This is a genomic window from Pontibacter sp. GD13, assembly GCF_058216355.1.
In genome coordinates this window covers 1-57,117 of sequence record NZ_JBYZMQ010000006.1, presented here as the reverse complement: position 1 = coordinate 57,117, position 57,117 = coordinate 1, and the positions used below count along the sequence as shown (strand labels likewise).

Here is a 57,117-nt window from a genome sequence, read left to right as displayed (position 1 = left end):
TGTCTATATCTTTGCATCACTAAATCACTACGGCGGTTTGGTTTTATTAAAAGCGGGAGTAGCTCAGTTGGTAGAGCGCGACCTTGCCAAGGTCGAGGCCGCGGGTTCGAATCCCGTCTCCCGCTCAGGCAAAATTTTTAAAAGGAGACGTTGTCTAATAGCAACGTCTTTGTTTTTTGCAAAAACACTTCGGATATCGTTCCGGAGGTTGCCGGGATGGTGGAACTGGTAGACACGCAAGACTTAAAATCTTGTGAGCGCAAGCTCGTGCGGGTTCGATTCCCGCTCCTGGTACTAACAAAAAAAGCCCCTGTAAACTTTGGTTTGCAGGGGCTTTCCGCATTTATAGCTGCTGGTAAGTTAAGGCATCATCGCTTAAGCTGAGAAACTTTTAAGGGAGGATAACTTGTAGCCTTCTCGAAACCAAGACCCCTATAAACAGCGAAGGCTCCCGCCAAGGGAGCCTGCTGATATTTTTGAAAGGTTCATTTAAATGTAAACTCTTCAACTTTTAGCCGTGTTCTTTTACGCAGGCCGTTGATGCAGGGTTGTAAAAACTTAAGAAATAGCGAAATTATTTTTAAGTTTTTTGAAAGAAAAGGCTTTATGCTCTGTAATGGCCGTTTACCGGGACAAATCTTTGGAACGGTTGGCGTCTATAGCGATCAGGATAAAAAGCAGGATAGTAAAGGACCACAGGGAGGAACCCCCATAGCTGAAGAACGGCAAGGGGATGCCCACCACAGGTGCCAGGCCAATGGTCATGCCCACGTTTATCAGGAAGTGGAAGAAGATGATGGAGGCCACGCAGTAGGCGTAGGTGCGCCCAAACACCGAACGCTGCCGTTCAGCTATCTTCACGATCCTGATCAGCAGGAAAATAAAGATACCGATCAGAAGCGTGCTTCCTATCCAGCCATGCTCCTCGCCGATGGTGCAAAAAATAAAGTCGGTGCTTTGCTCGGGTACAAAATCGAACTTGGTTTGGGTGCCTTCCAGGAACCCCTTGCCCATAAACCCGCCCGAGCCAATCGCAATCTTCGACTGGGTCACGTTCCAGCCATAGCCCAGTGGGTCGGCCTCCGGGTTAATAAGCGCCTGTATGCGGTTCTGCTGGTGCGGTTGCAGGATGTCGTTCACAAAGTAATCTACGCTGAAGATCATGGCGACTACAAGCAGGAGCATGGCCACCATGGTCTTGATACGGCGCAGCAAGCGATAATCCAGCCACACTGCCAGCCCCATTAACGCAGTAACGCCAATGATCAGGTAAAGCTTGGGCACAAGCAGGGTTAGGATGAAGATGACGGCGGCAGACCCCCCAATGATCAGGATCAGCGGAGACATGCCCTCCCGGAAAAAAGCAAGTATAAAAGCACTGAACACCAGCGCAGACCCGGTTTCGTTTTGTAGAATGATGATGACGGGGGGAAGGAAGGTGATAGCGGCCAGCACCATCTGGTCCTTGAACTTCTGCTGCCGCAGGTTCACACTTCCGAGATACTTAGAAACGGCAAGCGCGGTAGCGAATTTTGCCAGCTCTGCTGGCTGTAACCGAACGCCCCCGCCCAAATCGAGCCACGACCTGGAGCCGGCAATAGGTTTGGCGATGACCAGCGTGACCAGCAGCAACAGGATAATGCCTCCGTATATCGGCCAGGCCAGGTGCTCGTACACCTTGTAATCCACTACCAGTAAAACCAGGATCAGCAGGAAAGAAGCCCCGATCCACACCAGCTGCTTCCCCGAGTTAATGTCAAAGCTCAGGATGTTCACCACATTGTCAGGGCTGTACACAGCGGCGTAGATATTCATCCAGCCCAAAGCAACGAGCAGAAAATATAAACCGATCGTAACCCAGTCCATGTGTTGGATAACACGGCGCGAGGTGCGACTGCTGCTTGGTAATACTATTTTATCTCCAAGTACTTTCTGCTCAACACCCATTTTTCCATCGGTTTTCTAGACACGGAGTCCGTTAAATACTTCTCTATCATCAGGCCCGCAATCGGAGCAGCTGACTGAGCGCCAAAGCCCGCGTTTTCCACATACACGGCTATGGCTATTTTAGGGTTATCCCGTGGGGCAAACGCTACAAATACGGCATGGTCCTTCCCCTGTGGGTTCTCGGCAGTTCCTGTTTTGCCACACACGGCAATGCCCAGCTTTTCTAAGGAGGCGTTGCGGCCCGTACCCGACGATACCACCTGCGCCATGCCTTCTACCACTGGCTCGTAATGCCTGGCCTCGATAGCGGTAGAATGCTTTTGCTGGTACTCAGCCAGTGGTTTGCCATGCTCGCCAATTGAGCGGATAATGTGCGGCGTTACATAATAGCCCCTGTTAGCAATGGTGGCCATAAAGTTAGCCATTTGAAGGGGGGTAACCCCCAGTTCGCCCTGGCCAATGCTAAGCGAGTAAATGGTGGAGAACTTCCAGCGACTCTCGCCATAGATCTTATCATACATGCCTGCGGAGGCAATGATGCCCTGTTTCTCGTTAGGCAGGTCGATGCCAAGCCTGGTGCCAAAGCCAAAGCTGGTTATCTTCTCACGCCAGTCGGCTAGCCCAATAGAGGTGTCTTTAAAGGTGTTCCCGGATTTCCCCTGGTTCACGACGGCCCTGAAAACCTGGTAAAAATAAGGGTTGCAGGAGGTCTTGATCGCGATCGAAAGATCTGTGGGCGCTTGGTGTGCGTGGGAGCATTTTACAAGGCTCTGGTTGCAGGGGAACCCTGTGTTGGGGGTAATTACGCCTTCCTGCAACGCTACCAGTGCCTGCGCGAGCTTAAAAATAGAGCCCGGCGGGTTGCTGCTCGCCATAATGGGGCGGTTAAACATCGTTTTGTCCGGGTCAGACAGCAGGGCCATGTAATTCTTGCCATAGTCCTTGCCCGTAAACAGATTGGGGTCATAAAAAGGAGAGGAGATATAGGCCAGCACCTCGCCGGTGGCGGGCTCAATGGCGACCACGCTTCCCTTCGCCCCGTTCATCAGGTACTCCCCGTAAGCTTGCAGGTCCAGGTCGATGGTGCTGACCAGGTTCTCGCCAGCCACAGAAAGGGTGTCGTAGGCCCCGTCCTTAAACGAGCCTTTCTCAATCCCGCGCACGTTCACCATTTTATACTTCACGCCGCGTTTGCCCATCAGGTATTTCTCATACTCCATCTCTATGCCGCTTTTGCCGATATAGTCGCCGGGGCGGTAGCCTTGGTACAGGGAGTCTTCGAGTTGTTTCGGGCTTATCTCAGCAATATAGCCTAACGCATGTGCCAGGCTTTGGTGCGGATAGCCGCGTGCGGTACGCGCGTTGATGTAAAAGCCCGGGAAATCGATCAGGTTGTCCTGAATATGGGCAAAATCCTGGGTGGTGAGTTTCTGGTAGAATATAGAGGGCTGCACATACGAGAAGGTGCGGGCCTTTTTCAGGCGCTCCCGAATGTCTTCCACAGGCAATTCCAGCACAGCGCTTAAACGCAGCGTGTCCAGCTGCTTTACCTCTTTGGGTATCACCATCAGGTCATAAACCGGGGTGTTCTGCACCAGCAGTTTGCCGTTTCGGTCGTAGATCAACCCCCTGAAAGGATACTGGATGATGGTTTTGATCGCGTTGGTTTCAGCGGCTTGCTTGTAACTGCTGTCCACGACCTGTATGTAAAAAAGGCGGAGGGCATAGACCAGGCCCACCAATATGAAAATGCCCTGGATGACGTACTTTCTGTTTTCGAGGTATTTCATTTAAACTCTGCGTGCTCTCTTGGGTGAGAAGAACAGTAACTGAAGTATAAGGATGACTAACCCCGTGAATAGTGTGCTCACCAGTATCTTTAAAAGTGTGAAAAGCATATCGTCCAGACTTATCTTTTCAAGGAAAAATACCGCTGTGTGGTGCACCAGTAAGAGTGTGAGGGTATAGGTTAAAAACCATCCCTTGCCCATTACATGAATATTCACCGAGTCATTGATGTCGTAACCATCGCGGGGTGTAAGAAGGTTCAAAAGATGCGGCCTCAAAAATGCCAGCAGCACGCTGGCGGCGGCGTGTATGCCCATGGTATCGTAGAACAGGTCTACCGTAAATCCCACCAGAAATCCCAGAAAAAGCAATAAGAGCCGGTTAATGCCCAGCGGTAGAAACAGCAGGAACGCCACATAAATATAGCAGAAGCCTATGCTGTAAAGCACCAGGTTGTCCATGAGCAGGATCTGCAGTGCCACGAATAGGATAAACTGCAGGATGTTAGATATGCCTATGCTACTCTTCATTTGGGGGGATGCCTGCGTTTTGTTCTAAAACCTCCAGTTCTTGTTTTACCTTGTTCTCTATCACGTACACATAAGAAAGCTGCGCGAAATCCACAGCCAGCTTCACCCGGATGGTGTAAAAGCTCTTGTCCTGCTCCTTCTCAATGGCGCTGATGGTGCCGATCATGATGCCCTCCGGAAATACGGTGTTGTACCCGCTTGTCACCACGGTGTCGCCTTTGGCCGGCTTAATATGCAGGGGTATGTACTCCAGTGAGGCTGTGCGGTAGTCGCCGCCTGCCCATTTAACCGTGCCAAAAGTATTGTTCTTCTTAATCTTGGCCGATATCAGCATCTGGGAATGCAGCAGGGAGGTAGCCGTGGCATAATGCGCTGATACAGTTTTAATGCGCCCCACCACGCCAGCAGGAGAGATCACCCCCATGCCCGGCGCGATGCCATCGGCTGTGCCAATGGCAAGTGTGAGCGTGTTGTTAGACCGCCGGATGGAATTGTTGATAACGCGCCCCGCGTGCAGTACATAAGGGTTTACCCGGAGCGTGTCTGACTGGGCGATAAAAGTGGAATCGAGGGTGCTGGTGCTGTCTATCAGGCTGGCCCGTTTGTAACGCAGCACTTCCTCGCGAAGGGCTGCGTTTTCGCGAGCTAACGTGCCGTTAATGGCTGTCAGCCTGAAATAATCGGTTATATCGCTCTGGAAAACGAGCACGTCGCCCACATATTTGCTGGCCGAATTAAAGAACGCTGCGCCCTGGTACGTGTTGTAACGCACGATCAGGAAAATACACAGCACCTCCAGCAACACAAATACAAGGAACGCCCGGAACCGGTAAAAAAAGGCAAATAGCTCCCGCATGAAGTCCTATTATGTTAGCAGGACGTTCTTGAAACCTTCGATATTCTTGATTGCCGCTCCGGTGCCGCGCACCACCGCCCTGAGGGGATCCTCGGCGATGTGGATCGGAAGCTTTGTTTTCGCGGCCAGGCGCTTGTCCAGGCCACGCAGCATCGCGCCGCCTCCGGTCAGGTGAATGCCATTGTCATAGATGTCGGCAGAAAGCTCCGGCGGGGCAATCTCCAGTGCCTTCAGTACAGCCTCCTCGATCTTAGAAACTGATTTATCCAGGGCAATGGCGATTTCCTGGTAGGTAACTTTGATCACTTTCGGGATACCTGTCATCAGGTCGCGGCCACGGATCTCGTAATCTGCCGGCGGGTTCTCAATCTCAGTCAGCGCGGCGCCTACCTCGATCTTGATCTTCTCAGCAGAGCGCTCCCCGATCAGCAGGTTATGCTGGCGGCGCATGTAATCCAGGATGTCTTTGGTGAACACATCGCCGGCGATACGGATAGACTGGTCGCACACAATGCCGGAGAGCGCGATAACGGCGATCTCGGTGGTGCCACCCCCAATGTCCACGATCATGGAGCCAATGGGCTGCTCCACGTCAATGCCAATACCAATAGCGGCAGCCATAGGCTCCTGTATCATCCATACTTCCTTGGCACCTGCGTGCTGTGCCGAGTCACGCACCGCGCGTTTCTCAACCTCGGTAATTCCCGACGGAATGCAAATAACCATGCGGTGCGAAGGCTGGAACAAACGGCGGCCCGAATCGATCATCTTGATCATGCCCCGGATCATCTCCTCGGCAGCGTGGAAGTCGGCGATCACGCCGTCTTTCAGCGGACGGATCGTCTTGATGTTCTCGTGGGTTTTTTCGTGCATCTGCATGGCATTTCGGCCAATTGCCAGCACTCTTCCCGTTGTCCGGTCTACTGCAATAATCGAGGGTTCGTCTACTACAATCTTATCGTTGTGGATGATCAGGGTATTGGCAGTACCCAGGTCAATCGCTATATCACTTGTCAGAAAATTAAAAAGTCCCATTTTATAGAAGTACAGGCACGTCCAGCCCGGTTATATTTTAAATGTACAATATTTTTAGTCAAAAACTTGCGCCAAAATTAGTGAAATTCAGCGGAATTAATAATGTTACTGGTAAACCAAAGGCATAATTAAATTTTTTATTTGATAGAAGTGGTCCTATCACGATGCAGTTGCACCTCGCAACGCCCCGGGCCGGATTAAATGGGGCGTTGCGAACAGGGTAAGTTCTTGGGGGTACGTGTATAAAAAAATCCCCGGCTAAATTAAATAGCCGGGGATCTCCACATGCTAGGCGTGTTGCCTCAGAAATACCTAGTGCTTAAAATGGCGCACACCTGTCATCACCATGGCCATGCCATGCGCATCGCAGTAGTCAATCGAGTCTTGGTCTTTTATGGAGCCGCCGGGCTGCACCACGGCCTTTATGCCGGCCTTGTCAGCAATCTCCACACAATCCGGGAAAGGGAAGAAGGCGTCGGAGGCCATCACCGTCTGGCTCAGGTCAAAGCCAAAACCTTGGGCTTTTTCTATGGCCTGGCGCAGGGCGTCCACGCGCGAGGTCTGACCTACGCCGCTCGAGAACATCATCTTGTCCGTAGCCAGCACGATGGTGTTTGACTTGGTGTGCTTGCAAACCTTGGCGGCGAAAACAAGCGCCTCTTTCTCCTCGGCAGTGGGTGCGCGCTGCGTTACTGTTTTAAAGTCGCCCGCTGTTTCGGTGGCCAGGTCTTTGTCCTGCTCTATTACCCCGTTTAGCAGCGTCTTGAATTGTTTTTTAGGGAGCTCCACCTCGTTTTGTTTCAGGAGGATACGGTTTTTCTTGGTTTTGAGCAGCGCCAGCGCGTCGGCATCAAAGTCTGGCGCGATCAATACCTCAAAGAAAAGTTTGTTCAGTTCCTGGGCTGCGGGCAGGTCAATCGACCTGTTCGCGATAATTACCCCTCCGAAGGCCGACACCGGATCGGAGGAAAGCGCATTCAGGTAGGCTGTTTTGATATCCTCGCCAGTGGCACATCCGCAGGCGTTGGTGTGCTTGAGAATGGCTACGGTGGGCGCTTCGAACTCGGCGCTCAGAGCCACGGCGGCATCCACGTCTACCAGGTTGTTGTACGAAAGCTGCTTGCCGTTCAGCTGCTCAAAAAGCGCCTCCAGGTTGCCATAAAACGTGCCCTTCTGGTGGGGGTTTTCGCCATAACGCAAAGGCGTGGCCGCTTGTAGGCTCTGCTTAAACACAGGATTCTGGTCGGCGGTGTTCAGGTAGTTAAAAATATGCGTGTCGTAGTGCGAGGACACGTTGAACGCCTTTGTCGCAAAGCGCTTACGATCTTCCAGTTCAGTGGAGCCGTTGTTTTCTTTCAGCAGTTCCACCACTTCATCATACTGCTCCCTGGACGATACGATGAGCACGTCCTTGTAATTTTTCGCAGCCGCCCGGATCAGGGAGATGCCGCCAATGTCAATCTTCTCGATGATGTCTTTCTCAGATGCGCCCGAGGCCACTGTTTCCTCGAAAGGGTAAAGGTCTACCACTACCAGGTCGATGGGGGGGATGGCATATTGCTCCCGCTCCGAAAGGTCGCTCTCGTTATCGCGCCGGTGCAGGATGCCGCCGAATACCTTGGGATGGAGCGTCTTAACACGCCCTCCGAAAATAGAGGGATAGTCTGTTAGGTCCTCTACAGCTACAACATCTGCTCCCTGCTCCTCCAGAAAGGCCTGGGTGCCTCCGGTAGAGTAAATGGTCACGTTGTGCTGTTTCAGGAGTTCTACCAATGGCTCCAGGCGATCTTTGTAGTAAACCGAGATCAGTGCGGATTTAATTTGAACAGGTTGCATGGGCTTGCTTGTATGGATTGAAATTCAGGACAGTTTTTCTTTGCTTAGCAGCTTCTCTACCACCAAGGGCAGGTATTTGTGCTCTAGTTGTAATACGCGTGCGGCCAATTGTTCGGGTGTGTCGCCGGGCATTACCGGGCAACGCTCCTGCAGGATAAATTCCCCTTTGTCGTATTCGGCGTTAATGCGGTGGATGGTGATGCCAGATTGCGCCTCACCGGCCTGTACCACGGCAGCATGTACCTGCCTGCCGTGCATGCCTTTACCGCCATACTTGGGCAAGAGGGCAGGATGTATGTTGATGATGCTGTCGGGAAAGGCCTGCAGGAAATTCTGGGGCACCAGCCACAGAAAACCCGCCAGCACGATCAGGTCGGGGTTAAAGGACTTTACTTTTTCCAGCACCTCGTCAGTCTGGTAAAACGCATCCCTCGAAAACAAAAGAGCCGGGACGTGGTATGTCTCGGCTCTTTTAAGGGCATAGGCTTTCGGGTTGTTGGAGAACAGGGCGGCCACGCGTATTTCAGGGTGGTGCTCGAAGTGCTCCAGCAGGCGCTGGGCATTGCTCCCCGAACCCGAAGCAAAAATGACTATTTTTTTCTTATCTGGTCGTTCCAAAAGTATACTTGCTAGGAAGCTGCAAATATAGCCGGTTTAGCCATAGGAACGAATTTTTTGAGGCTGATATAAAATTACTCCAACGAGGAGGCATAGTCGAGCAGTGCGCGCAGGTCAGTCTCTTCTTTGAAATTCACATCTTTATCCTTTACATACTTTTTGATCGCTGCCTTATGTTTCGGGAAAAGCCTTTGGGCACTGGATCTGCTGGCTGGCAGGTAAAGGTTTTTAGCCGAGAAATAAAACGCGGGCTTCACGGCGTAAATCATACTTTCGTTTTGCTTTAACCTGTTCAGGGTGTTGTCTACGTTCTGGTTGCTGCTAGAGCTCGATGGCGAGGAGGTGCTGGACTCCATGCCCATGGCGCCCACATTCTTGATGTTCGCCAACTCGTATTTCTCCTTGATAAGCAGCCTGCTGTTGTCGTACGCGGCTACCAGCCTAAGCAGGTTCTGATTCTGCTGGTCGTAGTAAAACGTGTCGGCTCCGATGGCAACCAGATAAACATTGAACATCTCCGCCAGGGCAAGGGTGTCTTTTTTGCTGTTGATGAACTCTACCTCGCCGCTTAGCATGTTGTAATTCAGGGTGCCGGGGTGCTTTACGCTGTTGCTGAACACAACCTCGCCCTGCTTGAATTCGGGGTAGTAATAAGCCTCGTTGCGTACGGAGGCGCTAAGCTTGCCCTCGGTTGGCTTTACTTTGATCTTTTCAGGCCGCTGAGCCAGGGCACAGCCTACCGTAAGGCCCATTGTACATACTAACAGGAAACAGTATTTTGCAGGCAACTTTTGCGGATGCATCATAATAAGCCGGGGTTTGGGAGCCAATGTGCAGCTCCTTGAGGAACGATAGATTTATCCGAATGTACGAACTATAGATAAAAGTGTCAAATACCGTGTGGTTTATCGTGAGCATCCGGAAGGCTGGCTGTTGCAGGCTGCAACGCCAGCCAAAATATTTAGCGCAATAACCTGCTCTTTGCCTTCAGAGACCAGGTAAACCTGAACTCAGCCACCTGCTCGTTCTGCTCATCCAACCCTCTGCTGCTGGCCACCACCGTTACGCCCTCGCCGGTGATCTTGGTCTGCTCGGCTGCCTCCTGAATCCTTTTCCCATCCTCACAAATAAAAGTGATCTTGCCCACTGCCTTTTTCGTGAAGTCGGCCTCCATGTGCACCACCAGCATAGAAACAGCAGGATCAGACTTATAAACGTGCATCATACACAGCACACCCGTCGAGAGTTCGGCCGCCATGCTGAGGCAGGCAAAATAAATTGAGCCAAACGGATTCTTGTTGAGGTATTTGTAGGGTATCGTTACCATGGCGCGATCCTCGGCAACGCTCTTCACCCGCAAGTCGGCCATGTAAGCCATCGGAAGCCGGGCAAGCATAAACAAACGAAACTTAGCCGGGGAGGCTACCAGTTTACGAAAAGCAGTTACAGATTTTTTCTGGCGCAGCATAGGATCAAAAAACTTGGTTGCACATTTATACTCGTCCTATCCCTTTATAGTTGACTACAAGTATTTACAGCACGCGTGCAGTAGTTAACGGAAGGCTACCCCTTTAAGTAAGTGCGGTTACGGCGCTGCAATACACGCAAACACCCTGCGCAGAAAAATGCAGGCTTTCCATGTGGTACCCAGCCGGTAAAGCTGTGGCGGGAATGTGTACCTCATCCAGGCAAAACGTCTGGCTGCAGCGGTTGCAGTTAAAATGAATGTGGTTGTCCTGGTGTTGGTGCAGGCTGCAGGCCTCTTTGCATAAGGCGTATTTAAGGGTGCCGTTCACATCGTGGATGCTGTGCGCCAGCCCGTGCGCCTTAAAAGAGTGCAGCGTGCGGTACAGGGTAACCCGGTCATAGTCATCGCCGAGCAGCCGCTCCAGATCAGCATGCGAGAGCGCAAAAGGGTGGTGCAGGAACAGTTCCAGCACATCTGTCCTGCAGGCGGTTTTACGAAGGCCAAATTTTAAAAGGAGTTCGTGCGCCTTCCCCCTAAGTTCTCTGTTGTGCTGTACCATATCGTTTGCAAATATAAGCGCGCAGGTAATTAGTTGGTGATGGCCTGCCCGAAAACTATTGCCCATTCAGCCAGCTTTTTTTGTACTGCTATTTGTAAGCTATACAAAATATAGAAAAATATATGTATTGATTATAAGCCTTTTATAGGTGTTTAACTATATATCGTATTTTTTTTTGTATCAATCTTCCGCTCATGCGTATACAAGCTGATAATGTGATGAACCATCCTAAATAAAAATTATAACTCACTGTAAACTTTTAAGAATGAAAACATATTTACGAATAAGCATTGCTTTACTTCTGGCTATGGTTGTGCACGGGTACGGGTTTGCCCAGTCTGTGTCAACAACGCTTGGCAGCCTGACCAACGTTCGGGCAGGTATCACCGAAGAGTTCACCGTAACCTTACAGGGCGGCAGCAACCAGATGGTTAGGGGGCAGTTTAATTTTACCCCATATCAGGAAGGCGACATTGTACTGCAGTATAAAGCGCCCGGCGAGCAGGAGTACACGACGCTGGCAGGAGGAACGAACGGCATGTTTACGTTTGGCCCCGAGGCAGGATTTGCCTATCCGGCTACTGCCACTGCCTACGATTTCAAGGTATTCTTTAACCAGGCCAATACCTATAACTACACCCTGAACATGGTTACGACAGAGGCCACCCCACAAACTGTGGCAACCACATCCGGGTCTGTTGCTGTAACGCAGCCTACACAGTTCCCTACCATTGACGGGACGCTGGATATTGTGGCTCAGGAGAAAGAAATCGTAGTTGACCAAGCAGAAGTATGGCAGGTATTCGTCACGGCCAATGATTTTGCCGGGGTTAAGGGGAACATCCAGATTGTACTGACTGATCCGGCGCAGCGCGACAACATCACGTTGCAGTATAACGCCAACAGAGCAGCCACAACAGGCGATGAAGTAGACTTTCAGACTTTGACCTTTACCGAGGGCGGCGTGGCCACCATCGGCCCTGCAGATGGCGAGACCCTTGCAGCAGCCGGCATCAGCCAACTCATGAGAATCAGCTTTGCACAAGCAGGCACTTACGCCTACACACTTCGCTTTGTAAGAGCCGGCGATGCTACCGTGCTTGCCTCTGTCGCAGAGTCTGTGACTGTAGCAACTACAACGGGCATAGATGACATGATGGGTGACACCCGCATCAGTGTATACCCGACCATTGCCTCTGGCTCTGTTAGAGTAGATCTGGGTGATGTGCGCAACGCTTCAATTGCGGTTTCAGATATGTTAGGCAGAGTGGTACTACAGCTGAATAACGCAACAGGTACGGTGCAGGTAAACACAACAAAATTTGCCAAAGGCACCTACTTCGTTAAAATTGTAAAAGGAAATGAAGTGGCCGGTAGTCGCTTTATCGTAAAATAATTTATGCCTTACTTATTGATAAAAAAGCCTGCAGAGAAGTCTGTGGGTTTTTTTATGGCAGTTATCCCTCAATAGCATTCATCTTGTTTTAATACTTTAAATCCTTATTCAATGAAAACACCTTTACGTATCCTATCCATCCTGTTAATGATCGCCGGCATTTTAACCCACGCATCCGCATGGGCCGCCCCGGCAACTATTTCCTCCACGCTGCCATCCCAATCGCCTGTAAAAGCGAATGTGCTGATCCCGTTTGGTGTGGTGCTGAACCAGGGCGATGTGCCTGCCGGGACAAACGGCAAGATCGTGTTTCAGCTGACAGGCGACAAAGTGGCCTCGCAGGCCATGCGCTTAACCCTGGAGTATACTTTAGACGGAGCAACATGGGTAAACGTACCGGTGAGCACAGCGGGCACCGCTGTTGTCACCGGTATCGGTATTGCTGACCAAACCATTGCCTTCCGGGCGCTTTTCTCTGAGGTAGGCACCTTTGCCTATACATTAAAGTTGCTTAACGCCGCCAACGACGAGGTGGTGGCGATGGCGGATGAAACCGTTGTGGTAAACTTTGCGGAGCCAACCGTAAATACCACCCTCGATGCTTACCCATTCCTCATCCAGGGAAAGGAGAACCTGTTCCACCCTATCGTAAAGGCTGGCGAGCGCGAAGGTGAACTCGTGAACCTGAAAATTGTGCTGACTGATCCGGCACAGGCCCAGAATCTGCAGCTTGCCCGTTCAACCAATGCCGAAGGAACCGAGTTCGAAGCCCTTCCTTTCAATGCCCAGGGAGTGATCGTGCTGGGGCCGGAGGTCGGTTATCCGCTGGCTGATGCCGGCACGGTTGGCGAGAACCTGTTTAAAGCCGTTTTTTCGGCCCCTGGCGTTTATAACTATACTTTCATGCTGGTGCGGCCCGATGGCACCATCCTGGCTGAGGTCAACGAAACGGTAACTGTTTCTGAAACAGCTATTGGTTCTACGCTCAACACAAAACAAGGCATCAGAACCACGGTGCCGGTAGCGTTTAGCGTGTCCGCGTCTTCGGCGGTGCTGGCGCCCGAAACACTAGTGCGTGGACGACTGACTTTAGCAGATGCTACCCAGGCCAGCCAGGTGAAGCTGGAACTGCAGGACGAGAACGGGGTGTACCAGGCGCTGGCCATTGGCAGCGACGGCGTGGTGGCTTTCGGTCCTGAAGCAGGCATTGCGCTTTCTGCTTTTAATAACCTGATGTTCCGGGTTACTTTCAGCGCGCCGGGCACCTATCATTATACATTGGGTTTAGTAAAACTGGACGGAAACGAAGTAGTGGCAACCAAGAACGAGAACGTCATGGTAACCGAATTTCAGAGCGCAGCGATCAGCTCTACCTTGGACAACAAAGAAAATGTGGTAAAAGATGAGCCAAGCGCGTTTACTGTTTCAGCAACTGTTGGCGATGTGGCCCCTGAAACCATGGTGCTGGTGCGCTTAACGCTGGCCGACCCTACCCAGGCAGGTAACATCACCCTGGAGGCACTTAATGCCCAGGGTACCTACAGCACAGTATCTGTCGGCGCTGATGGCGTGGCGCTTCTAAGTCCGGAGACGGGCATTGCGCTGAGCAGTGCAAACAATATGGGGCTGCGGGCAACGTTTCATGCAGCCGGCGTTTACAACTATACCCTGCACCTGGTAGAGGTAGGCAACAACCAGGTACTGGCCAGCAAAAGCGAGCGCGTGGAGGCACTTGCACCAACCGCAATCAGCAAAGGCTTTCAAGCAGGCAGCTATGCCGTGTATCCTACAGCAACCACGGGCACGGTTAACGTAGATGTGGCAGGTGCCAGAAGCGCCAACATTACGGTACTAGATATGATGGGCCGTACGGTGCTTGCCAGGCAAAATGTAAACGGCCTGGTGCGCATCGATTTACAGCATGTTGCCAAGGGCACCTATGTGATTAAAATACAGGATGGCAACCATGTAAACACCCAGCGTGTGATCGTGCAGTAAACGTAATGGAATACTATAAAAAAAGCCTGACGAGAACTCGTCAGGCTTTTTTTATGCGCTATCAGCCAACCAGTAACATCGAGAGGATGCCCGAGAGCATCAGGAGCTTGTTCAGATTGCTCAGGTAAGTGAAGTCTCGTTTTTTATCGGCGGGCACCAGCCTGACCACCAGCCACACACTGGGCAGTAACACCAGCAGCACCATGTACACATCAAAGAGCAGGTTGGTTTTGGGGTGCAGCACAACAGTTACCAAAAAGGCCTGGAAAACAGCTATCAGCGGATAGAGTACCAGCTTTGTGTTGCGCAGCCCGGCCACAATGGGCAGGGTGCGGCAATCGAAAGAGGCGTCGCCTTTCACATCTTCCATGTCCTTTATGATCTCGCGGATGAGGGAGATCAGCAAGGCAAACAGGGCATAGCCCAGCGTTATTTTATTTAAGGTGTTATCGTAGACAGCGACAACCAGCAGCATGGATGCCGACAGGAGGGCAACTGCCACATTCCCGATCAGCATCATTTTCTTTAGCCTGGCCGAGTAGCCCCAAAGCAACAATACCGCACCCAGGTTAATAAGGCCCACAGGCAGTGACAGCCAGAAGCCAATGGCAACGCCTGTAAAGGAAAGTATGATGTGCGCGAACATGGCCCTGCGCCGGCGTATGGCCCTGCCGACCAGGATGCGCTCGGGCCTGTTGATGGCATCTATCTTGACATCGTAATAATCGTTGATGATGTAACCCGCCGCCGCGATGCAGACAGTGGCAAAGGTGAGCAGCGCAAAGGAGGGCTCCAGCGCCTTGGTCCAGTTTATGCCATCGGCCAGCAAACACGCCTGCACAAGCGCCTGGCTAAGGATGATCAGCACAAGGTTGGGGAATCGGATAAGGTGTAAAAGAGCTTTCACTACTGGCAGGTTTAAACGCCGGTAAAGGTACAGCGCTACGGCAAAAAGGCAAGCATTAAAAAAAAGCCCTTGCGAGGCGCAAGGGCTTTTTCTGCAACGGCTAAGTATATTTTTACTATATTCTTTTCACGTTTACAGCGTTGATCCCTTTTTTACCTTCCTGCGTATCGAACTCAACGCGGTCATGCTGCTGTATCTGAACACCGTTCAGGCCGGTAACATGTACAAAGAAATCTTCGTTTGTGTCGTCTTCTGTAATGAATCCGAAACCTTTTGATTCCATAAAGAATTTTACTTTTCCTGTCTTCATAAAATTTAAAAAATAATTGGTAATTAATTCCTCCGTAAACTAAAAATTAATTTGAATATATACAATAAGGTATTAAAATTAATTTTATATACAATAGGAATAAAGGCATAACATCGAATTACCAGGTGTCCTGCTCTTTCATTACTTTCTCAATCAACTCCCTTACGGCGCCCTGGCCGCCATCTTTGGATGAGACAAAGGTGGCGATCTCTTTGATGTCGTCGGCAGCATTGGCAGGGCAGGCCCGGAAGCCACAACGCAGCATCACGTCATAATCCGGCATGTCGTCGCCCATATAGGCCACCATGGCCGGGTGAATGCCATTGGTATACAGGTAATCCTCCAGGACTACCGTTTTATCGTCTATCCCCAAAAAGATGTCCTCAATGCCAAGCTGCTCCAGGCGTTTGCATACGCCGGGTTCGTTTTTGCCGGATATAATGGCCACGTTATACCCCTGGCCAATGGCATGCTTAATGGCAAACCCATCTTTAATGTTGAAGGCACGCACCTGCTCCCCATCGGCAAAGCAGTAGAGTAAGCCATCGGTTAAAACGCCATCTACATCAAAAACAAATGTGTTAATGCGGGTAAGGTCGGTTTGTGTAATTGCCATGCTGAACGTTCATAAAAAAAGGTTCTTTACAAGAAAGAACCTTTAAAAATATAGATTTAATATGATATATGCGCCATGCGCATCAGTAAATTAATCCTGGTTGTCGCGCCACTCATACACCCAGGCTGCCTGGATCTGCTCCAGATGCCCTTCGTTGGCTTGCTCGCGGGTGCCTTTAAAGTTGGGCAATGTTAGTACCCACTCCAGCAGTTCCGTGAAGCGGATGCGGTAAATTTTGGATTCTGTAAACTCATCGCCGAACTTTTCATACAGGGCCATGGCTATATCCTCGTAATCGTTCCAATGGATCGGCAATTCGAAACCTTTCGTCATCTCTTTCTCAATTAGCAGTGAACACCTATCAAAGGGTTTGATAAGTGGTGATTGTTAAACTTAATTGTATTAATGGCCCAGGAAGTCCTGCTCAGGTATCGTAACCACCACGTCTTCGTTGCCTTGCACCACGCACTGGCAACCCAGTCGGGAGTTAATGCGCGGGTCTACGGCGCGATCAATGTAATCTTCCTCTTTATCTGAAATTTCCGGAAGGTCTTCCATGCCAGCCTCAATGTAAACATGGCAGGTGCTGCATCCGCACACGCCCCCACAGTTGTGTTGAAGCTTTATATCATTGTTCAGGGCTACATCCAGCACCGATTCTCCCTCTACAGCAGGGTGAACCACGTCTGGTGAGCCGTCAGCGAATTTAAACGTTATATTAACAACTTTCATCTCTTTTCTATTTTGGCTGCAATTTACGAAGCTTGGCAGCCGAATCAAAGTATAGGCTGCTCTATGACCTTGCACTTTAACCGCAATGCCCTGAAATAGTTGGGCGCACCCGCTTATTGTCCGGTTGCCTGGATGCTGGCGGTCAGGGCCTGGTAGAGTGCCTGGAAGCGGGGGTGCTGCTGTAGCAGCTGGAGGTGGGCCTGCACCACGTTGGCATCGTGCCGCACAGCAGGGCCGGTTTGAACCGTGTAAGGGTTCTGCAGCAGGGCCTTGGCTATGGTTTCCTGGATAAGCGGGTGGAGCAGTTCGGCGGGCAGGCTGGCCTCCTGCAGCAGTTGCGTGCTGATGCCCAACAGGTGGTTGGTGAAATTACAGGCAAACACAGCGGCCAGGTGCAGCTGTTTGCGGGCCTCAGAAGTTACCTGGTGCACCTTGTCGCTGATGCCGGCTGCCAATTCCATCAGCTCCAGCAGCGAATGCTCATCCCGGGCTTCTACCAAAACAGGCACCTCTTTTAGCGCCAGGGGCTTTGCTTTGGAGAAAGTTTGCAAGGGATAGAACACGCCCGCCCTTGCCCCCCTCACTTGGTTAAGCAGCGTGAGGGGCTGCGAACCTGAGGTGTGCGCCACCAGCGTGCCCGGTGCTACTTGTAAGCGGCTGGCAACCGATGCCAGTGCGGCATCCGGCACAGCCAACAGCACCAGGTCTGCGTTACCGGACCGCAGGTCGAGGTTGCTGCTAACCAGTGCGCCGGGCAGCAACGCAGCCAACGCCTCGCTGGAAGCGGCAGTACGGCTGTATACCGAAACAACCTGGTTCCCCGCTGCGGCAAGGGCCTGGGCCAGGTGCCAGGCCACATTGCCGGCCCCGATAAAGGCTATTTTTTTAGGGTGCTGTACTTCCATAGGTATGGTTAACTTAGCCAAGTTAAGTGCTAGCATGCTCTAAAGCAAACAGCCCCCACGGGATGCGTGCGGGCTATTTGCTTTAACTAAAACTGCATGAAAAGTTTTTTTAGGCAGCCTGCACTCTCTTGTTTTGCCTCCGTGTTTTACCCTTTTGGTTTTGAACAGGGCCTTCCTGGTTGCGGCGCACGATGGCCATAACAAAGCCAAGCGCCATAATGATCGTTCCGATCCAAAGGATGTTCACAAAAGGCTTTTCCATGGCCTTTAGTATGATGTAGTCTTTCTGGGTGGCATTCACGCCGATCTTAAACCTGTTGTTGTCTGTGTCGATGTTCAGAAACGTAATGCGAAGGCCCAGGTCAGGGATCTCCTCAGGCAGGCGCCCCATCAGCTTGTCTTTGATCATCAGCACCGGGTGTGCGTGGTAGTTCTTGTTCTCCCCCATGATCTTCATGTCGGCCTGCACTGCCACGTCGCCTGCCGCCAACGGCACGCCAGGTACCTTTTCAATACGCTCTATGCCGTTAAAAATGGCCACGTAATCGTTCAGGATGATGGTGTCGCCGGGGGTAACTTCATACTCTTTTAATTCGCCCCAGTCCTTTTCCTCGTTCGGGTCTGGCACCGATGATACGTGCGTGTACAGGTCTTTGGTAGCAAAATGCTGTATGTCCGGGGAGGCCAGCAGGCCCATGTTCGGGTTTACCTGGGCGCGTGGGTAAAGCGTAAATGCCTTGTCGCTTGCGCGTTCCTTGTACTCCACCTGGTAGTAAATGTTCTCCGGTGAGAGCAGGGCCAGCGTGTCGCCGGTCTCAAAGTATACTTTGTCGCCTGCTTTAATCGGACCGCGGGCAATGGCTTTGTACTCGTCCGCGGTCGGGAAGAGCAGTTCGCGGTTTACGTAGCCGGGCACCCCGATCACTTCCTGAAACTGGCCATGGTAACTAACGGAGTACTTATCCATGTCTACGGGTGTGTTGCGCCACAGCAGTACATTGTCGCGGTTCACATCATCCGGAAACTCGCGTGAGTATACCATACCCGAGGTGTTCTGCGAGATGATGTGCGAGTAGCCCGAAGAAAACAGGATACCGATCAGCATCAGGGCAATGCCTATATGCGACACCGCACCACCTGAAAGCGTTACCTTTTTGTGCAGCAGGCTTAGAATAATGCTCAAGTTAGCGAATACCGAAAACAAGGCCGCGACCAGCAGCGTGATATACACAGGATTTGAGATCGTTTCGTTGTTAAGGACACCCAGCTTAGAGAGCACAATCACAAGGCTGGCAAAAAGCAGGGTAAGCATGGCAGGCAGCGTGATGGCCTCCATAAAGCTCCCTTTGTCCTCTTTTCGCCACCACAGCAACTGGCCAATGCCAGAGAGTATGGCCACCACCACACCGGCCCAAAGCTGGAACTTGGTGTAGTGGGCGATCTGGTCGGCGGGCAGGGCCGCGTTTGAGTCGATGCCGATAAAGCCCAGGAACGCGTTGTATACCGGGATAGAAGTAGTAACGAGTACCTGAAAGCCTGCCAGGCACAAGACGGCTGCACCGATAAATACCCAAAACGCACCGCTGTAGGTAGACAGCTCTTTCTCGGTGCTCGGGATCTTTTTCCAGTTATACACCAGCAGGGCAACAGCCAGCACGGTAAACGCGGCCAGGTAGGTGAACAGCTGGCCCGAAAGGCCCAGGTCAGTAAAGGAGTGCACCGATGCGTTGCCCAAAATACCGCTTCGTGTTAAGAAGGTGGCATACAGGATAAGTATGAAAGAGGTGATAACCAGTATAAAAGAGGCAGTTAGGCCCGATTTGCTGCGGCGGTAAGCCACCATGGTATGTATGGCACCCACCAGCACCAGCCACGGAATGTAAACGGCGTTCTCAACCGGGTCCCAGTTCCAGTAGCCGCCGAAGTTAAGCGTTTCGTAAGCCCAGTAGGCACCCATTACCGTGCCCACACCCAACACAACGCCTGCGAACAGGGCCCAGGGCAAAGCAGGTTTTACCCATGCCGTAAACTCGCCTTTCCAGAGACCTGCAATGGCATAGGCAAAGGGCACAAGCGTCGTGGCAAAACCCAGGAACAGGGTAGGGGGGTGAATCACCATCCAATAATTCTGCAGCAGCGGGTTCAGGCCCGTGCCATCCTGGGGCACAAAGTTCGGGTCCATGGCAAACACCGGGGCATTGGGCATGAAATCGCGCATGAGGATAAACGGGGACGAGCCGATCTTGAGGTCGCCGATCACCACACCCAGGATCATGGAGGTCAGGAACAGCTGCACGAATGAGAAAATGGCCATCACAGGCGCTTCCCATACTTTGTTTTTCCTGCTTCCCTTGATCAGTACCATGCCCAGCACCACATGCCAGAAAATCCAGAGCAGGAAAGAGCCTTCCTGCCCTTCCCAGAAACAGGAGATCATGTAGTAAACCGGCAGGTGATTGGACGAGTGGCTCCAGGCATAATAGTATTCGTAGCGGTGCTCGTGTATGATGTTGAATAGGGCGAAAACCACCAGGAGCACGGCGGCCCCGTGCACATAGAACGCACCCCGCGCCATGGTGATCCAACTGGTGTCACCGGAAACTTCCACGTTGGTCCTGGACGCCCTGAAATAAGCGTAAGAAGACACAATGGCCGCCACAAAGGCTACGATCACACTTACATGGCCTATATCCCCAATCAGCGTATTAATCATTTTAAAATAGTTAAGAGTTAAAAGCTACCAGTTAAGCGTTAGGGGCGCATTCAGATTTCCGCGCATACCGCTAAACAGACAGCTAAATCAGAGGCTTGCTGTTTTTTGTGGAATTTCCTTCTCTGTGTATTTGGAGGGGCACTTGAGCAGGATCTTGTCGGCCACAAACACCTGGTTCTGCATGCTGCCGGTGATCACGATCTGCTCGGAGCGCTCAAAGTCCTGTGGTTTTGGGTTGTAGTAGACTACCTGCTGCTCCACGCGGTTGGTATCCACGAGGGTAAAGCTGAAGTAGTTGGGGTCCATGACAGGGTTGTAGTTCATGCCCACGATGTGGCCTTGCGCATCCTTTTTAAGGCGACCCACCACATGCACTTTGGCCGGATTGCCGTCCTGGGCCAACGCCACCGCTTCGCCAAACGAAACGTAGGTACTGGCATCGCCAACCGACGACATGATGATAACAATCGCGACTGCGATCACGATGATCCCGATGATGTGTGACTTTTTCATCTATGCAAAAAATAAGTATTTCTTTTTCCTGTAGCCTAACACGCAACGGAATAATATAAATCCCTTGCCTGCGGCTTATTTTATACTTTATGCCTGCACATCAGCGGTTGGGTTGGCGACCTAGTGCTTGCCGTTCCCGTTGCTGACCGTCCCCTCGTTTGCCAGCAGGCGCATGAGGTTTTCCTTCTCTGTTTCCTCCAACTCCAGGTAAAAGGCATCGGATTCGAGGAGTTGGTGTGCCCGAAGGTGGCGCTGTGAGATAAACCAGATCTCGTTGTGCGTGTTGCTCAGTATAAAAAAGCATTCTGATGTTTCGCTGGCATTGTACACGCCCAATACTTTGTAGGCAAAGGCGGGGTCGAAGCGGCCATCGTTGATCGGGTGTGGCTTTACGTGCGCTAAGGGCTGAAGGGTAACGTACAGGTTTGGGTTTAAACTGATGCTCATCCGGAATAACAAGTTAAAGGTGAATGAGTTTATTTACGCAAAACCATGCCCACCGGCTGCTTAATCGCGCATTTGCTTTTCCAGCTTGCTCACTTTGCGGTCAAGCGAAACAAGGTAAGCGATCAGGCCACCCAGCACCGTGAGTAAAACCACCACGACAATGTATATTTTCCCGTCCTGGCGCATGGTATCTGCCATCTCCACTTCGGGCTCCGTAAGCACGGCAGTCTCAGTTTCCGTCACCTGTGCCTTTACCTGCTGCGCGCCTGCCGTTGCCATAAGTATAAAGCACCACAGGGCCAGTATTCTAAACAGTTTCATATAAGCGTTGTCTGAGTAATTCTAATCTTGATTTCACCTGCACGATCCAGATGCCCAGCAGGGTCCAGCCCAGCACGGCCGGGTAGAAGACGGCACGCAGGCGGTTATCCAGGTCGTAGGAGTTGAAGCCGGGGTTGCCGCCGTTGCCAGGGTGCAGCGAATCGGTGAGCCTTGGCAGGATAAATAGCAATGGGATAAGTGCCGCAAAGGCAAAAATATTGTACACGGCGCTGATGCGGGCGCGTTGCTGTTGCTCGTTAAAGGAACTGCGCAGCACCAGGTAAGCAAAGTAGATCAGCAGGCCAATGGCCGAGGCATTCTGCTTGGGGTCGTTGCTCCAGTACTCGCCCCAGGTAAAGCGGGCCCACTCCATGCCTGTTACAATGCCCAGCACGCCGAAGAGTATACCTACCTTGGCGGCTTCGTAAGCGATCACATCGTTGCGAAGGGTAGGGGTGCGCAGGTATTTGATAGAGTAGACAACCGACACCAACAGGATCAGGATCATGCCAAACCACATCGGCACATGAAAGTACAGGTTCCGGATGGTTTCGTTGAGTATGGCCAGCCGCGGAACATCTGAAAGCATACCGGCCACCACGGTAAAAACCAATAGGACAACCGCCAGTATTTTCCACCAGTTTTTCTTCATTTTCTTTTTAAGCACCGGGCCTGCGTCTTTAACGGTTCAGACCCCGGCCTTTTTTTAGTTTTTATACATTTTCAGTTGGGCGGCCTTAGCTAAAAAAACAGCTCCCTGGGCTGATTTGTTCTGTTGGGCGCTGTTTGCACGTGTTTTCATATGCTGGTTTCCTGCTGCCTTACGAACGCCAAAGGTACGGGAATAAGATATAAGAAACAGTGACGACAATCATGTTTATGGCAAGCAGTGTCAGCAGTTCGTCGAGGCTGGTGCTACGGTCAAGGCCGTCCAGCGCGTTTTTTGACATTTTAATGAGCATCAGCAGCATGGGCACGATAACCGGAAAGCTGAGCACTGCCATCAGCGTGCTGCTGTTGGCCGCTTTTGAGGCGATGCCGGAGATCATGGTAAGCGAGGTAGAAAAACCGATAGCTCCTAACAGAATGGTAAGCAGGAACATGGGCACATCCTGCACCGGGTTGCCCAGCACAAAGCCGTAAAAAACGAAGCAAATAACAGCCAGCACCAGCATGAGCAGGGCATTGTACACGATCTTTGAAAGTATGACCCCCTGCGGGCTCACGATGGTGTAGAAGTAGAGCAGCCGGCCCCGGTTCTCCTGCATAAAGCTTTTGGCAATGGCATTTACCGAGGTAAACAAAAGTATGATCCAGAGCACCGCGTTCCAAACCGGCACCGTGAGCACATTAGAGCGCAGGCCAAAGCTCAGGTAGCACACAAACACCGTGCTGCCCACGTAAAGCAGCATGCCGTTAAAAGCATACTTTTGCCGCCATTCCAGCACCAGGTCCTTCTGAATAAGGTATATGATCTCTTTAAACAGCACTGCTTTCTTAAATTTAACGCAAAGGTACAACGCAAAAGCTGGAATTGCTAAAGGCGGGAATAACTGGCTGCTGCGCGCAGGGCTAAGAATATGTAGGAAAGCATGCAGCAATGTGGAGGGCATCTGCCACGCGGATCTTGCAGGCGGCAGACGAATTACCTTAAAGTGAAAAGAGCAGAAACCGTGGCGGTTCCTGCTCTTTTGTAGCTGTAAGTTTTAACCGGAATAATGGCTTATTTTGCCTTCCCGTTATCGCCGTCTTTCTTCCTTTTCTTGTCCTGCCTGTGCTTTACCACTTTGGCCTCGCGGTAAAAGATAACCTCCTCTGCAATATTGGTCACCTGGTCGCCTACGCGCTCCAGTTTCTTGATGATAGAGAGCAGGGCCAGGGCCTCAGATATTCTTTCCGGGTGTTTGGTCATGTACCGGGTTACCACGCCATCTGATTTGCGGTAGATCTTGTTCAGGACCTTATCGCGTTTGATCAGCTCTTTGGCAAGCTTCGGGTCGTTGTCCTTAAAAGCGATGCGGCAGTCGGTGAACATGCTCAGGGCCTCTTCATACATGGGCAACACCTGGGTTGTCTCCAGCAGTTCGGGCTCTATTTGCGCCTCCAGTTTCTGGGCGAAACGGGCAATGCCCTCGGCCGTGTCGCCGATCCGCTCCAGGTTTGCGTTGATCTTAAGCACCGCCAGTACCAGGCGCAGGTCCACGGCCACAGGCGTGAACAGGGCAAAGAAGTTCTCGCACATGCGGTCTATCTTTATGTCGAACTGGTTTACCTTGCGGTCGCGTTTCACGATCAGCTTGGCCAGTTCCTGGTCAGCATTCACCATGGCCTCGCGGCCGCTTTGCAGCTGGTATTCCACCAGATCCCACATCTCCAGGAGCTTGTTTTTCAGGCGGTCTAATTCGGTATCTATGTGCGGCATGGGTTATTTAAGATTAGGGGTGAGAATCTACAAAAGAACTTAAAAGTACGATTGACCTGATCAACCGAAACGACCCGTAATGTAATTCTGCGTGCGCTCATCTTTCGGGCTCGTGAACATGGTTTTTGTTTTGTTAAACTCCACCAGCTCACCCATATAGAAGAATGCCGTATAATCGCTAACGCGGCCTGCCTGCTGCATGTTGTGCGTTACGATTACGATCGTGAAATCATTCTTCAACTCGTAGATCAACTCTTCAATTTTAGCGGTAGAGATAGGGTCCAGGGCCGAGGCTGGCTCATCCATCAGGATAACCGATGGCTCTATGGCCATGGCGCGGGCAATGCAAAGCCGCTGTTGCTGCCCTCCTGACAAGGCCAGGGCCGACTTGTTGAGATTGTCTTTCACTTCATCCCAGAGGGCGGAGCGGCGCAACGACTTCTCCGCCGCCTCTTCCAGTACCGCCTTGTTGCGGATGCCCTGAATTTTGAGGCCGTACACCACGTTCTCGAAAATGGTTTTAGGGAAAGGGTTAGGCTTCTGGAACACCATGCCCACTTCCTTCCGCAGCTCATCCACCCGCACTTCTTTCTGGTAGATGTCTTTGCCGTCGAGCAGGATCTGGCCTTCCACCGTAAACCCTTCGATGTAGTCGTTCATGCGGTTGAAGGTGCGCAGAAACGTGGACTTGCCACAGCCCGACGGGCCGATAAAAGCCGTCACTGCTTTCTCCTCCATGGCGATGTTAATGCCTTTCAGGGCCTGAAAGGCGCCGTAGTATGCATTGAGGTCTTTTGCCTCCAGCTTGTTTATTTTTTTACTCATCAGTATAGGCTTACCACTTTATTTTCTTCTGCTGCTTGTTACGCAAGTATACGGCAATACCATTCAGCATGAAAGTGATGATCAAAAGTATGATAATGGCGGCGGCGGCGTTTGTCAGAAACTCCTCCTGCGGCCGCGAGGTCCAGTTAAAGATCTGGATAGGCAACACCGTAAACTCATCGAGCGGTGAGGAGGGGGTAAAAGGGACATAAGCCAGGGCACCGATCACAATCAGAGGGGCCGCCTCGCCCACGGCCCTAGACAGGGCCAGGATAATGCCTGTCAGGATGCCGCCAAACGATGCCGGAAGCACCTGGTTCCAAACCGTTTGCCACTTTGAGGCGCCCAGGGCATAAGAGCCGTCGCGGATGCTGCGGGGCACCGACTTGATCGCCTCGCGGGTGGTTACAATGATAATGGGCAGGATGAGGAGCGACAAGGTAAGGGCACCGGCCAGCAGGCTACCGCCCAGTTTCATCTGGCGCACAAAGATCTCGAGCCCCAGCAAGCCATAGATGATGGAGGGCACACCTGCCAGGTTGGCAATGTTTATCTCCAGAAAGTTAGCCATTTTGCTTTTGCGGGCATACTCCTCCAGGTAAACGCCCGCCGATACCCCCAAAGGGAAGGCGATAATCGTGGTCAGGACCAGAATCCAAAGCGTACCGACCCAGGCCGTCAGGATGCCGGCGCGGCTGGCCCGCCGGGATGGCAGGCTCACCAGAAAGTCCCAGTCGATGCGGGTAGCGCCTTCCAGGATAATGTCGAACAGGAAGATGGCCAGCACTATTAATCCGATCAGGGTGCAGAAAACACCAAAAACCTGAAAGGCTTTATCCTTCAGCCTGTTTTTCTCAGAGTTAGTCATATTTTTCCTGGTATTTGCTTTTGATCCAGAAGCTAAGGTTGTTCAGCGCAAACGTGAAAACGAAAAGCGTGATACCTGCTGCAAAGATGGTTTTATACTCTAAGGAGCCCTGCGCCACATCGCCCAGGCTGACCTGCACAATGTAGGTGGTAATAGTTTCGATGGGAACCAGGGGGTTCAGGGTCAGGCGCGGCTGCTGGCCGGCGGCTATGGCCACGATCATGGTTTCGCCCACTGCCCTGGAAATGGCAAGTATAACCGACACTAGAATACCCGATGATGCAGCGGGTACCATCACGCCAAAAGATGTTTGTAAACGGGTAGAGCCCATGCCGTAGGCAGCCTCACGCAAAGAGCGCGGTACCGAGCTAATGGCATCCTCGCTTAAAGAGGAGATCATCGGAATGATCATCACCCCCATCACAATGCCCGCCGACAAGGCGTTGAAACCTGCCAGCGAAGGGATAAGGGTTTGCAGGAAAGGCGTGACCACTGTCAGGGCAAAAAAGCCATACACTACCGTTGGGATGGTAGCCAACACTTCCAGCAGGGGTTTCACGAACTGTTTCATGCTGGCGTGCGCGTACTCGTTCAGGTACACGGCGATGGTTAAGCCAATGGGCAGGGCCACGGCTATGGCCACTCCGGTAGTCAAAAAAGTGCCCGCCACCAGGGGCATGATACCAAATTTCTTATCGGCAAAAAGCGGGGTCCATTCCTTTTCGGTCAGGAAATCAAAAATAGACACCACTCTGAAAAAGCTGATAGACTCGGAGAGCAGGACCCAGATGATGCCAATGGTGATGAGTATGGTGATGACGGCGGACAACCACAATAAGCCCTCGATAATTTTTTCGGATACCTTCAAGGCGCTGAAGTTAGTTAATTGCCGCCGGGCCAGCTACTACTAAAAGAAGCATGGCCCGGGGGCAAAAATTTAAGATGAATGTTATTGCTGTGTTGCGGTCTGGGTAAACTGCTTGAACTTCTCTTTCTGCTCTTTATACATATTGGCTGGCAGTGGAATATAACCTACCTCCTGGCTTAGCTCGGCGGCATTGTCCAGGTAAAAGTTTACAAACGGCACAATGGTAGGGTTATGCGCGGCCTTGGAGTTAACGTAAATAAACAGCGGACGGGAAAGTGGCGCGTAAGAGCCGTCTTTCACGGTTTCGAGTGAAGGAAACACAGCCCCTTTGCCGTTATTTACTGCTATGGCCTTTAACTTGTCCTGGTTCTCCTCAAAGTAGGCATAGCCAAAGAATCCAAGCGCCAAAGGGTCAGTAGATACGCCTTGCACCAGCACGTTATCGTCTTCGCTGGCCGTATAGTCGCCACGGCTTGCACCGCTTTCTCCTACTACAGCCTCGGTAAAGTAATCGTAAGTGCCGGACTCTACGCCTGGGCCATACAAATGGATCTCCTTGTCAGGCCACTCCGGGCGTATCTGGTTCCATTTCTTGATGGTGCCCTGAGCAGAAGGCTCCCATATCTTTTTCAGCTCGGCAGTCGTGATCTCCTTTACCCAGTTGTTTTCCGGGTGCACGACCACTGTCAGGCCGTCGTATGCCACAGGTAATTCAATATAAGAGATGCCGTTGGCTTTGGCCAGGCTATCCTCCGATGGTTTCATCTGTCGGGAGGCGTCCACAATGTCGATATCGCCGCGTGTGAATTTCTTCATGCCGCCGCCAGTACCCGATACGCCCACCGTTACTTTTACATTAGGTGCTTCGGTGCGGTATTCTTCCGCAACAGCCTCCGTGATGGGGTACACCGTAGAGGAACCGTCAATCTGAATGCTGCCGGACATCTTTGTGTCTGCCTGGTCGCTGTTGTTTCCACCGCAGCCACTGAACAGGAGCGTTGCACCCATTAATATTGCCGCGTTTAATTTTACGCTTCTAAGTTTAAACTTTAACATAAGCCAGAGTTGGATTTTGGTTTACAGGTTATTTTTAATCTGATCAGCAGCAGCATACACTTTTGCTGCTATACTATAATGTTTGTTAACTGGTTGTAAAAGTGCTAAACCAAGTGCTGTGCCTACTGTTTTGCAGCGCAAAGAGAGGCAGAAGCAACCAGATTAAGAACTTAGCCATGTTAACTTATTGTTAAGCTTTTCCAGTTTAGAGCGCCAGCTCCAGCTGTAGCCTGAAAAGGTAGCTATTGTCTTTTCCGGGCTGGTCCTGCAGGGTAACGTCGCTTTGCACCTTCAGGCTGTGGCCTACAATGTACTTCGAGAGGCCCAGGGTATATTGCTCCTGCGGATTTAGGCTGGTTACCCGCTCTGGGTTGTATGTGGTGTAGCGGCCTGCCACTTCCCAATTGTTCGGAAATAGATAGCCTGCCTGCAAATTAAAAGCGTTCCCTGTCACAAAGGTCTCTTTTACAGCCCCCTCATCGGAGCGTACCACCACAGGTCCTTTTGTGGCCCTGCTGTTGGCGTACTCGGTCATGGCAGAGAAACCGCGGTATTTGAACATCGCATCCAGGAACAGGGTGTGCAGATCGCGCTGGTCGCTTAAAAAGTCGCCTAGTTGGCCCCGGGAGCGTGTCGCATTGTCGTTAAGGTCATAAGCGGCGGCAATGGCGAGCTTTGGGGTCTCTTCGCGATAAATGTCGCTGCCGACATATGCGCCGTCTCCTTCAAACTCTCCGAAGGGCATTATTTCTACTTTTGCGGTATAGTCATAGCCTCCGGCATTGTTCACGGTAATGTCGCGGCCTTCTCCCATGGCAACCGAGGCGATTTCGCGTACGACGGCATTGCCTAGCCGATGTTCGTGGTGGAGTTGCAAGCCTGCATCCCGGTCGATGTTGAAGCGTGAGTTGAGCAGGCTTCGGTCCACGAACTGCATTTTTTGGGAGGAGACGATGCGCTCGCGGTTTCCGGGTAGCTTGGTCTGGCCAGCCCACAGTTCCCAGCCTGGAGCAAAGTTCCATTTTGCAACGGCATCCAAAATAATGTTATCCGCATTGTTTGATACCGCGTGGTTGCCGTTGCCAATGTCGCTGTTGCTGAGGCCCAGCTCAATTTTATACTCCAGCTTGGGCGAATAAGCGAATCCCTCGAACTTAAGGCGGGCCCTGCGAATCAGGAAACGATCGTCGAGCTCTTTAGAGGAGGTGTTGATGCCACCTTGGTAAAGCATCTGAAAACGCGTGCTGAACTTAAGGCTGAATGAGGAGTCGGCGGCGATAAACTGCAAGCCTTTGCCAAATCTGGATTTGTTAACGCTCTGCGCCTGTGTCTGGGCGCTGAGTAGCAGAAGTGAGAAGAGAACTGCTAGAGTCCCTTTCATTTTGTTGTTCACGATTCTTAACTTTTTTTAGTGAGAATAAAATACTTAAGTCGTGACTAATTAATACAAACACGCTAAGTGGCTGGACATGTTACGGCCAGTTTTTTCCGTGTGCAAAACCTGTGTTTTTACGGGCAGTTAGTCAGGCTGCCCCGGAGTTTCTTTCTCAGCTTAGGTAGTCAGGCTAAGCTTAAAGTGCATTCAGATTTTACACTGCAAAGGTCTGAGTTTTGCCGAATTAGATTGGTTATAACTGTATTATCAAATTGTTAACAATAATCCAGACGCTTTTCCGCCTTTTACAAGGGTTAGGCCTGGTTTTGTAATTATGCGGGGAGTTTGTGCAGGGTAGCTTGCACATGGTGCCGGTGGTTGGTAACAAGCCCGTAACATTTGCATAACATTCAGGTAAGCTGCAAGCGCGCGATTATGCAGGGATGTTAAAAATCGCTTCTATTATATTTCAGAAATACATTATAATGCAATAGCCGCGCGCAGGGAACAATTTTTCAGAAATATACTCTACCCTTAACAATGGCGTAATCTAGAGGTAATGCAGGCTTAAAACTAGCCTTGTTTCCTTAACACAATGGTAAATCAGGTATAATCATGGGGTAATACTGCTTGTCTACTTTTGCAGCGAGACTAAACAAAAGTAGTACACAATGAAATCAATACTTACAATTCTCGCCATTTTTATAGCAACGATAAGCGGTTTTGCACAGCAAAGCGCTTTAAAGGGTAAGGTAACAGACAAGGCAACCGGCGAAGGAATTATCGGAGCCATAGTTTTTGTGAAAGGCACCTCGAATGGTACCACCACCGATTATGAAGGTAACTATACATTGCCACTCGAGCCGGGTGTATACAATGTGTCGGTTACCTTTCTTTCTTATAAGCCCTTCGATGGCACGAGCATACGTGTTGATGCGGGGACACCTACCAGGCTAAACGTGGCACTCGAAGAAAACACGACCCAGATACAGACCGTGGAGATTGTGGGTACGCGGCAGACGAACACAGCGGAAGCCGTGCTGCAAACCATGCGGCAGAGTGAGGTGGTGGTCAGCGGTGTGGCCGGTGAGCAGATCGCTAAATCCATGGACCGCGACGCTGCCGAAACGGTAAAGCGCATCCCGGGGGTAACGATCCTCAACGACCGCTACGTGGTTATCAGGGGCATGAACCAGCGCTACAATACCGTGATGCTGAACGATGCCCTGACGCCCAGCACGGAACCCGATCAAAAAGCCTTCTCTTTCGATATTCTGCCAACCAGTGTGATCGACCGCATTCTGATCTACAAAAATGGAGCACCGGAGTTGCCCGGAGAGTTTGGTGGCGGTGTCGTGAAGATCTATACCAAGAACGTGGTGGACGAGAATACCACCACCATCGGAGTATCCGGCTCCTACCGGGTAGGCACTACTTTTAATAACTTCCTGACCGACACCAAAAGCAATACCGATTTTCTGGGTTTTGATAATGGCAAGCGTGCTATCCCGGGAGCTGTGCCAGCCAACCTGAGCAGCGTGTCTGGCCGCGAGAACCAAGTAAACATTGGCCGCTTGTTCCCGAACAACTGGGCTCCGAAAACTACTACCGCCACCCCTGACCTTCGGTTATCGCTGGGCCTGAACCGCCGTTTCGACCTGGGTGATGTGCGCATGAGCACCATCTCGGCTATTTCTTACAGCAACACGCAGTCGCTTACAGAAGGTACCAGAAACACGTACGGCGCGTTTGAAGCACAGGCCAGGGCAAGCACGCCTTACCTGAGCTTCAATGATAAAGTATACACCAACAGCGCCCGTATCGGTGTGGTTAGCAACTGGTCGGCCCGCTTAAACAATAATAACAAGATCGAGTTCAGGAACCTGTTTAACCAACTGGGTAGCAACGAGGTGCTGTACCGCGAAGGAACAGACTTTACCAACGGCAGCCAGCAGCAGCAGAATTATGCCCTTCGCTACGAGAGTCGCAGCATCTATTCCGGGCAGCTACAGGGTACCCACGACTTTAACGACAACAGCTCAACGCTTACCTGGACAGGAGGTTACAATTACACCAACCGCAACGAACCGGATTACCGCAGGTTCAGAACCGTGTTTGATGAAAGCAAGCAGGCATACAAAGTGCAGTTTCAGCCAACCACGAACCCAAGCCTGCAGGATGCGGGCCGGTTTTACTCTGACCTGAACGAGCATGTACTAATGGCCAGCGGCCAGTATGAGCACCGGTTCAGTGCCGCTGACTCCGCTGCTGAGAATGCGCCTAAAATCAGGACTGGCTTTTATGCCGAGCGCAAAAGCAGGGACTACTTCTCGCGCTACTTCTCGTTTGGTTACAAAAACGATGGTTCTTTTGATGAAAGTATCCCTTACAAGCCTTTAAACGAGGTTTTTGCGCCACAGAACATTGACAGCACAAACGGGTTGGTTCTGGTAGAGGATCAGAACCCACAGAATAACTACAAAGCCTACAACACCAATTTGGCCGGTTATGTAGGAGGTGCTGCTCCCTTGTCAGAAAAGCTGTCGGTGTCTGGCGGGGTGCGCGTGGAGTTTAATAACCAGGAGCTGGTTTCCAGGGGTTTCGATGGCAGCCCGATCAACAAGGATAACCCGGTGCTGAGCGTGCTGCCCTCCGCAAACTTCACGTATGCGCTCACACCGCGCGCCATGCTGCGGACAGGTGGGAGCGTGAGCGTGAACCGCCCGGAATTCCGAGAGATAGCCCCAGCCCCGTATTTTGATTTCGTGAACCTGCTGGAGGTGATCGGAAACCCGAACCTGGACATTGCCACGATCTACAATGGGGACGTGCGCTATGAGTTTTACCCGAACCCTTCCGAGATCCTCTCCTTCGGGGCTTTCTATAAGTACTTCAACAAGCCCATCGAATCTGTGTTTGAAAACACGCCCGGGGGCAACACCATCACCTTCGAGAATGCCCGTAACGCTTACAGTTTTGGGGTAGAGGCAGAGGTCAGAAAATCGCTGCTGGACCTGTCGGAGTCGCGCTTCGTGCAGAACCTGACGCTTGTTATGAATGCAGCACTGGTGCAGAGCGAGGTGCAGCTTTCAGCAGACAGAGCCCTGTATCAGCCGGGTAAGCGCGCGATGGTTGGCCAGTCGCCTTACGTGGTGAACACCGGCATCTACTACCAGGATGAGGACCGCAAACTACAGTTCAACGTGCTGTACAATGTAATTGGCAAGCGCATTTTCGCAGCGGGCAGCAACCAGCGCCAGGCCGTTTACGAAATGCCCCGCCACCAGCTCGACCTGTCGCTGACCAAGGGAATTGGGGAGCACTTTGAGATTAAGGCCGGTATTCAGGACCTGCTAAACCAGAAAACACGCCTGATCCAGGACTCGAACGACGATCAGAAGATATCCAGTGTGGATGAGTCGTTCAGGCAGTTCCGCAAAGGCCAGTACTCCACAGTAGGGGTAACCTACAAATTTTAATCATCCAGAATCAAACTTCAAACCTTAAAACATTTTTAACAACGATTATGAAAAAGTTACTTAATCTAATATGTGTTGCTGTTCTGACGGTTTCGTTTGTTGCATGCGACGGTGACTCTGAGCCAACGACTCCGGTAACCAAAGGGCAGGAGTTTACCACAGAGCAGTCGAATGGCATGACGGTGATCTCGGGCTCTACAGAAGAGAATTATACCATGAAGGCTGATACCAAGTACATGCTGAAAGGCTTTGTGTATGTAAAGGACGGCGCCACGCTAAACATAGAGCCAGGTACAGTTATCAAAGGAGACAAAGCCACCAAAGGCACGTTGATTATTGAGCGTGGAGGCAAGATTATAGCTAACGGCACTGCCGCCAAGCCTATTGTGTTCACTTCGGCGCAACCTGCCGGCTCACGCGCTTCCGGCGACTGGGGTGGTATTATTATATTGGGCAAAGCACCGGTAAACCTGGGCGCCTCTGCCAAAATTGAGGGTGGTGTAGACCGCGAGTTCGGAGGCACTGATGCTGCCGATAACTCGGGCATACTGAAGTATGTGCGCATCGAATTCCCCGGCATCGCTTTTCAGCCGGACAACGAGATAAATGGCTTAACGATGGGCGGTGTGGGCTCAGGCACTGAAATTGACTATGTACAGGTATCCTTCAGTGGGGACGACTCTTACGAGTGGTTCGGCGGCACCGTGAATGCCAAGCACCTGATCGCTTACAAGACAGTGGACGACATGTTCGACACCGACAACGGGTACACAGGCAAGCTGCAGTTTCTGCTGGGCATTGCTGACCCCAACATAGCGGATGCTTCCGGCTCTAACGGCTTCGAGTCAGACAACGATTCCCAGGGTTCGGCTGCCACGCCCATTACGGCACCAACCTACTCTAACGTTACCCTGTTTGGCCCTTATGGTACAAACACGGCTGCAACCATCAATGCCAATTTCAAGCGTGGCTTGCACCTGCGCCGCAACAACAAAACCAAGCTCTACAACTCTATAGTATTGGGCTGGCCGGTTGGCTTACTGCTGGATGGTGGCCCGACAGAGACCAATGCTACCGCCAACGAGTTCAGGATCCAGAACACGATCATTGCCGGTATCCCGGCTGGTAAGGCACTTACAGTGGCTACAGGAAGCACTTTTGACGTGGTGGCCTGGTTCAACGCAGCAGCCAAAGGCAATGCCGTGGTAGATAACGCCGCTAGCCTGAACATTGCGGGGGCTTACAACGCATCGCCTAATTTTGTGAAAGCCACCACCACTGTGCAGCCAAGCTTTATGGGCCTGGACAGCTTCTTTACCCCCGTGGATTATGTAGGAGCCTTCGGCGCCTCTGACTGGACAAATGGCTGGGCGAATTTCAACCCACAGAACACTACTTACTAATAAGTACGAAGAACACTGGTTGCACATGTATGGGTGAGAAACATCGTGGCAGCCAGAGTAGCACGGATTAGTCTCCCGCGCTGCGTGAAACCCGCCAAAAGCGGGTTTCTTTTTTTACCACAAACGGCAGGCGCCTTTGCTATTCTGGAGCAAAGGCGCCTGCCGTTTATAAATAACTTTAGTACTAAAAAAAGCATTAGCGCATCAGCAGCAACGTTGCCAACTGCAGGGCCGCTGTTAACTGATCGGTACCTTCCTCAGGATGGCCTCTACAAAGTCTTTGGCGGTAATGCCGTCGGCTTCGGCCTCGTAATTAAGTATGATGCGGTGATTCATGACATCGTGCGCCACTTCTTTGATATCCTCGGGCAACACATAATCGCGCTCATCGAAATAAGCAATGGCCTTTGCTGCCCTGTTAAGTGCTATACTGGCCCGTGGCGACACGCCGAACTGGATGTAAGGCGCAAACTCAGGCAGATCGTAGTCGGCGGGCCTGCGGGTGGCAAATACCAGCTCAATAATGTACTTCTCCAGCGTTTCGGAGATCTGCACCTGGTTAATGTCGTTTCGGATGTTGAAGATGTCCTCTTTCGACAGCACCTTGGTCACAGAATCGTTGAAGGACATGTTGGCCATGCGGCGCATGATCTCCAGTTCATCGGTTTTTTTAGGGTAGTTGATGTACACTTTCATCATAAAGCGGTCTACCTGTGCCTCGGGCAGCGGGTAAGTGCCTTCGTGTTCCACGGGGTTTTGCGTGGCCAGTACCAGGAAGGGGAGGTCCAGTTCGTAGGTGGTTTCTCCGATGGTAACCTGTTTCTCCTGCATGGCCTCTAATAGCGCAGACTGCACCTTGGCCGGTGAGCGGTTCACTTCGTCGGCTAGTATGAGGTTGGCAAAAATAGGCCCTTTTTTTACCTCAAAGGCCGAGGAGTTCTGGTTATAGATCATGGTCCCGATCAGGTCGGAGGGAAGCAGATCGGGGGTGAACTGTATCCGCTGGAAATCGAGGCGGAGTGCTTTGGAGAGCGAGTTGATGGTTAGTGTCTTGGCCAGGCCCGGCACACCCTCCAGTAAAATGTGGCCTCCCGTAAACAAGCCGATCAGCAATCGGTTCACCATATACGTTTGCCCAACCACTACTTTGCTTACTTCACTAAAAACCTGCTTAATCTTATCTTGGTGCGCCTTCACGTTCTCCGTATAAATCAAATGTTCTGCTGCCATGTTGCTTCAGGATGTTGAACCCCTAAATATAGCAATTATTACGCATCGGGAGCTAAGATATTGCTTCTGCATCGCACGGCATAAAAAAAGCACCTGCCTCCAGGTGCTTTAAACTACAATGTCGCGGTTAAACTAAGCAGCACGGGAAAGTTCGCTCCCCAGCTTGGATTTGCGGTTCTGCTGCGCGTGGCGCACCATTTCGATCAAGCTGTTCACCCTTTGCTCCTCCACCTCCAGCGGTAACACCAGTACTGTATCAGCTGACCGGACGTGCACGCGTTTCTGGCGCGTCATGAGGTAGAGCATCAGGAAGAAACTACTCAGCATGATGAAGGAGTCGTCAAAGTACACCAGCAATGCCATGGCAAGGCTTAAGCCAAAATATATACTTTTACTGGTCGGCTTTACCTCCCAGCCCACAATATCTTCGAGCATGATGTACTTGCTGCCGCGCGAAAACCACGGGAAGGAGTTCTGGATAAGGCGATGCGTGGTAAGCGCCAGCTTCTTATCCACCGTTTGGATAAGGTATTGCTCCTCGCTCAACAGACCTGTGTAAGCCATTTTAAACGGAGTATTAAGTTTGTAAATTTTCGGGTAGTGGAGTAACGTCAGTATCACGGGTTATTCTTAGTGTTCTATACCTTAGATTCCTAAAAATACATAAAGGTTGCATATGTATATGCAAAAGCAAATATATTGTTTTTTTCTGATTAATTAGGTTAAAACAGAAAGTAGATGGCTAAACATTTATTATCATTCACAGATTAAGTATATTTGTTTAATATAACTGGCAACTAACTTATACGAAGTAGCACTGAATCAGGTGATTGCATAAAAAAAATCCTTTGGGCTACCAAAGGATTTTTTTTATGCAAAAGTTAATGTCAGCTAAATCAGGTAAGATAGAAATCGCCTTCATGGCCATGGGCCCGCTGGTTTTTAAAGCGGGCTATGTCGGCCTGCATGTTATCGTATATCTCCTCAATCTCCTCCGATTCTGCAACCAGCGGCTTAATTTGCTCACTCAGTAACTTGGCTGCCAAGGGATAGAACTTAGAGTCATCTGTATTCTTTATGCTCATCTTAAAAGAGCTTACCACGTTCTCCAGTTTTTTAAGCTCCGGGTACTTGCCTTTATATTCCTGGATGGTGTCCCGTAGTTTCTCGCGTATCATCAAGTACACATCCTCTTCAAACGTCATCCCGAAATCATCGTCCTCCTCCTCTTCGTCAAAGTTTTGGGCAAAGTCGTCTTCGTATTCAAATTCGTCTCTCATGCTGATAATAATTTGCTGTATGTAATTGGTAGTACGGGTTAAGGAGCTGTTTGTGTCGGCTAAATTTGCATTTCCTCTGATAATTCAATCAGCGAATGTGATGCAAAATGCCGTTCTAAATCAGATCAGCTGCATAATTACCACATCGAAAGCTTTTTTGCAATACCGGGGTGTTACTGTTTAAGGGCTTTTCTGTATTTCTTGCAAAATAAGGCAGCCGGGGCTTTCTGGGAGCCATAATGTAAGAACCCCGCCGGTGAGGCAGGCAGGGTTCTTAAAAGGAGGCAGTCATGTTAGCTCAGGAAAATTTTCTGTCGATCAGGCGCAGGAGCTTGTTGACGTGTTCCTGCTTGTTGCCCCAGTTATACTTCTGGCCCAGCTCATTGGTCACGTACTGCTTGGCGGTAAAGGCGCTGTGGTGCTCGTCCAGCGTTTTGATCATGTTGTAGTAAGACATGTTGTCGCCGTCGAACAGCTCGTTGATAAAACTGAATCGCTGGTTAATCGAAATGGAGTTTTTCAGGGAGTCGATCTTGCGGTTGCTGTGCGTGTCTGCAAGTGAGGTCGTGGCCGACTTACGAAAGTTGTCGTTCAGCGTAGGCCGCGCGTTAGGTGCCTCCTCCTCCTCTTCATCCGCATCGTCGGGGGTGCTGTAAACTGGTTTGGCAACAGGAACGGACGCCTCGCGCTGGGCATTGTGGATCGGTGCGACCACTTCCTTTTCTGAGGCAGGTGCCACCGGAGCAGGTTTGAACGCAGGCTGCGCTGCCGCAATAGAACCTTCAGACACAGGCAACAGGCTATTAAACTGCGCCACAAGGCTGCTTAATGGCGTGCGGGCCTCCTTGTTGGCGTTTATGTACAGGTTAAACCGGCTCAAAATATACTCCCGGTCGCGGCTGCTTGGCGAGAGCGTGTCGATAAAGCCCGCAAACAGCTGTTTATCGATGGCGATGTACTTCAGGTTCTCCTGCAGTTTGGGCAAGGTGATCTCCTCCTGAATGCGCAGAAACTTCTCCTCAAATGTTTTAACGGGGGCCAGCACCACCAGAAACGTATCCTGTATGGCTTTCTGAAGGAGGGGCTCAAAGGCGTTGCGCTTCATGAGTATCTTTCTGGAAAGCACATTCATGAAGTTCAGGAGCGCTTCCTTTACCTCTTCGTGCTCGTAGTCGAAATAGGGGCTGCGCAGGTTAGCCATCTCGTGGTGCCACTTCAGCAGGAGCTCTTTAATGATAAAGAGGTTGACTTGCTTGATAGGCGTAAAGCCCATCAGCTGAGGCCCGTTCAGGGTATCGTGGCTGGCAAAATGTTTGTCGCAAAGCAGATTTGCCAACTGTTTGCTGTAATGCTCTAGGTGTAATTGATTATATTTGTCTTCCATAGGGAGTCGCTTTCTTTTGTAAAGTTATAAAATAATGCCGAAGTTGATTGTGCAAAATCTGGCAAACCTTGAAGTAGACGTGCGCCAGGGGCATACCTTGCTGCAGGCGCTGCAGGAGCAGGGCATCGACTGGATGCATGCCTGTGGTGGGAAGGGCCGTTGCACCACCTGCCGCATCATTGTGGGGCAGGGCATGGAACACTTTGGGCCGCTAACAGAAAGTGAGCAGCGCTACCGCCATAACAGCCGCCTGCAGGATAACGAACGCCTAACGTGCCAGTGCACCTTGCCAGGGGGCGATGCCACCGGCAGCGTGCCTGAGCAGACCAAGTTGCCGCACCTCACATATAGTAGCTAGTGCCTGTCCCGCGGTACTTTTACTGTAGATTTAACGGCAGGCACCCTTAAAATAGTATCGCATTTAACACACCACAATACCAGACAATGTTTATTGAACCGCGCGTAGGCAACAACAACTTCGCTAACAGAAAAGGATGGATTGAAGTGATCTGCGGATCCATGTTCTCAGGCAAAACCGAGGAGCTGATCAGGAGGCTTAACCGCGCCCGCATTGCAAAGCAAAAGGTGGAGATCTTTAAGCCGGCCATGGATAAGCGCTATCATGATGAGGACGTGGTGTCGCATAATGCCAACTCCATCCGTTCCACACCCATCGACTTCGCGCAGGACATCCTGCTGCTCGGGGGTAGCTGCGATGTGGTGGGCATAGACGAGGCACAGTTCTTCGACGAGGGCCTGGCCGAAGTATGCGTGAAACTGGCCAACAGCGGCGTGCGTGTGATCGCGGCGGGCCTCGACATGGATTACCTGGGCAAGCCCTTTGGGCCGATGCCCGCCCTTATGTCGGTGGCGGAGTACGTAACCAAGGTGCATGCTGTGTGCGTGCAGTGCGGGGATATTGCCAACTACTCGTACCGGAATGCGGCCTCGGAGCAGCAGGTGCTACTCGGCGAAACCGACTCTTACGAGGCCCGGTGCCGCTACTGTTTCGTAGAAGGAATGAAGCACAAGAAATAAACTGCACGGGCAGCACAGCTAAGGCGCATGGGGATACAAATCGTTTTAAGAAGAGCATTACACCAGCAGAAGCACTTCTGCCTGGCCTTGCTGTGCCTCCTGCTGCTCAGCGCCAGGGGCTATGGGCAAAGCAACGTGGCCCTGGGCAGTTGGCGCTTGCATGTGCCCTACCAGCAAGGCCGAGCGGTTGCCGATGCCGGCGATAAAGTATACGTAGCCGCCGCGCAAGGGCTTTTTTACTACGATAAAGCGTTCAACACCACGAAAACGATCTCGAAGGTAGACGGCCTGCGCGAGCAGGAGATCAGTGCCATCGCCTACGACCCGGAGACCCAGACCCTGGTAGTAGCCTATACCAACACAAACATCGACCTGATCCGCAACGGGGACATCATCAACATCAACGATATTTTCCGGAAAACCATCTCCGGTGAGAAACGGATCAACCACATCAACATCCAGAATAAGCGCGCTTACCTAGCAAGCACCTTTGGCGTGGTGGTGCTCGATCTGGTAAAGCTGGAGATACGGGACACGTACAGCAACCTGGGCCCGGCGGGCGAAATTGTCAGCGTAAAGGCCTCCGCTATACTGCGCGATAGCATTTTCCTGGCAACCAATTTAGGGGTTTTAGCGGCTCAGCGCCAAAGTATAAACCTGCAGGATTATCATAACTGGGGCAGCATGAGCGCCGGTTTGCCCTCTACTGGTGCAGTAGATGGATTGGCCGCTTTTAACGGGCAGCTGTATGCCAGCACTGGGTTCGGCATTTATGTGTTAGGCCAGCAGCAGTGGCTTGCGGTGCCCTGGGCAGCCAACACAGCTGTAGCTTCGTTAACCGCCACCGAAGGTTTCTTAACTGCTGTTACAAATAACGCCATTACTTTGCTGGATAAAGGCGGGAAGGTGCGTTACCTGAGCCACGCCCTGCTGGCGGCCCCCAGCCAGGCCGTTGCCAACTCCACAGACGGGTTGGTTTGGGTGGCAGATAAACAGAAAGGCCTCGTGCGCCTGAACCTGGCCGGTACCGAAGCCGCCGCTTTTGCGCCAAACGGCCCTTACTCGGCCAATAGCTTTCGGGTATATATCCACGGTGGTAAAGTGTATGTGCTAAGCGGGGGCTTCAGCGAGGCGTACTTGCAAAACGGTACCTGGAACGGGTTCTACGTTTTTTCGGAAGGGGTATGGCAAAGCTATAACATGTACCTGTTCCCGAAGCCATCTTTTGTAAAAGGGTACGATCTGATTGACGCCGTGTACAATCCCGTGACCAACAAACTGTACCTGGCCAGTTATGGCAACGGACTCATTGAATGGGAGGGCCCGGACAAAGCAACCCTTTATAATGGGAACAACAGTCCGCTGTTGAGTGCCCAGTCGTTGTTTCCGGACAAAACCGAATATGTGCGCGTCACGGACCTGGCCGTAGACCCGGAAGGCAATGTGTGGGTAGTGAACCGGACTGGCTTTGTGAATGCCCCTGGGCTGCACATGCTGCAACCAGACGGAAACTGGAAATCTTTTGTGCTGCCTGGTTTTGCGGATGCCAGTAACCTGGACCAGATCCTGCTGGACGACTTTGGGCAAAAATGGCTTTCCATTGCCCGGCGCAATAACAAAACTGGCGGTTTAGCTGTGTTTGATGAAAAGAAGAACGCGGTGCGCCTGCTCTCGCTCGGGGAAGGGGCAGGTGGCCTGCCGAACGCTGATGTTTATGCCCTGGCCAAAGATCTGAATGGCGATATCTGGGTGGGCACGGCTGCAGGCGTGGGCGTGTACTATAACCCCGGCGGCGTTTTCTCGGAGCCCCGTTACGATGCGCGCATCCCCATCATAGACCGCAGGCCTTTACTGGACGGGCAGGTGGTGCGCAGCATTGCCGTGGATGGGGCCAACCGGAAATGGATGGCCACCGATAATGGTTTGTGGCTCTTTAACCCGGAAGGCGACAAACTGCTGCGCCACTTTACGGCGGCCAATAGTCCCTTGCCCTCCGATAAGGTGCTGTCGGTGGCAGTAGAGCCAAAAACAGGCGAAGTGTTCATTGCCACCGATGCCGGCATGGCCTCGTACCGCGCCGAAGCAACGGTAACAGAGGGCAAGCCAGACTGCGCCACCGTGTACCCCAACCCAGTGAAACCGGGCTACAGCGGCCTGATAGGCATTTCCGGCTTGCCGAACAACGCCGATGTGCGCATCACCGATATGGCTGGCGCCCTGGTGTTCAAGACGCAGGCTACCGGCGGAACAGTTGCCTGGGATGCCCGTGACTACAACGGAAAGCGGGTGAAGGCTGGTGTATACCTGGTGATGAGTGCCAGCGAGGACGGGCAGCAAACCTGCATCAGTAAAATAGCCGTACTGGATTAAATGCTAGTTAAGACAAGAGGGATCGTACTGAACCACATCAAGTACCGGGAGTCGTCTATTATTGCCAGGGTTTACACCGAGGCGCTGGGCATGCAATCCTATATCGTGAACAGCGTGCGCAAAAAAGGTACCGGCTCGCGGATTGCGCTTTTCCAGCCTTTCACGCTGCTCGATATGGTGGTGTATACTTCCCCCAAGGGTGGCCTGACGCGCATCTCAGAGTATAAGAGCGCTTATCCTTTTCACAGCATCCCCTTTAACATCCCGAAAAGCAGCATGGTGCTGTTCCTGTCCGAGATTGTGGCGCGCACCATTAAAGAGGAGGAGGAGAACCAGCCCTTATTTCAGTTTCTCTACAATGCCATCATACTTTTTGATGAGCGGGAGCAGGACTACGAAAACTTTCACCTGGTGTTTTTGCTGCAGTTAAGCCATCACCTGGGTTTTGGGCCAAGCTCCGGGGCCGAGGTTGTGGAGCAGGTTGCTTTCTCGAGTAACGCCCAGAATGCCACCGCGGCCCCCTCGGTGCTGGTGCTGCAGGTGCACGAGCAACTCTTTGACAAGCTGCTGCACCAGCCGGAGCAGGCGCACATTGCCAATGGCAAAGTACGCCGCGAGTTGCTGTCCATTCTCATCCGCTATTACCAGCTGCATGTTGATAAACTCGGAGAAATAAAATCGCTGGCCATACTTTCGGAAGTGCTCTCGGAGTAGCCGGAGTCTCTTTCACTTAAACACCATCTATGCAAAAGGGCGCCGGAGAATTCTCCGGCGCCCTTTTGCATAGATGGTGAAGTTAATTATTTCTTGCGAAAAACCTTGATGTCAAAAATCAGCACGGAGTTTGGCGGAACGGAACCCGAGCCCCGGTAGCCATAAGCTAGATGCGAGGGGATATAAAAACGGGTTTCTCCCCCGACTTTCATCAGTTGCAGGCCTTCGTCCCATCCCTTGATCACCTGCTGGGCACCAACTGTAAAAATGAAGTTGTTAGCGCGGTCATACGACGAGTCGAATTTAACGCCATTGGTGAACTTGCCCAGGTAGCCAACCTCAACCAGGTCGCCACTCGCGATGGCTGCACCTGTGCCCGCTGTAAGCTCCATGTAATACAGTCCCGAGGCCGTTTTCTGGACTTGTGTAGTGTCCACGTTATTATCCAGGAAGTACTTATGGATTACCAGATCATCAAGCTTTTTCTGTGCTTCCACATCAAAAACATACGGATTGGGCGCATCGTTGCAGGCCGTGAAAGAGGCAGCCAGTAACACCACTAAGGTTACCTGCAGCAGGCGGGTATTATTGGCGGCCCATCGGATTAGGCTGTACGTATTCATAAAGGTATTCGTAAGAGAGTGGGTATTACTGTTTGGCCACCTTCACCAGCTCCACATCGAAGCGGAGGATGGAGTTGGCTGGCATGTCCGGACCGCGGTCCTGCTCGCCGTAAGCTAACGTAGATGGCACCAGCAGTGTGGCCTTGCTGCCTTCCTTCAATTTCTGAATGGCCTCATCCCATCCTTTTATCACCTGGCCCTGGCCAAGCGTAAAGGTAAACGGCTGGCCACCGGACATGGGGTTGTCGTAAGACGATTCCAGTTCCTTTCCATCCAGAAAAGAGAGTTTGTAGTGTACAGATACTTGATCGCCGGCATTTGCCTGCGGCCCTTTGCCTGGCTGGTTTACAGCGTAGTAAACCCCTGATTCTGTTTTCTGCACGTTTTGCAGGTTCTTATCTTTGATGTACTGCTGCAGTTTCTCGTCGTCAACTTTAATTTGTTGCTCGGCACGCACCTGCGCCTCCTTCATCTGCTGCTCAAACATCTTCTGCTGGTCTGCCATGGCAGCCTCCTTCGACTGGATTTTCTCGGCTTTGATGAAGAAAGTAAGCTGAGAGCCCGGCTTAATGAAAGGAGGGAGCGGCTGGTTGAATGTTTTTGCGAAAAGAGAGTCAGCGTTCACTTTAAACACGCCACTGTCGCCCGGGGTCATCATCATCAGTGCGGTTTCCAGGCTTCCCTTAAAGGTAGGCTCCATCACCGGTATCATGATCGGCTGCTTCTGCGTGCGGGAGTCAAAAAGCACAGAGTCCGCAGCGTTGGTATAAGACATTTGCATGGTAACAACCTGGCCTATTTTGGCGCCGGTTGTATCATCTGCCGCTACCTTGCCTTTGTTCTCATAAACACCTTTGTCGTTTTTCTCATATATTTTATAGGTCAGGCCATCAGCCGTGGTATAAAATTCATCTTTGTTGTTGCAAGACTGCAAAAGCAAGACACCGGCAATTACCGGCAGCAAAAATTTTGTTCTAGATAGCATGGAGTATAGTTTGAGATAAATTTTTAGTTTCTGTCTGTAGCGTGTTCCAGTTTGTCTTTGTAAAGCGGCAACAAGCCTTCAAATTTAGCAATTGTTGCGTCTAAACTATCCAAAGACATGCCGCCGGCTGCGTTTTTATGTCCGCCGCCGTTAAAATGATCGCGGGCAAACTCGTTGGCCGAGAAATCGCCAACCGACCTGAACGACATTTTTACGGCCTGCGAGCGGTCAATGATGAGGGCTGCAAACACAATGCCGTCAATAGAGAGCGCGTAGTTCACCAAGCCTTCCGTGTCGCCGGTTTTAGAGTCGTACGCTTTTAATTCCTCTGCTGTAATGGCAATGTAGGCCGTTTTATACTCTGGCAACACCACAAGCTTGTCCTTGAGGGCATAACCCAGAAAACGCAGGCGCAGTTCCGAAGAGCTGTCGTAAATAAGGCGGTGTATATCGGAGGTGCGTACCCCTATCTGCAGCAGGTCGGCAATAATAAGGTGCACGTTTTGCGAGGTGCTCGGGTGCCGGAAAGAGCCGGTGTCGGTCATGATGCCCGCATACAGGGCCTCGCCAATGCCGGTATCAATCAGGTTGCCATCGCCCATGGCCTTGATCAGGTCATACACGATCTCGGCGGTTGCGGCGGCCTCGGTGTTGGCATAATCCAGGTCAGCGAAATCCTCGGGCTGCAAGTGATGGTCGATCAGCACTTTGGTGCCGGACGCCTGCCGGATGTACTCGCCCATTTCGTGGATGCGCGACAGGTTATTGAAGTCAAGGCAGAAGATAACCTGCGACTCGCTGATGATGCGCTGCACCAGGGCGTCGTTTTTCTGGGAGTAAACAATTACGCCGTCGTTGCCCTCCATCCAGTTCAGGAACGAGGGGTAATCAGAAGGTGTGATAACAGTTACCCGGTGTCCTTTTTTCTTCAGATATCCTGCCAGCCCCAGAGAAGACCCCAGCGCATCCGCGTCTGGTTTGTGGTGCGTGGTGATCATCACCTCCTTCGGTTCCCTCAAAAGCTCTTGTAGCGCGTTGATATTGTGCATACTATAGATTTAAATCCTCTGATTAATAAGGATATAAGGCGTAAATTTCTGAATAAAATACTTCTAAAACAATTAAATAGCGCTTTAGCAATGTAGAGGGATATTTATTATAAGGCTGTGCTGTAAGGGGGCTTCACTAAAGTATAGCTGAAAAGTATGCTGATATTGCCTGAAATGCTATACTTTTGCAAACCAAATTCGAGATTATAACATTTTTAACTAATTAAAGAGACATGGCCGGAAACATCACATTCACTATGATTAAGCCAGACGCGGTTGCAGAGAACCATATTGGCGGCATTACAAAAATGATCGAGGAAGGCGGCTTCCGTATTGTGGCAATGAAAAAAACAAAGTTGTCGGAGGAGCGCGCTGGTAAGTTTTACGAGGTGCACAAGGAGCGTCCGTTCTACAACGACCTGGTAAAATACATGTCTTCCGGCCCTATTGTGGCCATGTTGTTAGAGAAAGACAACGCCATGGAGGATTTCCGCAAGCTGATCGGCGCTACCAACCCGGCTGACGCAGCAGAGGGCACCATCCGCAAGAAATACGCCAAATCAATAGAGGCCAACGCGGTGCATGGCTCTGATTCTGATGAGAACGCACAAATCGAAGGGGACTTCTTTTTCGCTGCCGACGAGCGTTTCTAAGCAGTAAAGCACACCCCATAAAGTAAAGTGGCCTGCCGGATATGTTCCGGCAGGCCACTTTACTTTATAACGCAGGTTGCACTCTATTAATATGCATTGAAGTAAAAAACTTTAACCCACCCCTAGCCCCTCCAAGGAGGGGAATACCGCAAAGAGTAAAGGATTCCCCTCCTTGGAGGGGCTAGGGGTGGGTAAATCACAACCTAAGTTTTTATACTTTAACCCAAGCGGGCGCTCAAATGCTAGTCTCTGGGAATCACAAAGCGCTGTCCCGGACGGATCAGGTCGGGGTTGCCGCCGATCTTATCCTTGTTGGCATCGTAAATGCGGTGCCAGGCGTTTGCGTCGCCGTAATGCTTTTTAGCGATCTTAGACAGGGAGTCCCCGGACTGCACCGTGTACACATCCTGGTTCGGGCCCGGGTCCGTTATTTTGTTCAGGTCGCTTTTGTTGTAGAAACCATGTTCCGGATTTCCGGAAGGGCGGGAGGTCATATCGGTGCCCTTGCCCAATGGCTGCGTCTTATTTTGCTGCTTGGCTGGCTCCTCTTTCCCTTTTTTAAAAAAATCAAATAGTCCCATGTGCTTTCAATAGTTAAGTCTGTTTATGCTTGTAACAGCTAAAAACCAAATCAATAGCTGTAACTAGAGATACGCCCGCAACACCAGTTAGTTGTGCCGGCCAGGGCAACGACAATTAAACCGGGGCCGTATGTAAGGCGGTGGCGCAGCTTCCTGAAAGCGGGCCGCCCAAACAATCACTTAACCATAAAGAGACTTATGAAAACAAATAACAAACAGTTTACCACAGGCTGGCAACTGCTTTTTGCCTTAATACTGACCGTAGTAGCGGCAAGTTGTGGCGGCAAAGACAGTATGGGCACAGAGAACATGATTTCGGGGGCAACCAGCAAAACCTGGAAAATTGACGAGGAGATCAACGCAGCCGGCGATAAGAACAAACTGACTAAATCAGAGAAGCAGGAGTCGATGCAGTTTTACTCGGATGGTCGTTTTGCCATGGGCAGCGGCGGCATGTTGCAAACGGGCACCTGGTCTTACGACCCGACTGGAAAAAGGCTGACCCTGCAGTTTGAGAACGAAGGGATGACAGAGAACTTTGAAGTGATGAAGCTATCGGATGATGAGATGGAGCTGAAAGCAGCGGACGCGTCTGTACTAAAGTTAGAGGCTGAGGATTAGGCAGAAGTATAAAGTATCAAGGTTGATTTTGGAGCGGCAGTTTGCTTATGGGCAAGCTGCCGCTTCTTTTTGCCAGCAATCGGCGTAAGGCCAGCAGGCCAAGGGCGGGCCCCACACCCAGTCACACAAAAGTATGCTGCGGGGGTAAATACGCAAGCAGATAACCGGTTGCCTGAATGCTGACAATGGTGATGGCAAAGCCAATGGAGGTAACAACGGTAAGGGCGGTGCCAACCAGATGCGGCGGGGCCGTTCTGGCCGACAGGGCTGAGAACTGGGGCGAGTCCCCGGCGATTACCACCCCCCAGAAAAGCAGGAACGGCAGCAACAACTGCGGCGCCTGAAACACAAATACCGACAACACGCAGCAGAGTCCTGACAACAGCAACTGCACGAAGGCCACGCGGCCGCTTCCCCAGGGCTCAGACAGGTATCCTCCTCCCACACACCCGACAGCGCCGGCTGCTATTACCATAAAACTGTAAACGGAAACCTGGCTGGCTGAAAGGTCTGGTAAAACATAGGCCAGGATAAAAGGCGTAAAGGCCCAAAAAGTATACAGCTCCCACATGTGGCCAAAATAACCGAACGCAGCGGCCCGGAAGTCAGGCACTTTAAAAACGCTGAGCATGTTGCGCACATCGAACCGGGCCCCTTTGCTGAGGTAGGGCCCATCCGGAACGAGCAGAAACATCAGCAAGCCACCCAGCGCCGCCAGCGTGCTTACCGCCAACAGCATGGTTTGCCAGGGCCAGGCGGCACCCACGCCACGGATCAAATGCGGGAAAGCCGTGCCCAGCACCAGCGCGCCAACCAGGTAGCCAATGGCTTTGCCAAGCTTACCGCTGTACCAACCTGCCGCTATTTTCATTCCGACGGGATAAATGCCAGCCAGTAAAAAGCCAGTTGCCGCCCGTGCGATCAAAACCCCTGTCAGGGTGCCGGAAACCAGCAACAGCATCGCGTTTGTAAGGGCTGCCAGCAATGCGCACAACAGGAAAAGCAGTCGGGGCGATACCCTGTCTGCCAGCGATAAGAGGGCAAAGCAGAGTGTGCCGGTAATAAAGCCAAACTGCACGGCAGAGGTAAGCAAACCCAGGGCATCTTTGTCCAGGTGCAAGGCTTGCTGCAGCTCTGGCAGTATCGCATTGCCTGCAAACCAAAGCGAGGTGCCAGCAAACTGCGAAAATACAATCACTGGTAGGATATGCTTTGGCACAATGGGGTTAATTTCGCTCATATGGCAATTGTATCAGGCGAGTTGGGGGGTTTAAAGAGATTTGGAGCAGGTTGAACATGGCCATGTACACCTGCCGCTTAGCCATAAATAGTCTCAGCAAATTTCTCAATGGCTTTGCGGGTTTCGTAAGTGCGCTCAAACATGCCCATGTGTCCGGTTTTACCCAGAAAATTCACCATGCTGTTTTGGGGCAGGTAGCACTTCTCCAGCGCTTTATCAAGCGGTATGGCGCCATCCTCCTTGCCAAAAATAAACAGCACCGGGCATTTTAGCCTTTCCAGTACAGCCGTGCGATCAGGCCGGTCGCGCATGGCGGCAAGCCCTGCGGTTATACTTGCTTTAGGGGTAGCCTGGCCGATGGCTATCATCATGTCAATCTCGGGGCGCAGCCTTTTCCGGTTTTCGATATAGAATAAGGGCTCCACAAACGTGGCCATAAACGTGGCGACACCGTGTTTTTCCACAAATTCGATGGTTTTGTCGCGGCTTTCTTTTTTCTCGTCGGTATCGGGCAGGGCGCTGGAGTGAAACAGGCAGAGGCCCTGCAGCATGCGGGCATGCTTCTCCGCAAAAGCCATACTCACATACCCTCCCATAGAATGACCGATCAGGATGCACTTTTTAACGCCCCGTTCATCCAGCTGCTGCTTTACGTAGCCGGCCATGTGCTCCATGCTATACTCCTCGTGTATGGGTTGTTGGGTATTGGCGCCAAAACCCGGCAAGTCTAGCGCAATTACCCTGAACTTCTGCTGCAGCGGCTCAGTAAAGGCGGCCCATACTTCGGCGCTCTCACAGAAGCCATGCAGGAAAACGAGTGTGTCGGTAGCGTGGGCATGTGTTTTTGTCATAGTGGTGTCGCTTACTGTGATCTGTGTTTCGTAGGGACAGGTCGCGACCTGTCCGAATCGTACCCGATCATTCATTTCCGAATCGTACCCGATCATTCATTTCCGAATCGTACCCGATCATTCATTTCCGAATCGTACCCGATCATTCATTTCCGAATCGTACCCGATCATTCGTTTCCGAATCGTACCCGATCATTCGTTTCCGAATCGTGTAGAAATAACTTTAAGGCATAAAATTATACTTTGGGAGGTGTTTCGCAAAGTATAATTTTTTGTTTCATCAGCATAGCTATTGCGCGGACAGGTCGCGACCTGTCCCTACGAAACAAAGCCCTCACAACTTGTTAAGGCTATGAGGGCTCTTATAAAAGGTCTATTGTCCTTTGTCAAATAATCTTTTTCTACGAAACCGTAACCCCGATCATTTCGCGTACGGCGCGCTCAATGTCCTCTGGGGCAAAGCCGGCTTCGCGGTGTAGCTCTAGCTGAGAGCCGTGCTCAAAGATGCCATCAGGTATGCCCAGGCGTTTAACCTGCGACGTATAGCCGTTGTCTACCATGAACTCCAGCACAGCACTGCCGAAGCCGCCTTGCAGGCAGCCATCTTCTACGGTAATTACTTTCTCATACTTTGTAAAGATGTGGTGCAGCAGTTCCTTGTCCAGTGGTTTAGCGTAGCGCATGTCGTAGTGGCCGGGGGTGATGTTCTCGTAGCCTAGCTTTTGGCAAACATCTACGGCGTAGTTCCCGATGTGGCCAAAGGTAAGTATGGCAACCTCTTCGCCTTCCTGCACGGTGCGGCCTTTGCCTACCTGCTGCAGTTCAAGGGGGGTGCGCCACTCTGGCATCACGCCTTCGCCGCGCGGGTACCGGATCGTGAACGGACCCATATCGTCTTGTGAGGCCGTGAACATCATGTTGCGCAGCTCCTGCTCGTTCATGGGGGCTGCCACCACCATGTTCGGGATGCAGCGCATGTAGGCAATGTCGTAGGCGCCGTGGTGTGTGGGGCCGTCGGCGCCGGCAAAGCCAGCCCTGTCGAGGCAGAAAACCACGTTCAGGTTTTGCAGACACACATCGTGCACCACCTGGTCGTAGCCGCGCTGCATAAAAGTGCTGTAAATGTTGCAGAAGGGGATCAGGCCCTGCGTGGCCAGGCCAGCCGAGAAGGTAACGGCGTGTTGCTCGGCAATGCCCACATCGAACGCACGGTCTGGCATGGCCTTCATCATCAGGTTAAGCGAGCAGCCCGACGGCATGGCCGGCGTTACCCCCATGATCTTTGGGTTCTGCTCTGCCAACTCTATGATGGTGTGGCCAAATACATCCTGGTATTTAGGGGGCTGTGGTGTGTCGTAGTGTTTTTTATAGATCTCTCCGGTTATCTTATCAAACAGGCCCGGGGCGTGCCATTTGGTCTGGTCTTTTTCCGCCAGGGCGTAGCCTTTTCCTTTTGTGGTCAGGCAGTGCAGTATTTTCGGGCCGGGTATGTGCTTCAGGTCTTCCATTACAGAAGCCAGGTGGTTTACGTCGTGGCCGTCGATAGGGCCAAAATAGCGGAACTTAAGCCCCTCGAACAGGTTGCTTTGTTTCAGTAGGGTGGCTTTGATGCCGCTTTCTACCTTAGAGGCGATGTGCTGGGCGTTGGGGCCGAACTTGCTGATCTTGCCCAACACGTTCCATATCTCATCGCGCACTTTGTTATAGGTGCGCGAGGTGGTGATGTCGGTCAGGTATTCTTTAAGGGCACCTACGTTCGGGTCGATGCTCATGCAGTTGTCGTTGAGCACCACCAGCAGGTTGGCGTTGGCTACGCCGGCGTGGTTCAGGGCCTCAAAGGCCATGCCGCCCGTCATGGCTCCATCGCCGATCACGGCAATGTGCTGGCGGTTGTCTTCGCCTTTATACTTAGAGGCGACCGCCATGCCCAGTGCCGCTGAGATAGAGGTGCTGGAGTGGCCCACGCCAAAAGTATCGTATATGCTTTCTTTTCTTTTCGGAAAACCGGAGATGCCGCCATACTTGCGGTTGGTGTGAAAGCTCTCGCGGCGGCCTGTCAGTATCTTATGGCCATACGCCTGGTGCCCCACGTCCCAAACCAGTTGGTCGTAGGGGGTGTTGAAGACGTAATGCAGCGCGGTTGTCAGTTCCACTACACCGAGGCTGGCGCCAAAGTGGCCGCCATGTATCGATACGACATCAATGATGTACTGCCGCAGCTCCTGACTCACCTGTACCAACTGCTCCGGCTTTAGCTTCCGCAGGTCGGCTGGTGTGTGAATGGAGGCAAGCAACTCGCCGGGTTTAATGATCATAGGATTGTCCTTATAGACCTCTAACAAAAAAAATCAGCTAAAGTTTACTGGGCACAAACTGGTACTCTATTAGCCAAAAGGTAAAGTTAATAAAATTAAAAACACCAGCAGCAAGGTTATGCCCCAGTCAGATTTAAAAAGGTGCAAAACAAGGCACAGTAAAAATGCATCGCGCTATCAGTCAGGCTACTTGTTTAAAGGGTGAGGCGGCTTGCCTGTAGCCGGGCATGTGTATGCTGGCTTATACTTTCTATTTCTGAAACTTGTTCTGAACTATGCCGCCATAGGTTCTGGTTGATACATTGGCGGCGCGAATTAATCCGCTGGAAATGTTTATTTTTGTAACCGGCGTAGCGGGGTGCGCGCTCTAAAACAGAAAAGGTGAGTTTCGAAATCAGATTACCGTTGTTTGAAGGTCCGTTTGACCTGTTGCTATTCTTTATCGAGCGCGATGAACTGGATATACATGACATTCCGATCTTCCAGATTACCAACGAATTTGTAGGCTATATCCGGGAAATGGAGCAGCTGAACATGGAGGTAGCCAGCGATTTTATCCTGACTGCTGCCACGCTGATGCGCATAAAAGCCAAAATGCTGCTGCCCCGCACCGAGAAAGACGAGGAAGGCAACGAAATTGACCCGCGCCAGGAACTGGTGCAACACCTGCTGGAATATAAGAAGTTTAAGACGGCTATTCCTGCTTTAACCGAGATGGAGGAGCTGCGCATGGCCCAGGAGAACCGGGGTAACCTGCACCAGGAGCTGCAGCAGATAGCCAATGCCAACCACTTTGAGTACGAGCTGCAGGACCTGAGCCTGTACAAGATCATGCGGGTGTTTGAAAAGGTGATGACGCGGTTTGAAGAGGAGGAAAACCGGCCAAAGCACACCGTGATCCAGTACCCCTATACCGTAGAAACGCAGCGTGAGGTGCTTTATTTTATGGTGCAGCAACGCAGCCAGGTGGCCTTCTCGCAAATTATTGCTGAGTTTCCGGATAAGATCGGTATGATCTTCAATTTTCTGGCCATCCTGGATATGCTGCAGCTAAACCTGATCAGCATAGAAATTGGCGAGGGCTTCAACGACTTTTACATTACTGTGGCGGAAGGGCAGGCGACGCAGGTAACACAACTCCTGCTGGATTAAAACCGTGCCGGTGCTAACACGTTAATTTCATTTAAGTTTACCCGGATTGCTGATTAGTTGAGTAGCTTTACACAACCGCACAAGATGGCAGCGTAACAAATTGGGCCAGTTAACCCATGCGTCCCTTACATGGATAAGAATAAAAGAACGATACTACAGAGCTTTAGCCCGATCAAGATCCTGATTCCGGTGCTGTTGGGACTTGCTGCCACGGCCTGGCTTTTTATTAAGGATGACAAGGTTGGGGAGCTGAAGGGAATTACCGAAGCCAACGTGTGGTGGCTGGCAGCGGCGCTGGCTGTGCTGGTGGTGCGCGATGCCGGGTACATGTACCGGATCCGCTCGTTAACCGATAAGTTCCTGAGCTGGCGCAGTAGCCTGGACGTGATCATGCTCTGGGAGTTTGCTTCTGCCATTACGCCCTCGGTGGTGGGCGGCACTACCATTGCCACCATCATCCTCAACAAAGAAGGTATCCCACTGGGTAAGTCGTTGGCTTACGTCATGCTCACGGCAGTGCTCGATAACATGTTCTTTATTGTGGCGGCCCCGGTGGTGTTGCTGCTCACGCAAGGGCAGGTTTTCCCTACTTTTAACCTGGGGCCTGCCGACGTGGGCAAGCTGCAGTCGGCTTTTTACATCAGCTATGCCCTTATATCGATTTATACGCTGGTGATGATCTACGCGCTCTTTATCAAGCCAAGGGCGTTTAAGTGGCTGCTGCTAAAGGTTACTTCCATCACGTTTCTGCGCAAGTGGCGTGTCAACGCGTTTCAGCACGGCAATGAGATCATTTGGGCATCGGAGCAGCTAAAGGGCAAGGATTTTAACTACTGGAGCCGGGCCATTGTCTCCACGGTTTTTGTTTGGAGCGCGCGTTATTTTCTGCTTAACTGCCTTATTGCCGCATTCACCGACGTGTCGCTGGGTGAGCATGCCCTGATCATTTCCCGCAACCTTATTTTCTGGATCGTGATGCTGATCGCCATCACGCCTGGTGGGGCAGGCATTGTGGAAATGGCCTTCCCGAGCTTCTTTGGCCTGTTTCTGGGCCGTTTTAGTAGTATCGTGGTGGTACTTTACCGTTTGATCACGTACTACCCCTACTTGCTTTTAGGATCTTTTTTCCTGCCGCGCTGGATAGCCCGGGTGTTCGGACGGCATCCGAAAGAGAGTGAAGTGGGCGTATAAGCAGGAAAGTATGAAATTAAAACCAATGCGAAAATACCTGCTGCCTTTGCTGGCGCTTGTGGTTATGGGTTGCTCAGGCAGCAACAAAAACCTGGAAGAAAAGCTGCGCGATGCCGTTGTGGAGGCCGAAACTGGCCCAAAGGGTTACCATACTATTCAACTGGCCGACCTGACCGAATTTGAGTGGGAGAAGATGTACTATTTTCAGCCTTACGAGAACAAGAAAGACATCAGTGATGCCCTGGGTTTTAAGTGGGAGGGGGACGAGGTAAAAGCTGGTTTCCGGCGCTTGCTTTTTGTGCACGGAACAGAGGTGGTTTCTTTTCTGGACTACAATTATGATGATTTTCCGCTTGTCGTTTACGGCTGCGGCACTGACCGGTGGGTTTACCCTAAAAGCCGCTCCGAATTTGCCAGCTTTAAATACTGCGAAAACGATAAAGAAGTATACGCCTTTATTCCGGTGCCATGTGTCGAGAATGTAAGGGACCTGATGGCGCGCAAATGCCCTGCCGGAACACAGGTTGCTGAATAGCGCTAAACTGGCGGCAAAGGAGCCGAAGGTGCAGCTTTTTTAGCGAACGGAGTTTAATGAAGAACGCAGGTTGGCCGATGATAGGCAGAAACAGCGTACCGATCAGCCACACGATTTTAGCTGTTGCCTCCAGTCTGTCAGTTACCAAAATCATGATCCAGGCAATCACGAGCAAAAACAGGAATAGCAAGCTCTGCCAAAACATCAACCTAAGTCCGGGTGTGACCAATTCAATAGGTTAGGTTTAGTTTATAGCGTTGCGTACAGGCCTTGGGCGAGGCATGGCCCGTTCATAATTATTCTTTGTGTGCCTTCGGGTATAGCAACTTAAACGAGTTTGAGACAGCCTGATGCATAATGGTGGCATGGTCTTCCTGAGGCAAATAGTCGAAGTATACGGTTATGTTTTTGCGCTTCGTTTCGTTTAATTTTTCTGCAAGTAAATTCGCATCCACTTCCATAACCCTGGGAACAGCAGTTGGTGTAAGCCCTTCTTTACCTACGCCAATATAAATATCGGTTTTTTGGTTAAAGCCGTTTTCAGTGATCTTTGGTTTCTGCTGAAGTAAAGAACCATTATCCCACCACAAACTTGGGCTGATGATCACGTACTTGTTAAACAAAGTAGGCTTCTTATATAGTATTTCTGTTGCTAAAAGCCCCCCCAACGATTGCCCGATAATCGTTTTGGAGCCGTTCGTTTTATACTTCTTCTCTATGAAGGTTTGCAGTTCAGGCCCCAGGAATGCAATGAATTTATCAGAGTGGCCTGTTGTGGGATACCTTTTTTGATCTTCTTCGATGGTGGTCGGGAACGTGAAGTCTCTTCTTCTGTCAACGGTAGCGATGCCAACAACAATTGATTTTGGGACTTGGTTGATCCATTCGAAGCTGTTGAACTGTACAAGGCCAACTACATGTATAAAATCCTCATCTGCCGATCCGTCAAGCAGGTAAATAACCGGATACCGTACCGTGTCATCTTTGCTGTATCCTTCAGGGAGGTAAATATTTAAGGTTCTTTTTTCGCCAAGTTCTTTTGATTGAATTTCATCGATAACCCCAAGAACAAATGGCTTGCTGTCATCTTTCTTTTTATGACTGCTTACCTGGCCAAAAGTTAATGTTGCAGAAAAAATTAACGTTAAAAGTAGTAAAATTCTGATCATTTGTAAATATGTGCAAATGGATGATAGCAACGTTTAGTCTAGATGGTGTCTCGTTGGAGGATCGCTGTGCTCAGTAAAATCCTCCAATGGCATCTAGACAGTGTTGGTCGAGGGTGTTTTCCCTTTTTCTCCCGGGTTATGCGGACATTGCCCCGGATTAATGCGAACTTTTTATTTTAGGGAAAGCACCCTGCATGGTTGGGTTATTTTCTCCTTTTAAACTCCATTCTAAGTGGCGCTTTAGCCGCAGGCAATGCCGTTAATGTGCTATTGGCGACGTTGCCGGAGGCGCCGGGCGCCGGGCTGGCCTAAGGCAAGACTAAACTAACTGAATCACTGGCCTCTCTATTGCCGCCAACCGGTTGAAAAAGAGCCGCCTCGGGCCAAGTTCCATACTTGACATTGTCACTTCTCAAGTATAACTTCGCCCCACCAAAGTCTTGCCTGGACGCCACCGTCCGAAAGCACGCGCTTTCTCCCGGCAACGCCGAGCAAGACTTCGGGTCAGAAACCCCATTTCTTCCTCTGCCTCTTTTTCAACCGGTTGTACGCTTTAGTGGCCTTTGATGCCCCCCTGCCCCTAAAAAGCCTGAAAGACACGCCACTTTAAAACCTGAAAATAACCCAATCACGACCAACGTGCTCGTGTAGCAGAGGCGAAGCGTCAGCTTGCCTTACTGCTACACTTTGTTACCTGCTTTTATTTTCAGTCAAACTACTAATTGTATTTCACAGGCTTCATTCAGCCTCTATTCCTTCATCTACTACTCCAACTGCTTTACCTCTATGATATATCTTGTTTGCAAGGTGTCGATAGGAATCGTGAAGGACTGAACTGCTTTAGGGAGCTTGCGCCAATAATCAGGAGAATAGCATACGAATGTGCCTTGAAAGGAATCCTCTATATGCGCAGGAACAAAATTTGTTAATACAAGCTTGTCGCCAGAGTACATGTAGTTTACATATCCGCATCCCAGTTGGCCAGACATCAAGTAGCTGTTGATGACAATTTTATCAGGATCAGCATTCAATTCTTTTGCTATACTCTTAGATACTTTGCTTAACTGTGCCTCATACATGAATGCGCTGGCTGTGCCACCAATCGAGAGCTGTGACAAAAGGGCTGGCAAATTATTGGCCTTGATAGAAAGCTTGATAGTTTGCATTGATTTCTCATCGAGAACAAACTCCTCCTGGGGCTGCCTTTTGCATGACAGAATACCGACAACACCTATTGCAAACAACAGTAAAGACCTACTCATCTTTTTTATCTAAAGCTTTAAACCAAGTGTACCGTTATTCAACGAGCAGATCCATGGTGATTTCTGACCCATCAAGGTTGTGGAAGCGCATAGAGACAAAGCCATGGGTGTCGTTAAAGAAGAATTCGCTGAAAGAACTACCAAGGTCAGACTCAGTTTTTGCCTGTATCTTATAGCATTCCAGAACATTTTTACCGAGGATCAGCTTTACTTTTTCCCTCACCTCGTAGGAATGTGTGAACAGCGGCACGTTTTCCTTTTCCCAACTTGCTCCAAATCCTTCATGGCCCCAAAGGCGTCCGATTGGAATGGCATACTCCCACTTCTTCCCCACCTCAAGGGGGAACTTTGCAAATGGGTAGGCCGACATGTTAAGTACCTTAAGAGAAGAATTCCTGGGAGGGTGAGCCCAGAGGTTGAACTTGTTGTCAACCGCCCCCGTTTGGGAGGCAAAAGGGATCAGCGAGTTGGCGGCGGTATAGTAATGATAAGTAATAGTTGTCTGCTCAGGGTTTATAGAAGAGTGCTCCCAAGCTTCTTCAACCGAGAGATCGACGTATTTTAGGCGGTTTGGGTAGTCAACTGAGCTACTGTCTAAGTCAACGACTGGAAAGGGAGCATTGTACGGTAGCTGATCATGCGCCATCATCAATCCTTTCTCCAATCCCTCTTTGTCAAAGTATCTGATAACATACCTGAGACTGCCGCCTCTTTTATAAACAAGGTTGTCGCTGTTTATTGTCTGCGGGTCCTTGTCTTCTTCACTCAACTCATAGATACCGCTACCACAGGAGCTAAAAAAGATTGATAAAAATAGAAGTAGTAGCTTAAGTTGTTTCATATAGGTTCGTTTTAGGAAGATAAGGTTAATTAGTTTTACTTGATTTCGGTCTTTTACTTTTTCTAATCAGACAATCCTTGTTGAATAAATAATTATTAGCTATTTCTTCAAAATTGCAGGTAACGAAATAGGCCATAAGACGGTGAAGCTTGTGATGCTTGATTCAGTGTCTTATGGGTGTTGTTGGCCGGGGTTGTTTTTCCCTTTTTTCTCCCGGTACTGCGTGTAAAAATAAGGGAAAA

Annotated in this window: 55 protein-coding genes and 2 tRNA genes; 15 read left to right on the top strand and 42 right to left on the bottom strand. The window is 51.1% G+C overall.

Going from position 1 to position 57,117, the window contains the following annotated elements:
* Window positions 1–52: 52 nt before the first annotated feature.
* Together AC4BAN_RS10150 and AC4BAN_RS10145 are read left to right on the top strand one after the other, a co-directional pair.
* Window positions 53–125: transfer RNA gene (locus AC4BAN_RS10150), tRNA-Gly, on the top strand.
* A gap of 85 nt (window positions 126–210) precedes the next feature.
* A tRNA-Leu gene (locus tag AC4BAN_RS10145) sits at window positions 211–294 on the top strand.
* A 330-nt stretch (window positions 295–624) separates the two neighbouring features.
* Here AC4BAN_RS10145 and rodA read toward each other — a convergent pair.
* From rodA to AC4BAN_RS10095, 10 genes are all read right to left on the bottom strand, one after another.
* Window positions 625–1,947 (bottom strand): rod shape-determining protein RodA, encoded by a 1,323-nt coding sequence (rodA, locus tag AC4BAN_RS10140; protein WP_490564291.1) that lies wholly within the window; start codon window positions 1,945–1,947, stop codon window positions 625–627.
* The gene (gene mrdA, locus AC4BAN_RS10135; protein ID WP_490564290.1) at window positions 1,911–3,737 is read right to left on the bottom strand and encodes a penicillin-binding protein 2; all 1,827 of its coding nucleotides are present in this window, start codon (window positions 3,735–3,737) and stop codon (window positions 1,911–1,913) included. Before mrdA ends, rodA begins: the two co-directional genes overlap by 37 nt.
* Window positions 3,738–4,265 (bottom strand): hypothetical protein, encoded by a 528-nt coding sequence (locus AC4BAN_RS10130; RefSeq protein ID WP_490564289.1) that lies wholly within the window; start codon window positions 4,263–4,265, stop codon window positions 3,738–3,740.
* Entirely contained in the window at window positions 4,255–5,121 is an 867-nt protein-coding gene (gene mreC / locus AC4BAN_RS10125) for a rod shape-determining protein MreC (RefSeq protein ID WP_490564288.1), read from the bottom strand. The genes AC4BAN_RS10130 and mreC overlap by 11 nt, the downstream gene beginning before the upstream one ends.
* Window positions 5,122–5,130: 9 nt before the next feature.
* Complete coding sequence (locus tag AC4BAN_RS10120) at window positions 5,131–6,156, bottom strand: rod shape-determining protein (protein WP_490564287.1); 1,026 nt, start codon at window positions 6,154–6,156, stop codon at window positions 5,131–5,133.
* Between the two features lie 312 nt (window positions 6,157–6,468).
* Window positions 6,469–7,992 (bottom strand): bifunctional phosphoribosylaminoimidazolecarboxamide formyltransferase/IMP cyclohydrolase, encoded by a 1,524-nt coding sequence (gene purH / locus AC4BAN_RS10115; RefSeq protein ID WP_490564286.1) that lies wholly within the window; start codon window positions 7,990–7,992, stop codon window positions 6,469–6,471.
* Between the two features lie 24 nt (window positions 7,993–8,016).
* The gene (gene purN / locus AC4BAN_RS10110; RefSeq protein ID WP_490564285.1) at window positions 8,017–8,610 is read right to left on the bottom strand and encodes a phosphoribosylglycinamide formyltransferase; all 594 of its coding nucleotides are present in this window, start codon (window positions 8,608–8,610) and stop codon (window positions 8,017–8,019) included.
* A 74-nt stretch (window positions 8,611–8,684) separates the two neighbouring features.
* A complete protein-coding gene (locus tag AC4BAN_RS10105; RefSeq protein WP_490564284.1) occupies window positions 8,685–9,362 on the bottom strand; it encodes a hypothetical protein in 678 nt (225 codons plus the stop codon).
* Window positions 9,363–9,571: 209 nt separating this feature from the next.
* The gene (locus AC4BAN_RS10100) at window positions 9,572–10,078 is read right to left on the bottom strand and encodes a PaaI family thioesterase (protein WP_490564283.1); all 507 of its coding nucleotides are present in this window, start codon (window positions 10,076–10,078) and stop codon (window positions 9,572–9,574) included.
* 103 nt (window positions 10,079–10,181) lie between these two features.
* The gene (locus AC4BAN_RS10095) at window positions 10,182–10,637 is read right to left on the bottom strand and encodes a Fur family transcriptional regulator (RefSeq protein WP_490564282.1); all 456 of its coding nucleotides are present in this window, start codon (window positions 10,635–10,637) and stop codon (window positions 10,182–10,184) included.
* 265 nt (window positions 10,638–10,902) lie between these two features.
* Here AC4BAN_RS10095 and AC4BAN_RS10090 point away from each other — a divergent pair, with 265 nt between their 5' ends.
* Together AC4BAN_RS10090 and AC4BAN_RS10085 are read left to right on the top strand one after the other, a co-directional pair.
* Entirely contained in the window at window positions 10,903–12,033 is a 1,131-nt protein-coding gene (locus tag AC4BAN_RS10090; RefSeq protein WP_490564281.1) for a T9SS type A sorting domain-containing protein, read from the top strand.
* Window positions 12,034–12,144: 111 nt separating this feature from the next.
* A complete protein-coding gene (locus AC4BAN_RS10085; protein ID WP_490564280.1) occupies window positions 12,145–14,031 on the top strand; it encodes a T9SS type A sorting domain-containing protein in 1,887 nt (628 codons plus the stop codon).
* Window positions 14,032–14,092: 61 nt separating this feature from the next.
* On the opposite strand, the gene AC4BAN_RS10080 is transcribed toward AC4BAN_RS10085, so the two are convergent.
* The 18 genes from AC4BAN_RS10080 to AC4BAN_RS09995 all read right to left on the bottom strand — a co-directional run bounded on the left by AC4BAN_RS10080 (window position 14,093) and on the right by AC4BAN_RS09995 (window position 28,915).
* Entirely contained in the window at window positions 14,093–14,938 is an 846-nt protein-coding gene (locus AC4BAN_RS10080) for a geranylgeranylglycerol-phosphate geranylgeranyltransferase (RefSeq protein ID WP_490564279.1), read from the bottom strand.
* A 115-nt stretch (window positions 14,939–15,053) separates the two neighbouring features.
* On the bottom strand, window positions 15,054–15,248 hold the full coding sequence (locus AC4BAN_RS10075) for a cold-shock protein (protein WP_490564278.1): 195 nt from the start codon (window positions 15,246–15,248) through the stop codon (window positions 15,054–15,056).
* 118 nt (window positions 15,249–15,366) lie between these two features.
* Window positions 15,367–15,864, bottom strand: coding sequence for a KdsC family phosphatase (locus tag AC4BAN_RS10070; RefSeq protein WP_490564277.1), 498 nt, complete (start codon window positions 15,862–15,864; stop codon window positions 15,367–15,369).
* 90 nt (window positions 15,865–15,954) lie between these two features.
* Entirely contained in the window at window positions 15,955–16,197 is a 243-nt protein-coding gene (gene iscX, locus AC4BAN_RS10065) for a Fe-S cluster assembly protein IscX (RefSeq protein WP_490564276.1), read from the bottom strand.
* 69 nt (window positions 16,198–16,266) lie between these two features.
* The gene (locus tag AC4BAN_RS10060; RefSeq protein ID WP_490564275.1) at window positions 16,267–16,596 is read right to left on the bottom strand and encodes a 2Fe-2S iron-sulfur cluster-binding protein; all 330 of its coding nucleotides are present in this window, start codon (window positions 16,594–16,596) and stop codon (window positions 16,267–16,269) included.
* 113 nt (window positions 16,597–16,709) lie between these two features.
* Window positions 16,710–17,501, bottom strand: a complete 792-nt coding sequence (locus tag AC4BAN_RS10055; RefSeq protein ID WP_490564274.1) for a Rossmann-like and DUF2520 domain-containing protein — start codon at window positions 17,499–17,501, stop codon at window positions 16,710–16,712.
* 109 nt (window positions 17,502–17,610) lie between these two features.
* Entirely contained in the window at window positions 17,611–20,214 is a 2,604-nt protein-coding gene (gene ccsA, locus AC4BAN_RS10050; protein ID WP_490564273.1) for a cytochrome c biogenesis protein CcsA, read from the bottom strand.
* Between the two features lie 87 nt (window positions 20,215–20,301).
* Window positions 20,302–20,727, bottom strand: a complete 426-nt coding sequence (locus AC4BAN_RS10045) for a cytochrome c maturation protein CcmE domain-containing protein (protein ID WP_490564272.1) — start codon at window positions 20,725–20,727, stop codon at window positions 20,302–20,304.
* A 120-nt stretch (window positions 20,728–20,847) separates the two neighbouring features.
* Window positions 20,848–21,174: a hypothetical protein gene (locus AC4BAN_RS10040; RefSeq protein WP_490564271.1), complete on the bottom strand. Its 327-nt coding sequence runs from the start codon at window positions 21,172–21,174 to the stop codon at window positions 20,848–20,850.
* A gap of 60 nt (window positions 21,175–21,234) precedes the next feature.
* On the bottom strand, window positions 21,235–21,495 hold the full coding sequence (locus AC4BAN_RS10035) for a CcmD family protein (protein WP_490564270.1): 261 nt from the start codon (window positions 21,493–21,495) through the stop codon (window positions 21,235–21,237).
* Window positions 21,482–22,147, bottom strand: a complete 666-nt coding sequence (ccsA, locus tag AC4BAN_RS10030; protein ID WP_490564269.1) for a cytochrome c biogenesis protein CcsA — start codon at window positions 22,145–22,147, stop codon at window positions 21,482–21,484. Before ccsA (AC4BAN_RS10030) ends, AC4BAN_RS10035 begins: the two co-directional genes overlap by 14 nt.
* Before the next feature lie 169 nt (window positions 22,148–22,316).
* Entirely contained in the window at window positions 22,317–22,958 is a 642-nt protein-coding gene (locus AC4BAN_RS10025; RefSeq protein WP_490564437.1) for a heme exporter protein CcmB, read from the bottom strand.
* 260 nt (window positions 22,959–23,218) lie between these two features.
* A complete protein-coding gene (phoU, locus tag AC4BAN_RS10020) occupies window positions 23,219–23,917 on the bottom strand; it encodes a phosphate signaling complex protein PhoU (protein ID WP_490564268.1) in 699 nt (232 codons plus the stop codon).
* 60 nt (window positions 23,918–23,977) lie between these two features.
* Window positions 23,978–24,742: a phosphate ABC transporter ATP-binding protein PstB gene (gene pstB, locus AC4BAN_RS10015; RefSeq protein ID WP_490564267.1), complete on the bottom strand. Its 765-nt coding sequence runs from the start codon at window positions 24,740–24,742 to the stop codon at window positions 23,978–23,980.
* Between the two features lie 10 nt (window positions 24,743–24,752).
* Window positions 24,753–25,610, bottom strand: coding sequence for a phosphate ABC transporter permease PstA (pstA, locus tag AC4BAN_RS10010; RefSeq protein WP_490564266.1), 858 nt, complete (start codon window positions 25,608–25,610; stop codon window positions 24,753–24,755).
* On the bottom strand, window positions 25,603–26,478 hold the full coding sequence (pstC, locus tag AC4BAN_RS10005; protein WP_490564265.1) for a phosphate ABC transporter permease subunit PstC: 876 nt from the start codon (window positions 26,476–26,478) through the stop codon (window positions 25,603–25,605). The genes pstA and pstC overlap by 8 nt, the downstream gene beginning before the upstream one ends.
* Window positions 26,479–26,559: 81 nt before the next feature.
* Window positions 26,560–27,486 (bottom strand): PstS family phosphate ABC transporter substrate-binding protein, encoded by a 927-nt coding sequence (locus AC4BAN_RS10000; RefSeq protein WP_490564264.1) that lies wholly within the window; start codon window positions 27,484–27,486, stop codon window positions 26,560–26,562.
* A gap of 253 nt (window positions 27,487–27,739) precedes the next feature.
* On the bottom strand, window positions 27,740–28,915 hold the full coding sequence (locus AC4BAN_RS09995; RefSeq protein WP_490564263.1) for a porin: 1,176 nt from the start codon (window positions 28,913–28,915) through the stop codon (window positions 27,740–27,742).
* Between the two features lie 665 nt (window positions 28,916–29,580).
* Between AC4BAN_RS09995 and AC4BAN_RS09990 the strand changes: the two genes are divergently transcribed.
* Both AC4BAN_RS09990 and AC4BAN_RS09985 read left to right on the top strand, forming a co-directional pair.
* Window positions 29,581–32,388, top strand: coding sequence for a TonB-dependent receptor domain-containing protein (locus AC4BAN_RS09990; RefSeq protein WP_490564262.1), 2,808 nt, complete (start codon window positions 29,581–29,583; stop codon window positions 32,386–32,388).
* Window positions 32,389–32,435: 47 nt separating this feature from the next.
* Window positions 32,436–33,791 carry a beta-helix domain-containing protein gene (locus tag AC4BAN_RS09985; RefSeq protein ID WP_490564261.1) on the top strand — a complete coding sequence of 452 codons (1,356 nt, stop codon included), beginning with the start codon at window positions 32,436–32,438 and terminating at the stop codon, window positions 33,789–33,791.
* Between the two features lie 237 nt (window positions 33,792–34,028).
* Here AC4BAN_RS09985 and AC4BAN_RS09980 read toward each other — a convergent pair whose 3' ends face one another.
* From AC4BAN_RS09980 to AC4BAN_RS09965, 4 genes are all read right to left on the bottom strand, one after another.
* On the bottom strand, window positions 34,029–35,021 hold the full coding sequence (locus AC4BAN_RS09980) for an AAA family ATPase (protein WP_490564260.1): 993 nt from the start codon (window positions 35,019–35,021) through the stop codon (window positions 34,029–34,031).
* A 132-nt stretch (window positions 35,022–35,153) separates the two neighbouring features.
* Complete coding sequence (locus AC4BAN_RS09975) at window positions 35,154–35,585, bottom strand: hypothetical protein (protein ID WP_490564259.1); 432 nt, start codon at window positions 35,583–35,585, stop codon at window positions 35,154–35,156.
* Window positions 35,586–35,917: 332 nt separating this feature from the next.
* On the bottom strand, window positions 35,918–36,301 hold the full coding sequence (locus tag AC4BAN_RS09970; RefSeq protein WP_490564258.1) for a hypothetical protein: 384 nt from the start codon (window positions 36,299–36,301) through the stop codon (window positions 35,918–35,920).
* A 298-nt stretch (window positions 36,302–36,599) separates the two neighbouring features.
* Complete coding sequence (locus AC4BAN_RS09965; protein ID WP_490564257.1) at window positions 36,600–37,685, bottom strand: DUF8457 domain-containing protein; 1,086 nt, start codon at window positions 37,683–37,685, stop codon at window positions 36,600–36,602.
* 34 nt (window positions 37,686–37,719) lie between these two features.
* Between AC4BAN_RS09965 and AC4BAN_RS09960 the strand changes: the two genes are divergently transcribed.
* The 4 genes from AC4BAN_RS09960 (at window position 37,720) to recO (ending at window position 41,807) form a co-directional block, all read left to right on the top strand.
* Window positions 37,720–38,043 (top strand): 2Fe-2S iron-sulfur cluster-binding protein, encoded by a 324-nt coding sequence (locus AC4BAN_RS09960; protein ID WP_490564256.1) that lies wholly within the window; start codon window positions 37,720–37,722, stop codon window positions 38,041–38,043.
* Window positions 38,044–38,129: 86 nt separating this feature from the next.
* Window positions 38,130–38,723, top strand: a complete 594-nt coding sequence (locus AC4BAN_RS09955; RefSeq protein WP_490564255.1) for a thymidine kinase — start codon at window positions 38,130–38,132, stop codon at window positions 38,721–38,723.
* 27 nt (window positions 38,724–38,750) lie between these two features.
* Window positions 38,751–41,093 (top strand): type IX secretion system anionic LPS delivery protein PorZ, encoded by a 2,343-nt coding sequence (porZ, locus tag AC4BAN_RS09950; protein WP_490564254.1) that lies wholly within the window; start codon window positions 38,751–38,753, stop codon window positions 41,091–41,093.
* Entirely contained in the window at window positions 41,094–41,807 is a 714-nt protein-coding gene (gene recO, locus AC4BAN_RS09945; protein WP_490564253.1) for a DNA repair protein RecO, read from the top strand.
* An 86-nt stretch (window positions 41,808–41,893) separates the two neighbouring features.
* On the opposite strand, the gene AC4BAN_RS09940 is transcribed toward recO, so the two are convergent.
* Genes AC4BAN_RS09940 through AC4BAN_RS09930 form a run of 3 tightly spaced genes read right to left on the bottom strand, consistent with a single transcriptional unit; the run spans window position 41,894 to window position 44,464 of the window.
* Window positions 41,894–42,430 (bottom strand): FKBP-type peptidyl-prolyl cis-trans isomerase, encoded by a 537-nt coding sequence (locus AC4BAN_RS09940; protein ID WP_490564252.1) that lies wholly within the window; start codon window positions 42,428–42,430, stop codon window positions 41,894–41,896.
* Between the two features lie 25 nt (window positions 42,431–42,455).
* Window positions 42,456–43,415 (bottom strand): FKBP-type peptidyl-prolyl cis-trans isomerase, encoded by a 960-nt coding sequence (locus AC4BAN_RS09935; protein ID WP_490564251.1) that lies wholly within the window; start codon window positions 43,413–43,415, stop codon window positions 42,456–42,458.
* Window positions 43,416–43,438: 23 nt separating this feature from the next.
* Window positions 43,439–44,464 (bottom strand): DHH family phosphoesterase, encoded by a 1,026-nt coding sequence (locus tag AC4BAN_RS09930; protein WP_490564250.1) that lies wholly within the window; start codon window positions 44,462–44,464, stop codon window positions 43,439–43,441.
* 233 nt (window positions 44,465–44,697) lie between these two features.
* Here AC4BAN_RS09930 and AC4BAN_RS09925 point away from each other — a divergent pair, with 233 nt between their 5' ends.
* Window positions 44,698–45,117 (top strand): nucleoside-diphosphate kinase, encoded by a 420-nt coding sequence (locus tag AC4BAN_RS09925; RefSeq protein ID WP_490564249.1) that lies wholly within the window; start codon window positions 44,698–44,700, stop codon window positions 45,115–45,117.
* 242 nt (window positions 45,118–45,359) lie between these two features.
* On the opposite strand, the gene AC4BAN_RS09920 is transcribed toward AC4BAN_RS09925, so the two are convergent.
* A complete protein-coding gene (locus tag AC4BAN_RS09920; RefSeq protein ID WP_490564248.1) occupies window positions 45,360–45,698 on the bottom strand; it encodes a LysM peptidoglycan-binding domain-containing protein in 339 nt (112 codons plus the stop codon).
* Between the two features lie 198 nt (window positions 45,699–45,896).
* Between AC4BAN_RS09920 and AC4BAN_RS09915 the strand changes: the two genes are divergently transcribed.
* A complete protein-coding gene (locus tag AC4BAN_RS09915; protein WP_490564247.1) occupies window positions 45,897–46,319 on the top strand; it encodes a lipocalin family protein in 423 nt (140 codons plus the stop codon).
* Window positions 46,320–46,440: 121 nt separating this feature from the next.
* Here the strand turns inward: AC4BAN_RS09915 and AC4BAN_RS09910 are convergent, their stop codons facing one another.
* The 3 genes from AC4BAN_RS09910 to dxs form a co-directional block, all read right to left on the bottom strand.
* On the bottom strand, window positions 46,441–47,559 hold the full coding sequence (locus AC4BAN_RS09910) for an MFS transporter (protein ID WP_490564246.1): 1,119 nt from the start codon (window positions 47,557–47,559) through the stop codon (window positions 46,441–46,443).
* 77 nt (window positions 47,560–47,636) lie between these two features.
* A complete protein-coding gene (locus tag AC4BAN_RS09905) occupies window positions 47,637–48,506 on the bottom strand; it encodes an alpha/beta fold hydrolase (RefSeq protein WP_490564245.1) in 870 nt (289 codons plus the stop codon).
* Window positions 48,507–48,811: 305 nt separating this feature from the next.
* Window positions 48,812–50,725: a 1-deoxy-D-xylulose-5-phosphate synthase gene (gene dxs, locus AC4BAN_RS09900; protein WP_490564244.1), complete on the bottom strand. Its 1,914-nt coding sequence runs from the start codon at window positions 50,723–50,725 to the stop codon at window positions 48,812–48,814.
* Window positions 50,726–51,106: 381 nt separating this feature from the next.
* Here dxs and AC4BAN_RS09895 point away from each other — a divergent pair, with 381 nt between their 5' ends.
* The 3 genes from AC4BAN_RS09895 to AC4BAN_RS09885 all read left to right on the top strand — a co-directional run bounded on the left by AC4BAN_RS09895 (window position 51,107) and on the right by AC4BAN_RS09885 (window position 53,603).
* Window positions 51,107–51,877: a segregation and condensation protein A gene (locus AC4BAN_RS09895; RefSeq protein WP_490564243.1), complete on the top strand. Its 771-nt coding sequence runs from the start codon at window positions 51,107–51,109 to the stop codon at window positions 51,875–51,877.
* Window positions 51,878–52,006: 129 nt separating this feature from the next.
* Window positions 52,007–53,068: a lysylphosphatidylglycerol synthase transmembrane domain-containing protein gene (locus AC4BAN_RS09890; RefSeq protein ID WP_490564242.1), complete on the top strand. Its 1,062-nt coding sequence runs from the start codon at window positions 52,007–52,009 to the stop codon at window positions 53,066–53,068.
* A 10-nt stretch (window positions 53,069–53,078) separates the two neighbouring features.
* Entirely contained in the window at window positions 53,079–53,603 is a 525-nt protein-coding gene (locus AC4BAN_RS09885; protein ID WP_490564241.1) for a hypothetical protein, read from the top strand.
* Between the two features lie 296 nt (window positions 53,604–53,899).
* Here the strand turns inward: AC4BAN_RS09885 and AC4BAN_RS09880 are convergent, their stop codons facing one another.
* The 3 genes from AC4BAN_RS09880 to AC4BAN_RS09870 form a co-directional block, all read right to left on the bottom strand.
* On the bottom strand, window positions 53,900–54,772 hold the full coding sequence (locus AC4BAN_RS09880) for an alpha/beta hydrolase (RefSeq protein ID WP_490564240.1): 873 nt from the start codon (window positions 54,770–54,772) through the stop codon (window positions 53,900–53,902).
* 764 nt (window positions 54,773–55,536) lie between these two features.
* Window positions 55,537–56,034 (bottom strand): hypothetical protein, encoded by a 498-nt coding sequence (locus AC4BAN_RS09875; protein WP_490564239.1) that lies wholly within the window; start codon window positions 56,032–56,034, stop codon window positions 55,537–55,539.
* Between the two features lie 34 nt (window positions 56,035–56,068).
* Window positions 56,069–56,875 (bottom strand): hypothetical protein, encoded by an 807-nt coding sequence (locus AC4BAN_RS09870; protein ID WP_490564238.1) that lies wholly within the window; start codon window positions 56,873–56,875, stop codon window positions 56,069–56,071.
* Window positions 56,876–57,117: the final 242 nt, after the last annotated feature.

Coding starts and splice junctions, on each gene's coding strand:
- AC4BAN_RS09985 (WP_490564261.1), top strand. CDS start 32,436: ATGAAAAAGTTACTTAATCTAATATGTGTTGCTGTTCTGACGGTTTCG.
- AC4BAN_RS10100 (WP_490564283.1), bottom strand. CDS start 10,078: ATGCTGCGCCAGAAAAAATCTGTAACTGCTTTTCGTAAACTGGTAGCC.
- AC4BAN_RS10070 (WP_490564277.1), bottom strand. CDS start 15,864: ATGGCAATTACACAAACCGACCTTACCCGCATTAACACATTTGTTTTT.
- AC4BAN_RS10035 (WP_490564270.1), bottom strand. CDS start 21,495: ATGAAACTGTTTAGAATACTGGCCCTGTGGTGCTTTATACTTATGGCA.
- AC4BAN_RS10105 (WP_490564284.1), bottom strand. CDS start 9,362: ATGGGCCTTACGGTAGGCTGTGCCCTGGCTCAGCGGCCTGAAAAGATC.
- AC4BAN_RS09905 (WP_490564245.1), bottom strand. CDS start 48,506: ATGATCGGGTACGATTCGGAAATGAATGATCGGGTACGATTCGGACAG.
- rodA (WP_490564291.1), bottom strand. CDS start 1,947: ATGGGTGTTGAGCAGAAAGTACTTGGAGATAAAATAGTATTACCAAGC.
- recO (WP_490564253.1), top strand. CDS start 41,094: ATGCTAGTTAAGACAAGAGGGATCGTACTGAACCACATCAAGTACCGG.
- AC4BAN_RS09970 (WP_490564258.1), bottom strand. CDS start 36,301: ATGAGAGACGAATTTGAATACGAAGACGACTTTGCCCAAAACTTTGAC.
- AC4BAN_RS10060 (WP_490564275.1), bottom strand. CDS start 16,596: ATGAAAGTTGTTAATATAACGTTTAAATTCGCTGACGGCTCACCAGAC.
- AC4BAN_RS10045 (WP_490564272.1), bottom strand. CDS start 20,727: ATGAAAAAGTCACACATCATCGGGATCATCGTGATCGCAGTCGCGATT.
- purH (WP_490564286.1), bottom strand. CDS start 7,992: ATGCAACCTGTTCAAATTAAATCCGCACTGATCTCGGTTTACTACAAA.
- ccsA (WP_490564269.1), bottom strand. CDS start 22,147: ATGAAGAAAAACTGGTGGAAAATACTGGCGGTTGTCCTATTGGTTTTT.
- AC4BAN_RS10075 (WP_490564278.1), bottom strand. CDS start 15,248: ATGAAGACAGGAAAAGTAAAATTCTTTATGGAATCAAAAGGTTTCGGA.
- AC4BAN_RS10095 (WP_490564282.1), bottom strand. CDS start 10,637: ATGGTACAGCACAACAGAGAACTTAGGGGGAAGGCGCACGAACTCCTT.
- porZ (WP_490564254.1), top strand. CDS start 38,751: ATGGGGATACAAATCGTTTTAAGAAGAGCATTACACCAGCAGAAGCAC.
- AC4BAN_RS09955 (WP_490564255.1), top strand. CDS start 38,130: ATGTTTATTGAACCGCGCGTAGGCAACAACAACTTCGCTAACAGAAAA.
- AC4BAN_RS09910 (WP_490564246.1), bottom strand. CDS start 47,559: ATGAGCGAAATTAACCCCATTGTGCCAAAGCATATCCTACCAGTGATT.
- AC4BAN_RS10055 (WP_490564274.1), bottom strand. CDS start 17,501: ATGGAAGTACAGCACCCTAAAAAAATAGCCTTTATCGGGGCCGGCAAT.
- AC4BAN_RS09875 (WP_490564239.1), bottom strand. CDS start 56,034: ATGAGTAGGTCTTTACTGTTGTTTGCAATAGGTGTTGTCGGTATTCTG.
- AC4BAN_RS10040 (WP_490564271.1), bottom strand. CDS start 21,174: ATGAGCATCAGTTTAAACCCAAACCTGTACGTTACCCTTCAGCCCTTA.
- phoU (WP_490564268.1), bottom strand. CDS start 23,917: ATGCCGCACATAGATACCGAATTAGACCGCCTGAAAAACAAGCTCCTG.
- AC4BAN_RS09975 (WP_490564259.1), bottom strand. CDS start 35,585: ATGGCTTACACAGGTCTGTTGAGCGAGGAGCAATACCTTATCCAAACG.
- AC4BAN_RS09890 (WP_490564242.1), top strand. CDS start 52,007: ATGGATAAGAATAAAAGAACGATACTACAGAGCTTTAGCCCGATCAAG.
- AC4BAN_RS09925 (WP_490564249.1), top strand. CDS start 44,698: ATGGCCGGAAACATCACATTCACTATGATTAAGCCAGACGCGGTTGCA.
- AC4BAN_RS10130 (WP_490564289.1), bottom strand. CDS start 4,265: ATGAAGAGTAGCATAGGCATATCTAACATCCTGCAGTTTATCCTATTC.
- AC4BAN_RS09940 (WP_490564252.1), bottom strand. CDS start 42,430: ATGAATACGTACAGCCTAATCCGATGGGCCGCCAATAATACCCGCCTG.
- AC4BAN_RS09980 (WP_490564260.1), bottom strand. CDS start 35,021: ATGGCAGCAGAACATTTGATTTATACGGAGAACGTGAAGGCGCACCAA.
- AC4BAN_RS09930 (WP_490564250.1), bottom strand. CDS start 44,464: ATGCACAATATCAACGCGCTACAAGAGCTTTTGAGGGAACCGAAGGAG.
- dxs (WP_490564244.1), bottom strand. CDS start 50,725: ATGATCATTAAACCCGGCGAGTTGCTTGCCTCCATTCACACACCAGCC.
- AC4BAN_RS09920 (WP_490564248.1), bottom strand. CDS start 45,698: ATGGGACTATTTGATTTTTTTAAAAAAGGGAAAGAGGAGCCAGCCAAG.
- iscX (WP_490564276.1), bottom strand. CDS start 16,197: ATGACGAAAGGTTTCGAATTGCCGATCCATTGGAACGATTACGAGGAT.
- AC4BAN_RS10085 (WP_490564280.1), top strand. CDS start 12,145: ATGAAAACACCTTTACGTATCCTATCCATCCTGTTAATGATCGCCGGC.
- AC4BAN_RS09960 (WP_490564256.1), top strand. CDS start 37,720: ATGCCGAAGTTGATTGTGCAAAATCTGGCAAACCTTGAAGTAGACGTG.
- mrdA (WP_490564290.1), bottom strand. CDS start 3,737: ATGAAATACCTCGAAAACAGAAAGTACGTCATCCAGGGCATTTTCATA.
- AC4BAN_RS10090 (WP_490564281.1), top strand. CDS start 10,903: ATGAAAACATATTTACGAATAAGCATTGCTTTACTTCTGGCTATGGTT.
- AC4BAN_RS10000 (WP_490564264.1), bottom strand. CDS start 27,486: ATGGGTGCAACGCTCCTGTTCAGTGGCTGCGGTGGAAACAACAGCGAC.
- AC4BAN_RS09885 (WP_490564241.1), top strand. CDS start 53,079: ATGAAATTAAAACCAATGCGAAAATACCTGCTGCCTTTGCTGGCGCTT.
- pstA (WP_490564266.1), bottom strand. CDS start 25,610: ATGACTAACTCTGAGAAAAACAGGCTGAAGGATAAAGCCTTTCAGGTT.
- AC4BAN_RS09915 (WP_490564247.1), top strand. CDS start 45,897: ATGAAAACAAATAACAAACAGTTTACCACAGGCTGGCAACTGCTTTTT.
- pstB (WP_490564267.1), bottom strand. CDS start 24,742: ATGAGTAAAAAAATAAACAAGCTGGAGGCAAAAGACCTCAATGCATAC.
- AC4BAN_RS09995 (WP_490564263.1), bottom strand. CDS start 28,915: ATGAAAGGGACTCTAGCAGTTCTCTTCTCACTTCTGCTACTCAGCGCC.
- AC4BAN_RS09880 (WP_490564240.1), bottom strand. CDS start 54,772: ATGATCAGAATTTTACTACTTTTAACGTTAATTTTTTCTGCAACATTA.
- ccsA (WP_490564273.1), bottom strand. CDS start 20,214: ATGATTAATACGCTGATTGGGGATATAGGCCATGTAAGTGTGATCGTA.
- AC4BAN_RS09870 (WP_490564238.1), bottom strand. CDS start 56,875: ATGAAACAACTTAAGCTACTACTTCTATTTTTATCAATCTTTTTTAGC.
- AC4BAN_RS09935 (WP_490564251.1), bottom strand. CDS start 43,415: ATGCTATCTAGAACAAAATTTTTGCTGCCGGTAATTGCCGGTGTCTTG.
- AC4BAN_RS10120 (WP_490564287.1), bottom strand. CDS start 6,156: ATGGGACTTTTTAATTTTCTGACAAGTGATATAGCGATTGACCTGGGT.
- mreC (WP_490564288.1), bottom strand. CDS start 5,121: ATGCGGGAGCTATTTGCCTTTTTTTACCGGTTCCGGGCGTTCCTTGTA.
- AC4BAN_RS09965 (WP_490564257.1), bottom strand. CDS start 37,685: ATGGAAGACAAATATAATCAATTACACCTAGAGCATTACAGCAAACAG.
- AC4BAN_RS09990 (WP_490564262.1), top strand. CDS start 29,581: ATGAAATCAATACTTACAATTCTCGCCATTTTTATAGCAACGATAAGC.